The 41,547-nt window shown below is 36.4% G+C and carries 29 protein-coding genes and 1 riboswitch; of the genes, 13 read left to right on the forward strand and 16 right to left on the reverse strand.

The annotated features are described in order from the left end of the window. Positions 1-557: 557 nt before the first annotated feature. The 8 genes from JEP40_RS16700 to JEP40_RS16735 all read right to left on the reverse strand — a co-directional run bounded on the left by JEP40_RS16700 (position 558) and on the right by JEP40_RS16735 (position 14,399). Positions 558-3,608: a chondroitinase family polysaccharide lyase gene (locus JEP40_RS16700; RefSeq protein WP_198624468.1), complete on the reverse strand. Its 3,051-nt coding sequence runs from the start codon at positions 3,606-3,608 to the stop codon at positions 558-560. Positions 3,609-3,662: 54 nt separating this feature from the next. Then, complete coding sequence (locus tag JEP40_RS16705; RefSeq protein WP_198624469.1) at positions 3,663-6,728, reverse strand: chondroitinase family polysaccharide lyase; 3,066 nt, start codon at positions 6,726-6,728, stop codon at positions 3,663-3,665. Positions 6,729-6,739: 11 nt separating this feature from the next. Next, entirely contained in the window at positions 6,740-8,905 is a 2,166-nt protein-coding gene (locus JEP40_RS16710; protein ID WP_198624470.1) for an autotransporter domain-containing protein, read from the reverse strand. A gap of 36 nt (positions 8,906-8,941) precedes the next feature. After that, entirely contained in the window at positions 8,942-9,826 is an 885-nt protein-coding gene (locus JEP40_RS16715) for an OmpG porin family protein (protein WP_198624471.1), read from the reverse strand. Positions 9,827-9,972: 146 nt separating this feature from the next. Beyond that, positions 9,973-11,532 carry a sulfatase-like hydrolase/transferase gene (locus JEP40_RS16720; RefSeq protein ID WP_198624472.1) on the reverse strand — a complete coding sequence of 520 codons (1,560 nt, stop codon included), beginning with the start codon at positions 11,530-11,532 and terminating at the stop codon, positions 9,973-9,975. Between the two features lie 329 nt (positions 11,533-11,861). Then, entirely contained in the window at positions 11,862-12,350 is a 489-nt protein-coding gene (locus JEP40_RS16725; protein WP_198624473.1) for an N-acetyltransferase, read from the reverse strand. Between the two features lie 236 nt (positions 12,351-12,586). Continuing rightward, entirely contained in the window at positions 12,587-13,336 is a 750-nt protein-coding gene (locus JEP40_RS16730; protein WP_198624474.1) for a hemagglutinin, read from the reverse strand. A gap of 235 nt (positions 13,337-13,571) precedes the next feature. Beyond that, positions 13,572-14,399: a MurR/RpiR family transcriptional regulator gene (locus JEP40_RS16735; protein WP_198624475.1), complete on the reverse strand. Its 828-nt coding sequence runs from the start codon at positions 14,397-14,399 to the stop codon at positions 13,572-13,574. A gap of 1,014 nt (positions 14,400-15,413) precedes the next feature. Between JEP40_RS16735 and JEP40_RS16740 the strand changes: the two genes are divergently transcribed. The 5 genes from JEP40_RS16740 (at position 15,414) to tehB (ending at position 20,033) form a co-directional block, all read left to right on the forward strand. Beyond that, positions 15,414-15,968, forward strand: a complete 555-nt coding sequence (locus JEP40_RS16740; protein ID WP_198624476.1) for a cytochrome b — start codon at positions 15,414-15,416, stop codon at positions 15,966-15,968. A gap of 33 nt (positions 15,969-16,001) precedes the next feature. Further along, positions 16,002-16,580 (forward strand): YceI family protein, encoded by a 579-nt coding sequence (locus tag JEP40_RS16745; RefSeq protein ID WP_198624477.1) that lies wholly within the window; start codon positions 16,002-16,004, stop codon positions 16,578-16,580. A 239-nt stretch (positions 16,581-16,819) separates the two neighbouring features. Continuing rightward, a complete protein-coding gene (locus tag JEP40_RS16750; protein WP_198624494.1) occupies positions 16,820-17,905 on the forward strand; it encodes a linear amide C-N hydrolase in 1,086 nt (361 codons plus the stop codon). A gap of 79 nt (positions 17,906-17,984) precedes the next feature. After that, positions 17,985-19,100, forward strand: coding sequence for an NAD-binding protein (locus tag JEP40_RS16755; protein ID WP_232799338.1), 1,116 nt, complete (start codon positions 17,985-17,987; stop codon positions 19,098-19,100). Positions 19,101-19,178: 78 nt separating this feature from the next. Then, positions 19,179-20,033, forward strand: coding sequence for an SAM-dependent methyltransferase TehB (gene tehB, locus JEP40_RS16760; RefSeq protein ID WP_198624479.1), 855 nt, complete (start codon positions 19,179-19,181; stop codon positions 20,031-20,033). Positions 20,034-20,105: 72 nt separating this feature from the next. On the opposite strand, the gene clcA is transcribed toward tehB, so the two are convergent. Next, the gene (gene clcA, locus JEP40_RS16765; protein ID WP_198624480.1) at positions 20,106-21,527 is read right to left on the reverse strand and encodes a H(+)/Cl(-) exchange transporter ClcA; all 1,422 of its coding nucleotides are present in this window, start codon (positions 21,525-21,527) and stop codon (positions 20,106-20,108) included. Between the two features lie 196 nt (positions 21,528-21,723). Here clcA and JEP40_RS16770 point away from each other — a divergent pair, with 196 nt between their 5' ends. After that, positions 21,724-23,124 carry an alanine/glycine:cation symporter family protein gene (locus JEP40_RS16770; protein WP_198624481.1) on the forward strand — a complete coding sequence of 467 codons (1,401 nt, stop codon included), beginning with the start codon at positions 21,724-21,726 and terminating at the stop codon, positions 23,122-23,124. A 197-nt stretch (positions 23,125-23,321) separates the two neighbouring features. On the opposite strand, the gene JEP40_RS16775 is transcribed toward JEP40_RS16770, so the two are convergent. Then, positions 23,322-24,803, reverse strand: coding sequence for an aldehyde dehydrogenase family protein (locus JEP40_RS16775; protein ID WP_198624482.1), 1,482 nt, complete (start codon positions 24,801-24,803; stop codon positions 23,322-23,324). A 492-nt stretch (positions 24,804-25,295) separates the two neighbouring features. Here JEP40_RS16775 and hcp point away from each other — a divergent pair, with 492 nt between their 5' ends. The 4 genes from hcp (at position 25,296) to mgtE (ending at position 30,154) form a co-directional block, all read left to right on the forward strand. After that, the gene (gene hcp / locus JEP40_RS16780) at positions 25,296-26,948 is read left to right on the forward strand and encodes a hydroxylamine reductase (RefSeq protein ID WP_198624483.1); all 1,653 of its coding nucleotides are present in this window, start codon (positions 25,296-25,298) and stop codon (positions 26,946-26,948) included. Between the two features lie 57 nt (positions 26,949-27,005). After that, complete coding sequence (hcr, locus tag JEP40_RS16785; RefSeq protein ID WP_198624484.1) at positions 27,006-28,010, forward strand: NADH oxidoreductase; 1,005 nt, start codon at positions 27,006-27,008, stop codon at positions 28,008-28,010. 270 nt (positions 28,011-28,280) lie between these two features. After that, on the forward strand, positions 28,281-28,616 hold the full coding sequence (locus JEP40_RS16790; RefSeq protein WP_036935025.1) for a DUF6694 family lipoprotein: 336 nt from the start codon (positions 28,281-28,283) through the stop codon (positions 28,614-28,616). Positions 28,617-28,832: 216 nt separating this feature from the next. Next, positions 28,833-29,004: riboswitch (M-box (ykoK) riboswitch) on the forward strand. Positions 29,005-29,080: 76 nt separating this feature from the next. Then, a complete protein-coding gene (gene mgtE / locus JEP40_RS16795) occupies positions 29,081-30,154 on the forward strand; it encodes a magnesium transporter (protein WP_198624485.1) in 1,074 nt (357 codons plus the stop codon). 175 nt (positions 30,155-30,329) lie between these two features. Here mgtE and JEP40_RS16800 read toward each other — a convergent pair whose 3' ends face one another. Beyond that, entirely contained in the window at positions 30,330-30,836 is a 507-nt protein-coding gene (locus JEP40_RS16800; RefSeq protein WP_198624486.1) for a SprT family zinc-dependent metalloprotease, read from the reverse strand. A gap of 105 nt (positions 30,837-30,941) precedes the next feature. Here JEP40_RS16800 and JEP40_RS16805 point away from each other — a divergent pair, with 105 nt between their 5' ends. The 3 genes from JEP40_RS16805 to JEP40_RS16815 are packed head-to-tail and all read left to right on the forward strand — an operon-like array spanning position 30,942 to position 32,121. After that, positions 30,942-31,265 (forward strand): ArsR/SmtB family transcription factor, encoded by a 324-nt coding sequence (locus tag JEP40_RS16805; RefSeq protein WP_036912417.1) that lies wholly within the window; start codon positions 30,942-30,944, stop codon positions 31,263-31,265. Between the two features lie 3 nt (positions 31,266-31,268). Beyond that, positions 31,269-31,703: a YeeE/YedE family protein gene (locus JEP40_RS16810; RefSeq protein ID WP_198624487.1), complete on the forward strand. Its 435-nt coding sequence runs from the start codon at positions 31,269-31,271 to the stop codon at positions 31,701-31,703. 4 nt (positions 31,704-31,707) lie between these two features. Then, the gene (locus JEP40_RS16815; protein WP_198624488.1) at positions 31,708-32,121 is read left to right on the forward strand and encodes a DUF6691 family protein; all 414 of its coding nucleotides are present in this window, start codon (positions 31,708-31,710) and stop codon (positions 32,119-32,121) included. Positions 32,122-32,202: 81 nt separating this feature from the next. Here JEP40_RS16815 and bcsC read toward each other — a convergent pair whose 3' ends face one another. The 5 genes from bcsC to bcsR are packed head-to-tail and all read right to left on the reverse strand — an operon-like array spanning position 32,203 to position 41,420. Continuing rightward, positions 32,203-35,511, reverse strand: a complete 3,309-nt coding sequence (gene bcsC / locus JEP40_RS16820; RefSeq protein ID WP_198624489.1) for a cellulose synthase complex outer membrane protein BcsC — start codon at positions 35,509-35,511, stop codon at positions 32,203-32,205. A 4-nt stretch (positions 35,512-35,515) separates the two neighbouring features. Then, on the reverse strand, positions 35,516-37,837 hold the full coding sequence (gene bcsB / locus JEP40_RS16825; protein ID WP_198624490.1) for a cellulose biosynthesis cyclic di-GMP-binding regulatory protein BcsB: 2,322 nt from the start codon (positions 37,835-37,837) through the stop codon (positions 35,516-35,518). Positions 37,838-37,897: 60 nt separating this feature from the next. Continuing rightward, complete coding sequence (gene bcsA, locus JEP40_RS16830; protein ID WP_198624491.1) at positions 37,898-40,483, reverse strand: UDP-forming cellulose synthase catalytic subunit; 2,586 nt, start codon at positions 40,481-40,483, stop codon at positions 37,898-37,900. Next, positions 40,483-41,220 carry a cellulose synthase operon protein YhjQ/BcsQ gene (locus JEP40_RS16835; protein WP_198624492.1) on the reverse strand — a complete coding sequence of 246 codons (738 nt, stop codon included), beginning with the start codon at positions 41,218-41,220 and terminating at the stop codon, positions 40,483-40,485. Before JEP40_RS16835 ends, bcsA begins: the two co-directional genes overlap by 1 nt. Before the next feature lie 8 nt (positions 41,221-41,228). Then, positions 41,229-41,420 carry a cellulose biosynthesis protein BcsR gene (gene bcsR, locus JEP40_RS16840; RefSeq protein ID WP_198624493.1) on the reverse strand — a complete coding sequence of 64 codons (192 nt, stop codon included), beginning with the start codon at positions 41,418-41,420 and terminating at the stop codon, positions 41,229-41,231. Positions 41,421-41,547 lie beyond the last annotated feature (127 nt).

Here is a 41,547-nt window from a genome sequence, read left to right on the forward strand (position 1 = left end):
TATAATAATAAGAGGTAACAATAATCTGTTACCTCTTATTATAAATTTGGGTGCAGAGATTAAAACACAACAATAGAATTAGGAAATTGTGGGGAATTTCTCCCCCACAAGGTTAATATAAAGTAAAAGTTATATTAACCTGAATAATTAAATATCCATTATTTGGTATGAGTAAATAAGATATTTACGCTCTAATAATACGTGACTTGGTAATATCATTGTTACGATCACTAGCCCGATTAAAGAATATTTTTTCATTTCCTCTTGCACTCCGATAAAGATAGAGGCAAAATCAAATTGTGTGTTTTTGAGTCCGCCTCGGTTAATATAAATATATTTTCCGGGGCTTTTCTCTTTCTGGTGCTTGCGATATGCTTGAACCAGATTGATCCAAGCACCCGCGCAGAGAATAACAAAATAATCATGGGGCACAACACATTTATTAGCAATAATAAAGCTATCGATTTCTTCTGGTTATTTTAAATAATTAATTCGTTAATTACTTTTAATAAAAATAGAGTCTCGATATTTTATATCGAGGCTCTTTGGTTTTAAAGTTAAGAATTTGGCTTAACTAAATTAATAACAATTGGTGTTGCTTGTATTGTCGTCGTAGTGATAAGCGTATTATTATTCTGATGCTTAATCACAATACCAGATTGAGGTGCCGTTAATTTCCATATTCCTTTTACAGTAACAATACTGCTTGTAGGTTTAGACTCTGCCGTGAGCCATTTTCGAGAATAAATGCTTACCTCAACTTGATCACCATTATTATCAACTTGATCATCCTCAACGCCTTGATATAGATTTAAATCTGGGTTAACAATACTTAATGTTAATTGCTGATTTTGTGTTTTAGCCATAACCATAACAGGTGCATTACTGGATAATAGTATTGCATCAGATAAGTTTAATTGAGAAGGTTCAAAAAAAGCATATCCCTCTTCTTGAGTTATTTTGTCTTTTACCGCATGAAGTTGATTATTATGTTGTAATATAGTGTATTCAGGGGCTTTATTATCTTGTGATCCAATTGCTATTGCATACTCATAATTTGCATTACTAGGCGCGTTACCATGAGAAATAACGGCTGTTGCAAATAATTGTTCTGTTGGTTTTGAATTTCTATCATCAAGCGAATGTTGTTTTTGATAACTAAATTTTACAGTTTGTCCTTTAGTGAGCTTATATAGATTTCCAGCAGGATCAACTAATGTATCTGCATTATTTAAAGTTAATTGAGTATCTAATTGATTCACCTTTTTGCCATTAATTATCACTGACTGTAATTTAGGAACGGCAAACTGGAATAGTGTTGTTTCGGTTATATGTTGTTTATCGTCATTTTCAATACCAGAACCTAAAGCAATAACTCTATTATCAAATAAGAAATAGGATTTATTAGCTCTTAAGCTTTGTTGTTGATATTTACTGTGACCATGTAATTTCATGGCAAACATACTGTTATTATTAAGCGTATTTGCACCAGAGTAACTTTCGGTTGAAAGCAACATTTCTTCAATACCAGCAGCAGGTAATTGATTAAGTTTTGCTTTAAGTTCGTTATAGGGAAGGTGAATAGTTGTCGTACCTGGATATCTATTCCAATCCCATCCAGCATGGCTAAATCCTGATTGAGTTAAATCAGCCGGAATAATTTCCAATTGTCCATATTGTAAATAACGGCCATAACGGTTGTTATTTTCATAGCTTTCATTACCAACAAGATAACGACTAAAACCGCGAGCTATGGCGAGCCAGCTTTGTTGAGGTGATTGAGTTGATGCTCTACGTTGTATTGCCATTGATGCATAATTCATTGCCCATGCACCAACTGGTTCACTTTCAGCTTTAATACCTTCAAAATACGTTTTGTTGTCTAATTTTGCATAAGCGGCGGATAATGTGGTATCTAACTTTTGTTTACCATCAGGAGTTCCTGCTAATGCCATCCATTTAAATGGAGCTATCCCTATTTTATGCAATCCAGTTGGATGACGACCGCTTAATACCACAGGAATTTGAGTCTCTTTGGTGTAGATCCGCATTTTTAACAAAACATCTTTTAAACGCTCATGTGCTGAAGTAGATAAGCGAAAAGGTGAATCACTTAACGCATAAACACTGGGTGCTAAACCACCAAATGCATCTTTCGCATAAGCAGGATAATGTTGTGAATGATGGAAAATAGAACCATCAGATTTGAAACCGCCAGCAACACCTTTTGAACTTAGTATTGTTTTATTTAACCAACTTTGCAGTTGTGCTAAGGTTTGTTGCCGTTGTTGATAATCAGGTAGCATCAATAAGCTTTTTATCATCCATTGCAATTGAGTATTGAGAATATCGACATTTGCATCAACGATTTCATTGTCTTTTTCAAAAATTCGCCCTGTAGCGCTGTACCACATCATAGCCTGTTGAGTGGGGGCTAAAAGGTTATTTTTTGCAAGAATATGACGACCAATAAACCATGCATCAAAAAGTTCTCTGGTTTGATAACCAACATGAGTAATAATTTGATAACCACTACCGCGTGCAAAACCTTGTTCAAGAACGTAACGAGTGCCTAATAAATAGAGATCTTCTAATTTTTTCCTATTAATTTCTGATAATGAATTACTACGCAGGTAAATAGCAGTTTGAAGAAGTGTTTTTCCTACATCTCTTAGCATATTGGTATCAAGTAATGCTTTTTTAGTCTCTTCACTAAATACACCTTCGACTTTCATAAAATTCTGTCGGTTAGGGTGATCAAGTGCTCTTCCTGTGATTGATCCATCAGCGTGTTGCGTTAATCCTAATTTTTCCCACAATGCTAAATGTTTATCTAGCATATCTGTAGTGATTTTCTTATCACTATTGATCCCTTGATAATGCTCAAAACGCTGATAAATCGAAGCCATTTCTATTTGATCATCGCGAAATTTAGTATCAAAGTTTAAAGTGGGGTAGTGAGCTTGAAACATCTGATCGTACATCAATAACGCACTCCAGTTTTTACTAACCATCGTGTTTACTGCGTTATTTACATATGGTGTTTGATAATCAGGAACTGCCCAACGATTGTCTAACGGTACGCTCATGATAATTTGATCAAAAAAGAGTGTTCCAGCTTGGTTTGGGGCGGTGATCACCAATTGCTCAAATCGACCTATCGCTGAGCCTTGCATATCACGAAAAGGAACAGCAATACCTCGCCATCCCGTAAAATTAAGTTGAACATTAAAACTTAGTGCAATTTTATTATTTTGCTTAAATTGTAACGTTAATGGGGAAGATTGAGGTTTTTCATTATAAATCCACATCATAAAAGTGAGTGGAGTTGCTGTATTTTTATCATCTTGGTAATTAACAATATTATTTAGCGTTAATGTTGCTTGTGGTTGATATTGCCATTTGAGAGATTGTTCACCATCTTTAGCATGCTGTTTGCTCAGCGATAATTGATTATTATTTGAAGTGGTAAGGGTGTTAGGTAGTGCATTTTCAAAAAGATAAATATCACCGAAAGTATCATGAGAAAGAGAAGGTAATGCTTGTGCGGATAATGATAAACAGAAGCTTAATGTAACCGCGTGAGCTAAAGGGTTTTTTATTAGCATAATCAAATTTCCTGCAGATAAAAAAGGAACGCAAAAGCGTTCCTTTTAATTAAATCAAGGGAGTGGTGAGAGTTTGATTTCTTGTGGAATACCAAAGTAGCTGGTAAAAGTCAGCTCAGTGTCATCCCCTGAAACGTTATATTTCACTTTGCTATTTTTATCAGCAGATAGCCATTTGCCATTAACCGTGACATTAATGGTGACAGGGGTAGCTGCTTTTTGGCGAGTCATATTTAAATCAGGTGTAACGGCACTGACAACAAGTGTATCTTTTTGTCGATGAGCCATTACAATCGCGGGTTTATCAACTTTTTTGATCCACTTATCTTCAATTGAAGCAGACTGATAAAAAGCATATCCCGTTACATTACTGAGTTTATCGAGAACAATATGAACGTCTTTATCCTTACGCAGAACCTGATATAGCCCATTATTTTCATGGAGTTTTTGTGCCATTTCTCTCATTTTTTCAGGCGTTGCATCTAAAAAGACCATATACTCATAACTGGAATTTATAGGTTGAACGCTGTGATCAATCCATGCTGAACTGAAGTTTCCTTCTGTCGGTTGGCGATTTTTATTTTCTGCCGAAATTTGGTGCTGGCGACTGACATTTATTTTTTCAGCTTGAGTGATTAAATAACCATTACCATTACTATCAATTAACCAATCACCTTGTTTAAGTGTTGTTTGGTAAGGAACGGCTTCGATTTTTTGCCCATTAATCCAAATGGTATTTAATGTTGGAGTAATGGCATGTTGGAATAAGGTGGTTTCAACATTTTTATTGTTATCACTACTGTTTATATTGCTACCAATAAAAATTAAGTGATTATCAGCGGCTAATACACTTTTTTTTGCAGTGAAGTTAGGATCAAAACGCTCAAGGTTGGCAGGATAAATAAGATCGAATGCCATCATGCCATATTTGCCTTCAAGGGCAGATGTTCCACTAAATCCACGTTCTCCTCGCTGCATTAGGGTATGAGGCTTAGGACTGTCTAATTCTTTAAGAGGAAGATGGATCGTCGTCGCTCCTGGCATTCGATTCCAATCCCAACCTTCTTGCTGATAGCCCTGCGAAAGTTGCAAACCATTACTCACTATTTGAGCGACACCATGACTTTGATAACGACCATAACGGTTATCTTTATTATAAATTTCAGATGACCAAACATTGGTGTTATAAGCTTTCAGTGTCACCATTTTATCTTGCCAACGATGAATACCAAAAGCCCCGCCATTAAAGGCATAGAAACCTTGAGGCAAAGCCGCTGGTACAATATCTTCTCCAAAAATAGCACTCGATTCGTTTTGTGTTTTATCACTTATTGCAAGATAAATAGACGCGAGTGTTTTATCTGGGGAGGGGGTAGCAGACATGGCAAGCCAGTAGTAACCTTGAGCAACTGATTTTAACGACGGTGAGTTAAAAGGGTGTCTTCCAGCAAGAGGTAACCCAACCTCTGGATTACTGTAGATCCACGCTGAAACCATCGCTTTTTTCAAGTTATTCCAACCACTTTCACCTACTGAAAATGGTGTGCCACGTAGCAAATAAATTAACTGAGAGGCATTTTTAAAGGCGGGGAAAGAGTAACCCGGATAGTTACCTTCATGTCGCCACGCAGTGCCATCAGGACGTAAACCATCCTTACCCCCCGGTGGAACTTGAGTTAATGCGCCAGTGATGTAATGGCTGAAGGTATTAACTAGGTTAATACGTTTTTGATCATCAGGCTCTAGCAGTAATAAGGCTAAGTGTTGACGAGACAGGGTATTGAAATAGTCTAAGTCAGAGCTATCTGCACCCACTTTCATATCAAAACTACTTTTAAACTCTCGTGAATACCACAATAACGAATCATAAACTTGAGTTTGTAATTTTGCCTCCTTTAGCGCATCAGACATTAATAATGTGGAAATATACCACCAACGAGAACTGTATCCCCAGTGATGAGTTGTGACTAATGCACTTCCTTTAACAAAGCCTTGATCTAATAAGTGTTTTGTCATTAATAAGTACATCTGCTTTAGCTGAGCCTTTTGTGTAGGATCTTTTTCCAGTACATAAGCACGGCTAATATTAAACATCAATGTTGTGTAATTACCCAAAATAACATAATTATCAAATAGTTGTTTATCTTGAGGGTTAAGACTTTCTGGTTGATAAATAATAGTTTGTTTATCTGTGATCAGGTGTCGCCCTTGTATTCCGCCATTCTCTAACGTGTGAATATTGAGTGCATCAAAATCACTTTTTAATTTACTAATATTTTCTTCTAATGCGAGATTTGTCTCTTTTTCACCGCCAACAAACTCATTTATCAAACGTTGGCGAATAAGATCAATAGCGGCTAAGTTTTCAGGCGTCACCGGTAACTGAGGTTGTACGTTATGAAACTGAATCTCGGGTTCTGATAAGCGAGTGTTTACTTGATAATCAGACCATTGATAACGAGCATCATCGATAGAAAACATAATACGATCGATATAGATTTCGCCTTGACCTACATTAGAAGGTGCTTTAAAGCGAATGCTATCGATATTAGCGCCTAAAGAGCGCCCAATGCTGTCTTGAGTACCATCAGATGAGGTATTCATTGCATTTAAAGTCATTTCACGATTTTCAAGATCGTTATTTAAAGAGACCCCCACTGCACGCCAACCAGTGAAATTTAGTTTTACTTTAAACCCAGCCTGAGCTTCACTGATTGAATTGAGTTTTTCCCCAAAATCGATAGTGAGATAACCATCAATGGGTTTTTCGTTATAAAGCCAAAATGAAAAAACGGGTGTAGATGCACGTCCCCATGCTTTAGATGCTTCTTTATCAGTAGGTACAATCAACGTTTTATGTAAAGTAAAGCTACTGCCACCTTTCCATTTCCACAAAAGAGATTGGCTCCCCATAATGCTACGCTTATCAGATAACGTCAGTGTTGAATTTTTATCTGATGAGAAGTCCGATAATGGGTTATTTTGCGTAAAATGATAGATTTCTGACTGCATCAGATTTTTAGGATCAAATGCAGGATTGCTGGTGGCTGCCATCGCGTTATAAGGGGCTGATAATAGCCCCAATGTCATTGCAAGTGCAGTAAAACGAAATATCGGCATTATTTTTCTCCTTAGAAACGCTGGCTAACAGTGAAACCAATGCGTCCTTCATTAAATTTGTCATAACGCTGATAGCCCATCGTTGTGCCTAAATTTAATGATTGAGTGATATCGAGATTTGCACCTAATTCCGCACTAATAATGTCACCACCAACAGTATTTCCTTTAATATCAAAGGTGCCTCCTCCAGTATTAAAATAAGTCAAGCTGTGGCGCTGATTAATACTATTGTCACCTGCGATATCTTTGATATAACGAAGATTAAGGGATGGGGTTAATTTTCCATAAGCAGTCTGATAGCTATTCCATACAGCAACAGAGCCACCTAATTGATTAACAGCATAGCGTTGGCCGTAAGTACGCATAGATAAGGCTGAGCCTGTTTCTTCCCAAGAATCAATATTGAGCCATTGATATTGATAAGTCAGCATCGGTTTAATATGGATGAAATCAAAATCAAAATAGGTTCCAGCATTAATCTGATAACCTAATTGCACACCAGAATAATCACCTTTTGCTTTGGTATTTCCTTCCCATCCAGTATTACCACCAATATCTCGCTCACTATCGACTGTGTAATAACCAATATTTAGATTACCGCTTAGGAATAATGTGTCACTATACCAACCTGTGTAAGGCATAAATTCAAAATGGCTAATTTCTTTGCTTGCGTTACGTTGTTTCGCGTCAGCCTTTGCGTAGTTATAAGCAAAAGAAACACCAATAAGAGCATCTTGATTAATTTCGTAATCAGTACCGATTTGAATACCAGTACGATAAGTGTTGTAACCGTTAATTCCACCTTGATTACTTTGTGTACCATAACCGTACAATATATTGGCCCAACTATTCCAGCCAGCTTCTCTTTCTTCAATTGGCAATTGATTATCATAGCGTAAATAGCGATGTGTAATATTATTGCGCATATCTTCAACCATGATTAATCCTGCTTGAATATCACTGCCATCAGCAATAGGGGCTAAATCATTTGATAATATGGCTATATTATTATCGTCATTTCCAGCAGCAACTAATAAACTCAAAGCTTCATCTGAAATTTGACTACGTGTATTATTAAATTCATTTAAAACAGTTGGAATAATAAAATTAGCTGCCACTAATCCATTTTCATTGACGCCACCACGTTCAGCTGCACTAATAAAGTTATTACCACCTTCGTAGCTAATACCATAACGTGCAACTAATTGATTACCACTAACACCACCGCTAATATTAGGCGGTGTAGTCTCTAACCATGAGTCTGTTTTTTCTAATAAAGGAGATACATCTGGTGCAATGGCATTGGCGTCAGTAACCGTAATTCCAGCTTCATCTTTAATCGCTGAATTGGAAGAAATCAAAACAATATCTTTGTTTATAATGTTATCGACACTGGTGCCTTTAAAATCCAATTTGGCTTGGCTGCCTTTTTTAAAAGTGACATCACCGTCAACATGAAGAATGGTTTCATCAGTATTGGTATTATCATCGAGACGGAAAATTAACTGGCTATTTTCCTTATTCATGAAATTACCTTCCCAATGAATCGTTTTATCTTTTCCTTGGATAGTTAAATTGCCATGGTTTTCAATTAATGGAACACCCGTGATTTTATATCCATCAAATAAGGCATTTTGAGCCCCACCTTGATATGCAAAGTTTATTTTAGTATCTGTGTGACTATTTCCTAATATATCGCCGTGGATCTCACCATTTACATCACTTCTAAAACCTGTTTTTAGTGTTCTAAAATCAATGGCTGCGGTTTTTCCACGAATAATGGCACCGTCTCTTACATAAACGCCAGTACCTCGTTTAGGAAAATCGCCTTCAACCAATATGGCTGTGCCATTTTCACTGGTTACGTTAGCGCCATTTAAGTTGATATTACTGCTAAAAGAAGCACCTTGATTTATCTTGATGGCACTTGCACCATCACCAGTAACAGTAATATTTTTTGTAATTGCTTGAGCTTTATATTCTGTTGATGAGCTATTAAATACAACGCCATCACCTTGAGAAATAGTGACATCTTTATTTATTTGTGCCGTATTACCGTCATTAACATTAACCGTCTCACAGATATTTAAAGTGGGATCACATTCTGTCGCCCATGCCGAACCATAAATAGCTGATAAAATAGCAGCGCTCAAAAATAACAATTTTTTATTTTTCACAATATAACTCCATGAACAATTATATGATTTTAATTATTAGAATGTTGCTCTGAATGAAACTTTGAAATAATCCTGAGTCGATTTACTACCATCATTTTTATTTTCAACTCGTTCATTATAATATTCCGTCATGACTCGCCATTGAGGTGATATTTGATAAGCCATTTGTAGGGTATAACGTGTCATATCTTTTTCGATATAAACGCCTTTATTTGTTCTATCTTCTATTTTTCCAAAAATAGATTTACGCATTGATGGAGAAACAATTAATCCTATTGGTGTTGTCCAGTTCACATACATACGTAATTGTTGATTATGGTTTGTTTCTTTTGTGTCGTATTCTTCATGTCGTATTGCTTGCTTACCACCATCAAAATAAGCGACAGTAGTGTTAATATTAGGGGTGACAAAATAACGTAGACCAGGTTCAATTTCCCAGCCTAAGTAATCCGTATTTGTGACGCCATTACTACGTTTGTCTTCTTTTTTTTGTAAGCCAAATAAAACGCTACCCGTTAAAACCCAATCTTTATTAATTGGAAATTGGTAATTAGTTTTTGATTCATAAAAATCAATAGTTAAGCGACTACCGTTATCATAGTTAGTGAGATCTTGACGTACTTTTAAACCAGGTTGGATCCAACCATTGTTTAGTTTAAAACGATAGCTACCTTGTAAATCATAACGTTGATAGCGATTTTTGTTATCATGTTCACGCTGACGAAAACCAACATCGAAATACCAATTAGATTTTTCTGGGTTAATATTAAAATCAACACGATAACCAGCATAGTTATTGGGTGTATCGTAATCAGCTGTTTCCCAAGAAAACATTGCGTTGACATTAGCTGCCTGAGAATGAAAAGAAGTTAAACCTAAGCCAAGAAGAGGTAAGAAAAGAGCAATACGAAGTTTGTTCATGGTATATATCCAATTCTTTATTCGCTTTTATGAATGTCAATTTTTAGGTGTAGGACGTTTTTCCTTTTATTTTATTAAAAGGATTTTTTATATAAGCGAATTGGGTTTATATATAGCGCCATAAAATTATGGCGCAGATATTTTTATTATTTTTCTTTACATGTCGATATTGTTTTATTTAATTTATTAGTTGTTGCCGTAATAAATTCAGAGGCGCGCCAAGAATCTCCTGTTTTTTCCAACCAAGGGGTTAATTCTTCTTTAATTAATTTCTCAATTAAAGCCATATTGTCTTTGGCGATATTTTTCATTTGATAAGGATCATTCACATTGTCATATAAGGTATATTTCAATGGTTGACCATCTTGTCTATCGATAACCAGTGTATGAGTTTTGGTTCTGACACCTCGTTTACCAAATGAAGGTTCTCCATAAGGAATAAAAAGATAAAGCTGTGAGTTTGCTGTGTCGCCTTTACCTGTGACCACTCGGTCTGAAAGATCACTCCCTTCGACGGAATCAGGTATCCATTCGGATAAGCCAAGTAGCCCTAAGATAGTTGGGTAAATATCAGGAGCTGACATTAGTGCATCATCAGAGCCTGGTTTAATTTTACCCGGTAAACGAAACATCATAGGAACACGCATGGATTCTTCATAAGGATTATTTTTTGTTGCCTGCCCATTTGCCCCTAAGCAACTGCCATGATCAGAGAAGAAAACAACGAGAGTATTATCGGCAAGACCTTGTTTTTCTAATTCATCAACGATGCGACCAAATTGCTCATCAACACCGTTGACCATTGCCATATATTCTTTGAAATATTGAGGCCCGTAGCCTTCTTGATATTCACTTTCCCATTGTACGTTCGGGCGAGTGTTGAGCTCTTTAGACGTTTTACCTTGATAAGCATCGAGATATTTCTTCGGTACTTGGTCATAAGGCGAATGAGGTGGGTTCATTGAAACAACTAATGCAAATGATTTGGAATTATCTCTAAATTGATTATTTTCATTTTTGAGAAATTTGATAGCCATATCAGCTTCATGTTCAGGCCCCCATTGATCAATGTAAATTGGTTTATCACGAGGTGTATCGTTTGCCCAATACATAGGTTTTAAATGTAAATCGTAGGTACCATAAGAATACCAAAAGTCAAAACCATGGCGTCTATCAGGAGCTGCCCATTCATTCCAATAACGGCCTTCCATTGGATTATTGTAACTTTCAATAAATGGTTCGTAAGGCGCATCAAGATGCCATTTGCCAATATAGCCTGTGCTGTAATCAAGAGATTTTAAAACATCAGACCAACATTTTGCATAAGGAGATAAATCAATACCTACTTTGCCACCATAATCATGCGCATTTCCTGTAATGCCATTGCGAACAGGATATTGTCCAGTCATAAACATGCCACGGAAAGGAGAACAAAGAGGGTAATTTGAAGCCATTTGTGTCATTACTTTGGCTTGCTTCGCAAATTTATTCAGATTTGGTGTAATTGAGGGATCTTCTCCCATAAACTGCAACGCGTGCGCGCGCATTTCATCAGGAAAAACAATTAATAAGTTAGGGGCGTTTTCCGGACGCGATCGCGTATTAGAGGTCGAGCTTCCTGAATTAGCAATAACAGGGGTAGAAACAGTCATTGCCGCACCGCTGGCTGCGAGCCCTTTGATAAAAGTTCTGCGGGAAACAGTCATTGCTTCCTCCTATTTTACGTTTACTTTCGAATTGGTGCCTTTTATCTTATTTATACTTTTGCATAAGATCAAAAAGTAAGTTAACGAAAGATCAAGAATTGAAAGGGAGATCACATAATGGTGTCAAATTATAAGCAACTTGATGGCTAAAATAGGAGTTGAAATATTGTTAAGAATAGATTAACTTTTTATCAATTAATGTAATTAATTGATTTATAATCATATTTGTTGTTTTGTGATGATGGTTGCAAAAATACCTTAAAGTTTCTTTTTCTAGCTAGAAAGTTGGATAACAGAAAGTATAAGTCTTTTTCTTTCGTTTGTTTTCATTATCCTTTAATGACCCACCAAGATGTTCCTTTAAACTCAATGTTTTTAACTATCTTCATGCCTAATTTTTGATGTGCTTTTAGTGATCGAATATTATTACCGTTAACAAACGCGATAGGATGTCCGCCATATAAAGCGCAGATATGTTGGTAGAGGTCGCTTAATAGTGATTTTCCTCGATGTGATTTATCAATACAGACAGGACCATAAAACCAATTATTTTGTGTTATTTCTGGAAAGCGTCGATTAATTTCTTGAGCAATAGGCGGAATTGAAAAAGAGGTGACAGGGAAGCTGAAAACCACCGCAACGATATTTTCTTGATTAAGTGCAACAATAGTATTTGTACTACTTTGATACATTGCCTCAACTTTGTTTTTGGGATATTCACCATATAATCCGCCTTGTTGAGATTCTGAATTTGCCTGTAATAATGTTGCTACTGTACTGATATCTTTAGACGTCATTTTTCTAAATATATAATCCATTTTTTATTCCTTTTTATGCTAAATTATAATATTAACATATAAAAAATAGTTTATAATATAAAGATACATCAATAATACTAAAGGTAAATTTATTAATTTAAGAGTGGATATTTAAAGTTGACTATCTACAAAATCTCTTTTTGAAAGAAATGTAACAAAAGCAGCAATAGAATATATTTATTACTGCTTAATTAATAAAATGATCTTTATTTTTTATTTATAGAAAATAGGAGTGATTAGAAACCATAGGCTAATCCGCCACCGATAATGATTTCTTGTTCACTATTTATTGACGAATTTATTCTAAATGCAATATCGTTATTCGGTTTATATTGTATTCCTCCAGCAAAAGCCGTACCAGTTCGGTAATTACTAATACCAATTCCGCCACTTAAGGTGTGATGGCTAAGATAAGGAATATTGGTCATTGCAACAGATGAAGCAATACCTGCAAATACTTTCTTTTCTAATGCAATGATTTTTTTATCTAAATTTGCAATTGAGTCTGTGATTTCAGCTTGTCTTTTCCGGTAATAATGATCAAAATTATTAACATGAGTTTTGAGATCACCGATATCTGTACTGACACTTCTTTTTAGCTGATTGATGGTGTTATTTGTTGTTATTCTGTTTTTATCTACCATTTTCTTAGTTTGGATAAGATTAACGGCATCTGTATTATTTTTACCATCACTAATATTAACTAATCGAGACGTCTGGTTATTTTCAGTGTTACCAAATGAAACCGTATTTTCTTCGGTTGCTAATGCATTATGACCAATAGCAATAGAGTGTGTATTTTTAGCTTGACTATTGACTCCTATTGCAATTGAACCATTACCTGAGGCATCACTATTATCACCTAATGAAATACTAGGGATATTAACGATAATAGGTATTTCTTCTTTTTCTTTTGTTGAGTTTACATTTGAATAAGAAATTGAAGGAAATAATAGGAAGAATAAAAATAACTTTTTAAATAACATTTAATTTAACCCTTTGAAAGGAATTCTTGGCGTAAATCAATGCTAAATGATTGTTTTTTTCATCACAAATAAAATATTATGAAATTACTCTTAAAAATAGTTTTAAATAAAATTATATGTTGTTTAATATATAATTGGCTATTTTAAAAATATTCTATTAAATAAAATTATATTTGATAAGTTATTAAATAAAAAACTGCATCTTCATTAAAATGCAGTTTTGGATAAATGTTAACTAATGTTTTTTTCTAAAGGCAAAAGCAACAGAAATCGCTTGCAGCAAACACATTGTTGATGTTTGAGAGCGAAAGGTTTTTATTTGAGCTTCTTTTACCGTTAAACAAACGTCACTCAAACTCGCCAATGGACTAATAGGACTGTCTGTAACAATAATTTGTTTAGCTTCTTTATATGTTGCCATTTCGCACATTTTTTGCATTTCATCTGAGTATGGGTGGAAATGAATGCCAAAAAGTACATCCCGATGTGTAATATTTCTCAATTGCTCTTTGTACATTCCTCCTAAACTGTTTACAAAGACAGTTTCACAAGGAATGTGCGAGAGAGCATGAAAAAAATAGCTCGCAGCACTGAATGAATGATGAAATCCACAAATATAAATTGTTTCAGCTTGTTCGAGTAATTGTAATGTCTTATTTAACATTTCTCTGTGAGTCTGATTTGTCAATTGTTGCAATGAATGGCTATTTGCTTGCGCAAATTCTTGCAAAATATAGGCAGGCTCATTCAGATTAGGTGGTTCCTCTTTATATTTCTGTTTATAAGTTAAATTTTCATTTTCATTTACCATTTCATTCATCAAATGATGTTGAAATAATTGTTTCATTTCATTAAAACCATTGAAATGAAATGCATTGGCAAAACGAATTAATGTCGATGGAGGAACATTTGCTTTATCTGCAAGGATTGCAATTGTATCAAATGCCACACTGTTTTTATTATCAAGTAGATAATGTGCAACCTGCTGTAGCCTTTTACTTAATCCATTATAGCGGGAGCGAACTTGTTCCTGTAGTTCATTCAGATTTGTTGCAGTAGACATAGTGCCCTCAATAAAAATACTACTGTAATTGTAGTATTTTTTGAGTCGGAATTGAATGTTTTTAGCTAATAGTAATTAAAATGAAATATAGAGTTAATTCAAAGTAAATGAACAACCTAAAGGTAATTATTTGATGTTTAAAACTCTATTTTATTTATTCTTTATTAGTTTTATTATCACTTATCGAAATTAATTTTCTTTATTTTAAATTAAATGAAATTATTATTTCACTTCATTAAGGTAGGGGCTATAACAATATCATTTTTATTTTGTCGATTTTGTTTTATTTAACCTATCTCATTTTAAATTATTGCCAATTTAATTTATGGTGTTATTTTTTGTTATTATTGTTACTGTTTTTTTGAAGTTGAAGTTTTTTAATATCTTTGTGCGCAATGATTGATATTCATAATACAACACTTGTTTTATTTGTTAATGATAGTAATTTATCACTATCTTAATTTAAATATACTTTTGTTGGTTGAAATTTTTATATGCAAAACGATCATTCGTGGATTAATTTATTAATGCACTATTTTCATGATCACTACTCAGAAATGATGCCTATTATTTTTTTTGTATGTATTGTGGGGATTATTTTTGGTGTTGTACGTGAAATGCGTTGGTTATCTGTTTTTTTTACTATACCTTTAATTATTATTGTATTTTGTTTAATTAGTTCTAATTTAGGATAAGTAAGATATATCATTGTTATGAAGGTTGAACAAAAGTTGTATTGACCTTACTTTTAGGTATTACTTTCTCTTATATTTTCTCCTTTTATTGAACGTTATAAATCAGCAACGTATTTATTCTATTTTGCCCATAAGCTATTTTTCAACAATACTATTGATTAGATAATCAACTAAGTGACTAATAAGAGCTTATTACTTATTGATTATTATTGATAAAGATAAGCAAATTATTTGTTGAATTATGGACTAACATTTTATTTCCAATACACTAAACTAGATAACATTATTTTAATGAATTAGAAACTATTGGGTTTTTATTATGCAATGGCGAAATAACACCTCTCGCTACGGGCACTTGTCACTCCTTTTGCATTGGGGATCAGCACTTACTGTTTATGGTATGTTTGCTTTAGGACTGTGGATGGTGACGTTAGGTTATTATGATAGTTGGTATCATTCAGCACCTGAAATACATAAAAGTATCGGTATTCTTTTATTTATTATCCTGATAGTGCGCGTGATATGGCGTTGGATATCACCACCACCCAAAGTATTAGCAAGCTACAGTAAATTCACTCGCATTAGTGCCCACATCGCGCACATGCTCTTATATTTAATTTTATTTTCCATTCTCATTAGTGGTTATTTAATTTCCACTGCTGATGGTCAAGCTATATCTGTATTTGAATGGTTCTCTGTACCCGCTATTTTTACAGGGGAAGCCGAACAAGCAGATTTAGCAGGCGATATTCATCTTTATTTAGCATGGTCAGTTGTTTTGTTATCACTATTACATGCGGCTGGTGCCTTAAAACATCATTTTATTGATAAAGATGTAACGTTAAAACGCATGCTAGGAATGCGAACTAAATAATTAAATTTATAAAACAAGATTATGGAGATAACCATGTTTAAGAAAGCTTTATTGGGTTTAACTGCAGGTGCGTTGTTATTTAATGCGAGCACTGCTTTAGCAGCAGATTATGCTATTGATAAACAAGGTCAGCATGCATTTGTACAATTTCGTATCCAACATTTAGGCTATAGCTGGCTATATGGCACTTTTAAAGATTTTGATGGTACTTTTAGTTATGACAAAGAAGATCCATCAAAAGATAAAGTTGATGTTGTGATCAAAACCGGAAGTTTAGACACAAATCACGCTGAACGTGATAAACATTTGCGTAGTGCTGATTTCTTCAATGCGAGTAAATACCCTGAAGCACGATTTGTATCAACCAATGTTACTCGTGAAGGTGAGAACCTTGTAGTGATTGGTGATTTAACATTAAATGGTGTGACCAAGCCAGTATCATTAAATGCAAAATTAATTGGCGAAGGAACTGATCCTTGGAAAGGTTACCGTGCTGGTTTTGAAGCAACAGGTAAAGTAAACCTAAAAGAGTTTAATATTAAATCAGATTTAGGGCCAAAATCACAAGAAGCTGAACTAATTATCTCAGTTGAAGGTGTAAAAAAAGCATAATTAAATGCTTTTTGTAGGGCAATAAAGCCTCTTATTACCTAGATAATTTATAAACCGATACCTTAGCGTATCGGTTTTTTTATGCGCAATTAAGGTGAGTTGTTTTATACTTAGGCAATAGTTCTTATTTTTTCATACAGTTAATCAAAGTTTATTTATTAGCTAATCTATTTTATGTAAGGATAAAAAAGAAAAAGAATTTTCGTCATCTCATCCATTTATTTAACGGGAAAGAGCCAATAATGAAAAAATTACGTCATACTTTTTTGGGTACTCTGCTTATTTCTGCTTTTTTAACAGCAGGTGTGACAGAGGTTGATGCGTGTACTAGATTTGTCTATTTAGGTGATAATAATCAAGTTATTACCGCTCGTTCAATGGATTGGAAATATGATATAGGAACCAATTTATGGATATTTCCACAAGGTATGCAACGTTCAGGAGAGGCGGGTGATAATTCAATTAAATGGACATCTAAATATGGAAGTGTTGTTGCATCCGGTTATGATATATCAACAACAGATGGTATGAACGAAAAGGGATTGGTCGCTAATTTATTATGGCTGGCGGAATCAGATTATCCCGCTTATACCAAAGAAAAACCGGCTATTTCGATTTCAGCATGGGCTCAGTATGTGCTAGATAATTTTACTACCGTAGAAGAAACCGTGACAGCATTAGAAAGTGAACCTTTTATTGTTTTAACGGATAAAGTGCCTGGACAGGACAGAATGGCGACGTTACACCTATCTCTTTCGGATGCTTCTGGTGATAGTGCTATTATTGAATATATCGACGGGAAACAAGTCATTCATCACAGCAAAGATTATCAAGTGATGACGAATTCGCCTATTTTTTCAGAGCAGTTAGCATTAAATAGTTATTGGCAACAAATTGGTGGAACCGTGATGTTGCCAGGAACAAATCGTGCATCTGATCGCTTTGCCAGAGCTTCTTTTTATGTGAATGCTATTCCTAAGGCTCAATCGAGTAAAAAATCGCTTGCTAGTGTTTTTGGTGTGATCAGAAATGTTTCTGTTCCTTATGGATTAAGCACCGTCGAATCGCCAGAAATCTCATCTACACGCTGGAGAACGGTGGCTGATCATAAGAATCAATTATATTTTTTCGAATCAGCATTATCACCGAATACCTTTTGGGTTAATTTAAAGGAAATTGATTTTTCAAAGGAAAGCGGGAAAGTCATGGTGTTACCATTAGGTGAAGAACAATCAATCATTTATTCAGCTAATGCAACAGGCCATTTTAAACCGGCAGAGCCTTTTAAATTTCAAGGATTAGATAATATTCCTTTAAATAACTAGTTGAGTATTCACGATACCTAATATGAAATTATCCGTAATACTAAATGTGATAGAGACATCTAAAGTGACAAGAAAGACGATGTCTTTATTACTTATCTTAAATGGTATATTTATCATTTACTCAATTTTGTTGTCCCGCGGTATTTATCTGGATTGGGAAATTCACGGTTTTTCTGCATGGCTTAAATCATTGGGTGTATTAAAGCTTCTTGATATACCTAAAGTAATGTTAGCTTGTGCGCTGATCTTGCTTTCAATATTTATGTATTTAGGTGCAAGGATCGCGTGGTGTGTGTCTATTATTTTATTAGCGACCATTGTTTTTCTTGATGTTGCGGTTTATCGGCAAATTGGCTTTCAAGCTTATTTTTCTTTCACTTTAGTGATTGGGTTATTAATCAGTTGGCGAGCCTTTCCACATCATAGTTTAACCAGTGCTGGCTTTGTGGCTTTTATCTGTATCCTTACTTTGCTGTTATTCTCAATGTTGGGAAGTCTTTATATCGGGGATGAGTTCAGGCCTCATATTACAACGTTAATGGATGCATTTTATTTTTCCATTGTCTGTATGACGACATTAGGATTTGGCGATATCGTGCCCATTAGTACAAATGCACGTATTTTTACACTGACTGTTGTGATCTTGGGAATAACCGTTTTTACTACATCCATTGTTTATGTCATGGGATTTCTTGCTCGCGGGACTCGCGAGATTGTTAAGAAAAGGATCGCTAAAATGCATAATCATTTTATTATTATTGGCTCATCGGCACTGGCTTCACAATTAGAAAAGGGATTAAGAGAGCAGGGAAAACCAGTTATTGCGATCTGTACTGATAAAAGTAAAGCTGTTTATGATGTACAAGCCAATATTATTGAAGGTGATCCGACTAACCTTAGGACACTGCAATCTGCTAATATTGCTAGAGCCAGTTGGGTAGCCACTTTATCTGAAAGTGACGCTGAAAATACCTTTATCTTACTGACTATCCAAGAATGTTCTAATGTCGATGCCAAGTTAATTACCATTATTAATCAAGATGAAAATAGAGATAAGATCAGCCGATTACGCCCTGATATGTTGTTTTCTTTAGCGTCGTTAGGTAAAGAAATTATGATGAAAGTCTTATGTGGTGAATCTATTTCTTCATCAGATGTGACGGATTTGCTTTTAAACAAATATTTAAAATCATAATTTTGTTCAAACTATCTTTACGAACGATAATGATTGCCATAAGATGTATTTAAAATGCATCTTAAGTGAGGTTGGATTATGGAACTTGTTAGTTATAAAACAATGCCAGAGTGGACACGAACATCAATTCCTTTAGCGTTATTAGAACGCCACAATACAAAGGAAGGCACTTATGCTCAAATGCGAGTCCTGCAAGGTAATATGACATTTGTTGTATTTAATGATGATGGTTCACAAATTTCAGTGGATTGTGATACGGACAATCAACCACCACTAATTCAGCCTCAACAATGGCATAAAATTGATAAAACTAGCGATGATGTACGTTGCCAGCTTTCATTTCTATGTGCGCCAGAAGATAAACTCTTTAAAGAAAATGATTTATCACTACCGCATTCTGAAGTGCGTTATATGGCAACATTGACTCAGCCTTGCAAGGTCTTGGATTTAGGTGCAGGGCGTGGACGCAATAGCTTCTATTTAGCGTCTCAAGGGTATGATGTCACCGCATTAGATATTAATGCCTCTCATATTGATGCTATTGATACTGTTAAATCTAAAACAGGTTTGGCAGTAAAAAGTGGTTTATACGATATAAATGAAGCTTCACTTACTGAAAAATATGACATTATTATTTCAACTGTTGTGTTGATGTTCTGCCAACGTGAACGTATCGAAAGCATCATTAAAAATATGCAAGCATGTACCAATAATAATGGTATTAATGTGATTGTTTGTCCGGTTGAAACAGCAAATAGTGATCCTGCGGAAATTCCTTTTAAGACCTTTTTACGCCAAGGCGAATTAGCAGATTACTATAAAGACTGGGAAATTATTAAATACAATGAAAATCCGGGGCATTTACATAAAACAGATGCTAATGGTAATCGTATTGCGTTGAATTTTGCGACGTTAATTGCTCGTAAAAAATAATTTAAGTCATATTATTTATGTTGAAATACCCCAATTTTAGCTGGGGTATTTTTTTATCTACTTGAGCCTGTTTTATTGTTGTAGTGGTTTATCACTTTTAATGTCATCAGCTTGGTCTGTTTGCTCTTTTGTTTCTGATTTTTGTAATATGCGTTCTAATAAAACAGTATAAATAGGGCGACCACCTAATAGCTGTGCCAACATTGTCGCCCCTAAGCAGGTGATTATCATTGGAAGGATAAGCTGATAATTATCTGTCATTTCTAAGACTAAAACTATTCCTGTCAGTGGCGCTCTTACTGTTGCCGCAAATAAAGCACCCATACCAGCAATGGCAAAAGTACCAATTTGAATGTGATAATCAGGAAAAAGTAATGTTGCCATTAATCCGAATGCGCTACCAAACAGAGTGCCTAATGCGAGAGTAGGGGCAAATATGCCACCTGGGGCGCCAGATGCAAAACTAATAATGGATGTGATAGTTCGTAAAATAAAGAAAAGTAACAGTGCAATAAGAGAATATTGTCCGGTACTGAGTGCTGGAATAATGCTAAATCCACCGCCAGTAATTTCAGGAATAATTAGCGCTAATAGACCACAGAGCCCACCAATAATACCGCCGGTTAAAACAAAACGTGAAATTTTATCTTGATAAAAATGTTGAAATTGAGTTTGAACATAAAAAAGTAATTTACTGAATATGACGCCAATAACGCCAAATAACATACCTAAGATTAAATATAACCAAAGCGTATTAAGTGGAGCTGATGAAAATTTACCAATATGAATGACACCGCCTTCGCCATTAAATAGGCGAAAGACAATACACGACATAATTACCCCAATGAAAACTGCTTTAATCGAAATAAGGCTGTATTTAAATTGAGGTCGCATCTCTTCAATAATAAATAAAATACCCGCAAGAGGTGCATTAAAAGCTGCGGTTAATCCGGCTGCTGCACCGGTTGCTAATAATGTATGACGTGATTCTTTATCTTTTAAGCGAGAAATATCATTTACCAATTGACCAATATTGGCACCCAATTGAACCGTAGGGCCTTCACGACCTAATACCATGCCGGAACCTAATGTTCCAATACTGGCAATAAATTTTATCGGTAATACTCGCCACCAACGAACAGGGCGAATATCTATCATTGCCCCTTCAATTTCAGGGATACCAGATCCCCCTGATTCAGGTGAGAATTTCTTAACTAAATAGTAACCAAGCATGGCTAAAATAGAGGAAAAGAACAATGTAATAATTACCAGAACATAAGGATTGGTGAAGGTTTTAACGAGTTCTTCTTGCCTGAAGTTGATAACCCAACTCACGCTTTTTTCAAATAAAACTCCCACTAATCCAGCAAGCGAACCGACTATAGCAGACAGTAACAGGACTTTCAGTGGCGCAAGGTTGGTTTCTTGAGCTTTTCTGAATAAATTAAAACGTCGTTCATTTTGGCTATTTTGGATAGATTTATGGTTATGCATAACTTTGATTTATGTATTGTAACAATGAACATAATGATAGCGTAATTTTGTATTGAAGTGATATTTCTCACATAACGTAATCAATTTTAGAGTTAGTCGTTTTTTTTTCTAGCATATTTTCACTTTTTCATCTTTAGTGTAATTGATAACAAAAAATACATATTTATATAACATTTTGGACGAGAAAGGGTAATTTATGGATTTCATCACGAATATATTAAGCGCTATAAATGGCGTGGTATGGGGAGTGCCGATGCTTGTCGGTATTCTAGGTATTGGTCTTTTTATGCAGTTTCGGCTTGGTTTCTTACCTATTCGAAAATTAGGTACAGGATTTAAGCTTCTATTTGAAAAAAATGATAAAAGAGGCGAAGGACAAATATCGCCCTTTAATGCCCTGATGACGGCACTTTCAGCAACTATCGGAACAGGTAATATAGCGGGTGTTGCAACGGCGGTTGTATTAGGTGGCCCCGGTGCTTTGTTTTGGATGTGGATGACGGCATTAGTGGGGATGGCAACAAAGTATTCTGAAGCCGTATTAGCCGTGCGTTTTCGTGAAGTTGATAAATACGGAAACTATGTTGGTGGCCCAATGTATTACATCAAGAATGGATTGGGGAAAAATTGGGTTTGGTTAGGTACCGTTTTTGCTATTTTCGGTAGCTTTGCTGGTTTCGGTATTGGTAATACGGTGCAAGCTAACTCAGTGGCAGATGTATTACAAAGTAATTTTGGCATTTCAACTACTATTACAGCCATTGTGTTAGTTGTCTTAGTTGGCGCGGTGCTAATTGGTGGAATTAAACGTATTGCTGATGTCGCTGGTAAATTAGTTCCTATCATGACTGTCGGCTATTTTGGTGCTGGTATTGTTGTTTTAGCGCTGAATGTAACAGCTATTCCTGACGCTATTGTCCTTATTGTCAAATCAGCATTTACTCCAGTTGCTGCTCAAGGTGGGTTTGCTGGTGCTGCCGTTTGGGCTGCGATCCGTTTTGGTGTAGCACGTGGTGTTTTCTCTAACGAAGCGGGATTGGGTAGTGCACCTATTGCACACGCAACGGCAAAAACACAAAATCCTGTTCGCCAAGGTTTGATTGCGATGTTGGGAACGTTTATTGATACCATCATCGTCTGTTCTGTCACAGGATTAACCATTGTTATTACAGGGCAATGGCTAACAGGACAAAGTGGGGCGACATTAACAGCCGCCTCCTTCTCTATCGCTATTCCAGGTGGTAACTATATTGTGGCCATCGCATTAGCCATTTTTGCATTTACCACGATTTTAGGTTGGAGTTTTTACGGTGAAAAATGTGTGCAATATCTTTTTGGGCCTAAAGCTATTATGCCATTTCGTATTGCATGGCTGATTGCATTACCAGTGGGGGCGACACAATCATTAGAGTTTGTGTGGTTATTAGCCGATACGCTCAATGCAATGATGGCTATTCCTAACTTAATTGCATTAGCCTTATTGAGCCCAGTAGTTTATCGCTTAACAAAAGATCATATAAAAGATGTTAACGCTGATAATATTGGGTTAGGTAAAGAAACTCATTCAGTGAACAAAAAAGAGGCCGAAGCAGAGTAACTCGTTCTTACTTATTGGCTAAGATAAAAACACAACAAAACAAAAAACCGTGTGCAACTTAGAATTTGGCATACGGTTTTTTTATGGTGATAACCTAAAGTGTGAGAAATTACAGATAATAAAAAGCCTTCTGGGGAGAAGGCGAAGAGATGAGTATAGATATTATATTTATAAGAATTTAGAAAAGAGAGAAAATCTTATTCTTTCATACTGATGAAGATGTTTTTCACTTGGCTATAAGCATCTAACATCATTTTATGTGTTTCACGTCCTAAACCTGATTTTTTATAACCCCCAAATGGTGCGTGAGCTGGGAGTTCGTGATAAGTGTTAACCCACATACGACCGGTTCTTACTGCTTTTGCAACACGTAAGGCGCGGTTAATATCTTGAGTCCAAACACCACCACCAAGCCCATATTCTGAATCATTTGCCATTTCGATCACTTCATCTTCATTATCGAATGGAATAACACACAATACAGGTCCAAAAATTTCTTCTCGGGCAACGCGCATTTGGTTTGTTGCGTTGATGATAATGGTTGGACGAACAAAAAATCCGTCATCGTAACCTTCACCCGTAATACGCTCACCCCCGGTTAAAACAGTTGCACCTTCTTTTTTTGCAAGTTCAACGTAGCCTAAGATAGTATCCATTTGATCTTGGCTAACTTGTGTACCCATTTGTGTATTAGGATCAAGGGGATCACCGACACGAATACTCTCAAATTCAGTTTTTAATGCTTTCAAAAAGTCATCATGAATATCTTTGTGCAAGAACAGACGTGAACCTGATTCACAAGCTTGTCCTTGGTTCATCAATATTGCCAATGCTGAATATTTGACTGCTTTTTTCATATTTGCGTCAGGAAAAACAATATTGGCTGATTTTCCGCCTAATTCCAGTGTTGCTGGAACCATTTTTTTCGCTGCGGCTTCTGCTACGGTATAACCCACATTGGTAGAACCTGTAAACGCCAGTTTATCAATATCTTGGTGCTCTAAAATAGCCTGTCCTACAACAGATCCACGTCCTGTAACAATATTAATCACACCAGCTGGTAATATTTCATTTAAAATACGACCTAGCTCTAATAATGAAAGGGAAGTCAGTGTTGCTGGGTTAATAACGACAGTATCACCCGCGGCAATTGCCGGCGCTAATTTCCATGCTGCCATTAATAATGGGAAGTTCCATGGAATAATTTGTCCAACTACGCCAATGGGTTCACGAATAACAAGGCTAATGGTATTTTCGTCTAGGACGGCACTTTCATCGGTATGAGAGCGTATCACGCCTGCAAAATATCGAAAATGGTCAATAGAGGCAGGTAAATCTATGTTTTTCGACTCATTGAGTGGCTTACCATTATCTAATGATTCAATCCAAGCAAAGCGTTCTTGCTCTTGCTCTAAGCGATCTGCAATTTTTAATAAGAGGGCTTGTCGCTCTGCTGGGGATGTTTTACTCCATGTTTTGAATGCCTTACGTGCGGCAGTGACTGCGCGATTAACGTCTTCGGCACTTCCTGATTGGTATTCACTTAATAATTCACCGGTTGCAGGGCTATAGGTTTTAGTTGTTTTTTGCGATGTGCTAGTTACCCATTCTCCTCCAATTAGCATTTTGTAGCTTTCTAGAGGGCGAAATTCTGATGGAACATTATTTAATTTAATCATTTTTAATCTCCAATGTAGGGGTGAGCATCATTAAAACTTATAGTTTCATTTCGTAATACTCGTGCTAATAACATATATCAAATGAAATAATTTGATTAGCTATTGATGCAATAGGTGATATTAACTATAAAAAATAGTAATAAATATTACTACTTTAACAAAAATGAATAAAATTAATCGTTTCATCTCTCAGTCTTTATATGATTAAACAAAAAATACCCATCAATTATTCTTCAATATTCTTTCTTATTTACTCATTAACGATGTAATGCGATTAATCAATCTGTTTAAAAAAGTGGGCTTTAGATTTATGTGAAATCAAAAGATAAAAAAGAGATATTAAAAGATCTACTAGAAATTGCGTTAGATCAAACAACATTTAAATTGTTCAATATTGCACTTTCTCTCTGATAAAAATGGCGTATTCTTATGTTGCATATAGAATGCAACTTATAAAAATAAAGCGTTATCTTTTATTAGAAGGAATACGATATGTATTGTGTGCAATGTGAACAAACAATGAAAACGCCTGTAGGTAATGGTTGTGCCTATGCGCAAGGTATGTGTGGTAAAACAGCAGAAACTTCAGATCTTCAAGATTTATTGGTTGCTGTATTAGAAGGGCTTTCCGCCTGGGCATTAGCAGCACGTAGTGTCGATATTATTGATCATGATGTAGACAGCTTTGCGCCTCGCGCTTTTTTCTCTACGTTAACCAACGTCAACTTTGATTCTGATCGTATTGTCGGCTATGCGAAAGAAGCTATCTATTTCCGTGAAAGTCTGAAATCTCGTACCTTAGCCAAAAATGCAGCAATTCAAGTCACTAATCCAAGAGCTGAAATTCAATTAGCTGGAAATGATTTAGACAGTTTACAAAAACAAGCTCAGCTTTTTGCCTTAAATGGTGATAAAGCACAGATTGGTGATGATCTTCATGGCTTACGTATGCTGTGTTTATATGGCTTAAAAGGTGCGGCTGCCTATATGGAACATGCGCATGTTTTAGGTCAATACGATAATGAAATTTATGCAGAATATCACCGTTATATGGCGTGGTTAGGCACTGATCCTGTTGATATGAATGAATTGTTAGAAAATGCGATGGGTATTGGTCAAATGAACTTCCGCATTATGGCAATTTTGGATAAAGGTGAAACACAAGCTTATGGTAACCCAACACCAGTTACGGTTAATGTTCGTCCCGTTGCAGGTAAAGCAATATTAATTTCAGGTCATGACCTGAAAGATTTACAAATGCTACTTGAGCAAACTGAAGGTAAAGGCATCAATATTTATACACATGGTGAAATGTTACCTGCTCATGGTTACCCAGAACTTAAAAAATACAAACACTTAGTGGGCAATTATGGTAGTGGTTGGCAGAATCAGCAAGTTGAATTTGCGAAGTTCCCAGGCCCTGTATTAATGACATCAAACTGTATTATTGATCCTAATGTGGGTAATTACGGTGATCGTATTTGGACTCGTAGTATTGTCGGCTGGCCGGGTGTAAAACACATCACTGGTGATGATTTCTCTGAAATGATTGAACAAGCTCAATCATTAGACGGTTTCCCATATAGCGAAATTGAGCATTTAATTACGGTTGGTTTTGGTCGTGAAACACTATTAAATGCGGCTGATACAGTGATTGATTTAGTTTCACAGAAAAAATTACGTCACGTTTTCTTAGTTGGTGGTTGTGATGGTAGCCGTGGTGAACGTAGTTATTATACTGATTTAGCAAGAGAAATTCCGCAAGATTGTTTAATTATGACATTGGCGTGTGGTAAATACCGCTTTAATAAATTAGATTTTGGTACTTTAGAAGGGTTACCACGCTTACTTGATGTGGGTCAGTGTAACGATGCTTACTCTGCGATTATGCTAGCAGTTAATCTAGCTGAAAAATTAGGTTGCGGTGTCAATGATTTACCACTGTCCTTAATTTTGTCTTGGTTTGAGCAAAAAGCGATTGTGATTTTATTAACTCTGCTTTCATTAGGCGTAAAAAACATTTATACCGGCCCTACAGCACCTGCGTTCTTAACAGACAATCTGCTGGCGGTCTTAAATGAGAAGTTCGGTATGCGCTCTATCACTACACCAGAACAAGATCTTAAAGAGATCCTTTCAGCTTAATCGTTTAATTCATCATCATTGCCGAGGCCTGCGGGCTTCGGTAAGGAATAAATATCCATGACGATGCCAAGTTCCCTTTGTCCTAATCGTATGCAAGTTCACTCAATTGTTCAGGAAACCCCTGAAGTGTGGACACTAAATTTAATTAATCACGACTTTTATTCATACAAACCAGGCCAATTTGCATTGGTTAGTATCAATAATAGTGATGAAATAATGCGTGCTTATACCATTTCATCTTCTCCAGGATTAAGCCCTTTTGTCACTTTAACTGTTCGCCGTTTAGAAAATGGTATCGGTTCAGGTTGGTTAACATCACAAGTAAAACCAGGTGATTATCTTTGGTTGTCTGATGCTCAAGGTGAGTTTACTTGTGCAGGAAAAGAAGATGCCCGCTATTTGATGTTAGCTGCAGGGTGTGGTGTTACTCCTGTGATGTCGATGACACGTTGGTTGCTAAACACTCAACCTAAAGCAAATATCACCGTTATTTTTAATATTCGTGAGCAAAGCCAGTTTATCTTTGAGAAAGAGTGGATCGAATTAGCAAATGCATATCCCTATAATCTCAATTTTATAATGATGCCTAAATTACCTGACAATAAAGGGATATTTAGTGGCCGTATTTCTCAAGAAAAATTAGCTGCATTAGTCCCTGATATTGCGAGCCGCACTGTTATGTGTTGTGGCCCAAATAGTTACATGGAAGATACAGGACGTTTTGCAAGAAATCTTGGTGTACCTGCTGAGAATATCTTTATGGAACGTTTTGGTGATGAACCCGTTTGTGTTGATGAAAATGAACAATTAACCATGACGATCCGTCATCCATTATCGCAAATCAAAGTTCCTGTTGGTGTCACTTTGTTAACAGCAATGGAAGAGAATAAAGTGCCAGTTTTTGCTGCTTGTCGTGCAGGAGTTTGTGGCAGTTGTAAAACGCGAATTGTTAGTGGTGATTATGAGGTTTCCAGTACCAGTACATTAACGCCTGAAGAGATTGCACAAGGTTATGTGTTAGCGTGCAGTTGCCGTTTAAAAGGTGATATTGAACTAGCATAATCTCTTTTTATTAAACTCTCTCCTTCTATTTTTCTATTTTTTGCCCTGTTAATTTATTAACGGGGTTTTTTATGTCTATTCTTCCCATTAAATGTGGCATTAATCTGGAAAATACCCCCCTTTATTTTAATTTAAACTTCATTTTTATTTATTCAGAATAATAAAAATATTGAAATGAGGGAGTTAATGAAAATATATTTTAATGAGTGTGGAGTTTCCTTATAAACATTCTGCTATTATTTAAACCATTGATTGGGTAAGGGGGGATATATGAAAAAATTGTTAGTCATTTGTTTATTTAGTGTCATGTTATCTGGCTGTGAAAAACCTCAACAAACCCTTGATGGCTCTAATGTAGAGTCATTACGTATGTCAATTGTTGAAATGCGTAATTCTCTCCCCCTCGATGAGCAAGCACGTTTTGACGAAGCAATAGAATTAGCGATCCTTAATGATATTAATTTTAATGATTTAGTGATTGCGGGGCGTCATAAGAATGGCGATATGATCACCCGTAAAATGTGCCAATCATTAGATGGTAAAACAGTAAAAGAGATATTTTCACAGGCAGAAGAAATAAGAGTGCAAAAATTAGCATTTAAATAATCAATTAATAAACAGATTATCTCTGATTATGCGATTTTTACTTTCGTAGAGGAGATTTATTTCTTTTTGATATATTAGTTCCAAATGGAATTATATTATTTAATTGTATGATGAATGTTCTCGTTGTCATTTTCAATAGAACTTAAACAAAATCGTTATCGTGCTTTCCATTATCGTGTGAGTGGTTATAATTCGCGCCGCATTCGCAAGAAAATGGCAGTATCTCGTTAGGCGAGGCTCCTATACAAACACAGGTTACTGATCTGACGACGTCGAGAGACGCCCAAGATTAGGACAGGATATATCGACCGAAGGTATATCCCCATGTAACTTCCAGTATTCATCGGATACGTTGTATAGTGCTAAAACCGAGACGTGTAGATAGCTTTTGCATTCTCGCTTCTGGTTTCGCCCCTATGGAGAACTGATTTGCTAAACACAAACAGTAATAGGGAACCACAAAAATGACTTTCAATACTCAAAACAAAATGGATGCTGTCTTAGTTGCAGATGCATCCTTAAACTCACCACAAAATAATTCAACACAAGACCAATATAATCGTTTAAAAGACGATACAACGGTTAGCGCGTATATGAGCCAGTCTTATATTGCGGTTTCTGTTGCAGATTCAGTTGAGAACGTAAAAGCCCAACTGGTTAATGATTTAAAAGATGAATTAATTCCAACTTATCTCTATGTTGTTGATAAAGATAATTATCTTAATGGAATTTTACCCGTTAAATCGTTATTAACAGCGGCAAATGATCTGTTTGTGTCTGATATTATGCGCCAAACTTTTTTCTCTGTATCGCCTGAACAAAATCGACATGATGTGTATCAATTGATTAGCCATAGCGGTTTAGACAGTGTACCTGTGATGCATTTTGGAAAATTAGTGGGTGTGTTACGTCCTCAAGATATTGCGGAATTGATTGAGGATGAAAATACACTTGACGCACAGATGCAGGGGGCAACGTCACCATTAGAGCAGCCTTATTTAGAAACCAGTCCAGTAACATTATGGCGTAAGCGTGTTGTATGGTTATTGATGCTGTTTGTGGCAGAAGCGTATACCAGTACGGTATTGCATGCTTTTGAAGATAGACTAGAAGCAGCTATTTCATTAGCATTCTTTATTCCATTACTGATCGGTACTGGAGGAAATAGCGGGACTCAAATCACCTCAACGCTTGTTCGTGCGATGGCGTTAGGTGAAGTTAGCTTACGCAATGTGTGGGCTGTTTTAAGAAAAGAGATAACAACATCTATCATGGTTGCGTTAACCATGGGGATCGCGGGTTTTGTACGAGCTTGGTTCTTAGGCGTCGGAATGGAAGTGATGATTGTTGTCGGATTAACACTTGTTTCCATCACTGTTTGGAGTGCAATTGTTTCGTCTATTATTCCAATGGTATTAAAGCGTTTAGGTATTGATCCAGCCGTTGTGTCAGCACCGTTTATCGCAACGTTAATTGATGGTACAGGTCTTATTATTTACTTTGAAATCGCATCTCATGTGATGAGCGAGTTTGCCTAAGACAATCACACATATTCATTCTCAAGATAAAGCCGATGTGATTTAACCAACACATCGGCTTTATTTTTTCTGTATTAATTAGAGTATGTTGACCTTTGATAGCCAATTTTTATTTGAATTAAAAGTGCTTTAGGCAAGATAGGGATCTGCTATCTAATCAATTAGGCTAGAAATTCTACTGTGTTATAAACTGCAAAATTGACTGACAATGACGGCAACGATATTGAGTTTCACCACGTAATACTTTGTTATGACGTCGAATTGTAAGTTGATGTTCTTCATCACATTGGCAAGCATAACGAAAAGTTTTGGCTTTAACGGTACTAACATCGAAATGATGGGTACGTTTAGCCGAAACGCCTAATACTGTTTCCATCATCCATATCCACTCTTTACCATGAGGCGCTACGCGACCGAAATAGCGATTAACTAATAAGTGCGCCAGTTCATGGGGAATAACTTCTTCAATAAAATTCTGTTTATTTTCAATCAATAATGTAGGATTAATGCGAATTTCCCAATTTGCATAATAGGCGCTGCCTGCAATAGTTCCTCTCTGATTATAATGTAGAGTAGGTTCTGGGTAATTTGTATTAAGATAAAGATTAGCCTGCTGCAATTTTTCACGCAGTGTTCGCATAACGTTTTGCACTAAGGCGATGGGGACTCTTACCGTTTTCATGTTACAGAGCATATAGCGCCTTATACAAACACGCAATAAAAAGAAAACTTGCACAATATATAAATTAACATATTATTAAAAAGTATATTGATTATGGAGTTTACCATGACACAACGAGTTCAACCTGATTTATTAGATGCAATGAAATTGGCGGCTAATGAAGCGTCTAGTATGCTTAAGACGCTAGGAAATGGCGATCGCCTCTTATTATTGTGTCAATTAAGTCAGGGCGAAAAAAGTGTGAGTGAATTAGAAGAAAGCTTAGGTATACGTCAACCTACGCTTTCTCAGCAATTGACTGTTTTACGCAATGAAGGATTAGTGAATACTCGTCGTGATGGGAAACGTATCTTTTATTCTATTGCTGATGAAAAAGTGTTAGTGCTTCTTAATACGCTTTATCAGCTTTATTGCCCTATAGCAGGTTAAGTTATGAATATAGATTGGGTTCACTTTACGCCTTTTAGTGCGGCCATAGGTGGACTAATGATAGGTGCGGCTGCCGCTATTTTATTGTTATTTAATGGTCGCATCGCAGGAATAAGTGGGATTTTAGGTGGTGTTTTATCAACAAAACAGCAGGGAAATGGCTGGCGTTGGGCATTCTTAATTGGCATGTTAATCGCACCTACATTGTTTTACTTTTTTGATAAACCTTTAGTGCCAGTGATTGAAACATCTCCTTGGATGTTGATCATTGCCGGTGTACTGGTGGGAGCAGGTACACGTTTAGGTAATGGTTGCACTAGCGGTCATGGTATTTGTGGATTAGCTCGATTATCGCGTCGTTCTATAGTTGCCGTGATAGTGTTTATGGTGACGGCTTTTATCACTGTTTATATTCAACGTCATGTAATAGGAGGCTAATAAAATGACAAAGTTCGTTGCTTTTCTTTGTGGCCTTCTATTTAGTGCAGGGTTGATCGTCGGTGGAATGAGTGATCCGCAAAAAATCTTAGGATTTTTGGATATTACAGGAAGCTGGGATCCTTCTTTATTGATAATCATGGGGGCAGGTCTTGTTGTTAGTATTATTGGCTACCAATTAGCACGTCGTAGACAACAAAGTGTATTAGCGTGTCCTTTAAATATTCCAACCAATAAGATTATTGATAAACCCCTCGTGTTGGGTAGTGTGTTATTTGGTCTTGGTTGGGGATTGGCGGGGATTTGTCCAGGCCCAAGTTTGGTATTAGCGGGGGCGGGATTTTATCAAGGTATTTTGTTTGTTCTTGCCATGATTGCAGGTTGGTTGTTAGTCGGTTTTTTGCGTAAAGCACCGTAATGACAATGTAATCTGTTTATATTCGCGGAAACATTAAACGGGAAGCTTAAAGCTTCCCGTTTGTGTCTGAATAGTTGAACATTATTTAAAATCAGCGTAAGGGATCAGAGGATTTGGCGGTAAATCTAAATCTCCGTTCCAGCCATTAAATGAATAACGTAAATACATTAATGCGTGGCTAGGGGTATAGTTTTTAGCTTGTTGAATATCGATAGCGGCACCAATAAACCAATGCGGTGTAATGCGATGTTCAACTAATGCTCTTGCGGTATAACCAACGCCAGTACTTGAATCACCTTCATCAACCGCATTGCGCTCTTGATAGTAAAGTTTCATCATCTCTTCTCGATCTTCAGGACTAAGTTCATTCGTATAACGATTAAATTTATCGACGGAGACCAGGTTTTGTAAAGGATAGCGTTTTCTATCATCAGTTTGGGAATAAGACCAAGAAACAGATCCTGATAATTCCCAAGACCAATTTTCAGTACGTTCACGATAATTAATCGGTATCCCCAAAGAAACATATTTTTGAGGACTATAATAGCCACCTTGACCTAAGGTATAGCCACTTAAATCTTTATCGTAATGCCAGAGCATCGAGCTTAATCCTACGGAAACCCGACGGTTATTTTCATTGATAACTTTGTAATAATAGCCCCCCATTCCTCGGATACTACTATTATCTTCAACATTTTTACCGGTGAGTTTATCAACAGAAACTTCACCCCAGTATCCGTCTTTTCCACCAAGATCATAACTCGCACTTAAACGGATCCCTGTTCTTCTTACACCTCCCCATGTTTGGTTTGTCCAAATATCTCGTTGCCCACCAAAAGCAAGTAAAGAGCTATTAACCGGACGACGATGAATATCAAGTGTCCAACCCACATTAAAAAGATCATGACTATAGGCAATTTTACCGACCCAATCTGTCACTTCAAAACCTAATGGTGTTGTCCCCAGATCCCACTGCCATTGTCCATTTTCCCAACCAATTGCAGGGCTAATACCAAAAGCTTTTTGCTTCAAAGGAGAACAGCCTGTACGGTAACAAGTTCCAAATTTAGAGTCATAAGGTGATGTGCCAAGTTTACCACTATTGAGATTAACTAAATCTGCTCGCCAAAAAAAACGGCCATCATAAACAGGATGATCAAGTTGTAACATCGTAGTGTGAGCACGTAATTTTGAATAACCTTCACTTCCACTAGAACCCCAATAATCATGTTCTAGTGTAAAACGCCATTCTTGCTGGCGATAGAGTGATTCAGCATCAGCACGTAAGCTTCGAGATAACCAATTATCTTTTTCGTCATTACGCATTAATGTGGTGTATTCAATATTATCTTTAGGCAATCTATCCGTTATTCCATCTTTGATCATGGCTTGTTGATAATAATAGTGAGCTTGCTGGCGGTGTTGTCCATCTCGCTGAAAACGAGCAATGTCGCGTAACACTAAAGCGTCAGCACTATCCGGCTCTTTCTCAATTTGTTGAGTTAAATACGCAAAGTAATGTTGTGCTTTTTCTGTATTGCCCACCTCTTTTTCTGCATTAGCAACGCGTCTAAGAGAATTGCTATTAAATTGGTTGGGTGAAAGGGTTTCAATTTTAGCGAGATAATATTTTGCTTGTGCTTTCTTCCCTTGCTCTAAGGCAATATCTGTTGCGCCTAATAATGCTGTTTCATTGTTGGGCTCTAAATTGAGTGCGGTATGATAATAACTTAAGGCTTGTTCAAGATTATTTCGTTCTTCTGCCCAATTTGCTAATAGTAAATAAGTCTGAATTTTTTGCTCTGGTGGAATATGAGCAAAAAGATAATCAACGGCCTGTTGTTCTTGTCCTTTTGCTCGTAGAGATTCAGCATGTGCGAATATTTCACCTGAACGTAATCGGCTATCTAATGCTTTCATACTTTCACTACGTTGAGATAAAGGGATTTTTTTTAGCGTATCGAGAGCCTGTGTTTCTCGGCCTGTTTTGTTTAGGTATAGTGCATAAGCGTAAAGGCGAGATGCATCTTTAGGGAGACGACGATTTAATTGATCAAAATATTCTTCGGCAACAGAGGCTTGCTGCGTCATTAATAAATCATCAGCAAGACGATAAATATTCCAAACATCATTAGGATAATCTTTTGCAATTTCCTTACGTTTCTCAATGGCACTTAGATATTGCTCTTTATGCTCATCGTCAGCGGCTAAATCTTGTCTGATACCTGAAATTATATAGCTATAATCTTCTGCCAAATTTTTGTATTGTCTTGGCGTTAAATGTGAAATAAATTGTTGCGCTTTTTCATGGGACTGTTGGCGATAAAGCTTCGCTAAACTATGTAAAGTGGCAGGATGATTGGGTTGATATTTTAATGCCTGTAAATAATGTTTTTCCGCTATCTCCAATTGGCGTTGTGCAACAGCGATATCACCTAAACCAAGATAAGGTTCATTTTCATAAGGACTTAACTTATTAAGTTGATTGAAATAGCGCTCAGCTATTTCATAATCTTGTTTTAACAGGGCGTCATCTGCTTTTGAAAGCAAATACCAATATTGATTAGATTGCAACATTGTTCGCCATTGACCGCTATTATCATGATTAGGCGCTAATTTTAGCGCCTGAGAAAGATAATAAATTGCAGCACCTCGTTGATTAGCGCGAGAATAGCGCACCCCCAAAGCACCCACAATATCGGCATTATCAGGTTGTTGGCGTACTTTTTGCTTCAATGTAACAAGAGGTAATGACGAAACATCAGATTTAGGCTTTATGCTTGCCATACTACTTGTTGTCGCCATGGTTGTTTGTTGCTGATAAATACTCGCTATTTTCGTATTTTGAGAATATTGACGGTAAATATGATTAAGTCGGTCTATTTTATCCTCGTGTGAGGATTGCATTAGCACTTGGATATACTCTAGCGCTAAGGTTTCATCAGGTGGCATTCCCCGATAGATTTCATCGTATAAATTTAAGGCATCATCATAACGTCCAGCGGTGCGATAAAGCTGGGCTCTTTGTAGTTTTTGCCGATTTTCATCTGTTGTTAATGATAACGTTTTTATTGCACGTTGATATTGTTCTGATTGTGGAGATTGAGTGCCTAATTGAGTAAATAACAGTTGTGCCTTTGCAATGTCTTTCTGTTTTACAGCAAACTGAATTTGCATTAATAGGATATTAGGATCATTGGGTTTAATTAAAGATAAACGATGTAGCGATTGAGCCACTAAAACTTCATTTCCTGTGGATGTCCCTAATCTCACTTGCTCTTGCAAAAAGGCTTCCGTTGTTTCTTCACTGGCTTGCGTGACAGGCAAGAAGCCTGTCAGCACAAAGAGAGCAATAATAGATCGTCGATGCGAGTGACCAAAATGCCACATAGACTTAGTCCTTAGCCGCTAAACGACGTTGGCTTCTTATTTTCATTGCTCGCCAAATAAGAAGAGAGACAAGAATAATACCGATGATTGCCGCTAAACCAAGCCAGACAGGGTGAGAAGCGAAGACATACCAAACTTCTTCCCACCAAGGTAAGTAGCCTACGTAATAAGTATCACCAACACGTAAGCTATTGACGCCGGATTCTCTGACTAATACTACGGAACCATGCATTGCATCACGTTTACCGCTATCACTGATAGCTTCATTTAATAGCTTATAACCTTGGGTACTGTCAGCTAACAGCGCGACCACGCTACGTTGTGAAAAGAATGGTGATTGGAATCCAATAATGGCGCCCATTGATCCCTTAGAGGTCAATGAGATCCGACTATCAGGACGCTTATCTGTGGGCTGATAGCTAGTATGGCTAAATATACTGATTTCACGAGAAGGCAATGTAATTTCACTCCGTGCCTTATCAATCAATACGTTCATCTGTTTGTCATTATTTAATGCAGGTGGAATAGTTCCAATGAGGAGTAGATCGGCATCCTTTTTTTGCACCTCTTCTAATGAATCCGTCAGTGAAACATTAAGGGCTGGGTAGCCTGTTTGAGCACCAATATTCCCTGTAGAAATTAAAAGAGTCGATAACTGAGTCGGAGAGGGTTGCTGATTGACAAAAATCAGTGTTTCAGAAAGATCAGCATAACGGCTAAATGGGAAGCCTGCGTGGCTGTAAACACGTAAATCAGGTAAGGCGATATAATGTCGATAATCACCTGTAAAATTAAAGCTAGATAAATCATCAATAGCAACAGCGTTTGGAACAGGTTGATAAGTAATACATTGATCAACTGAACCTCCCGGTATTGGGTTAGTGTAATCAAATGCAAATGTAATTTGGTTACGTTCACCTAATTTTACTGCAGGGATATTCAATAAATTTTTATGCTCAATCCAGCCTTGAATAAGCGGTAAATAAGCAATAACAAGATTGTCTTTTTTATCCTTTTCAAGAGGATAAGATTTAATAAAATGGTCATTTACTGAAATAGACATACGAGAATTATCTTGAAATGCAGGTGCAGTATAGCGATAACGCAATTGCATCTGTAATCCCGTATTATTAAACATAAAGAGATCAGGCGGTAAGGTCATATTTAACGTAATAGGATTAGGTTTTAATCCTCGTGATTGCAACTGACCTTCATAATCTTGTAACGTATTAAAATAAATAGGTTTATTCAATTGTACCCATTTCGGTGCATCATAAGGCTCGCGAGGGATGAGTTTTTCTACTTTATTGATAGTGACAACATTGCCTCTAAAAATAACTTGCCCACGAGCTATGCCATTTACAGCGGTGATCAAATCATTATCATCACGCCCCATGATAAGAAGCAGTTTGATATAAGGATTTGTTGGATGTGTCAGCATTTCGATAGTGGGGGCATTAACATCAGCATGCTGTTTTAAAAACTCAGGTTTTTGTTTATTGGTCGCAAAAACAATACTGTGTTGATTTGGTAATGTATCGTAATACACAGGATAATTTTGCTGACGCCAATCGACTTGAGTACCAAACCAAGAGGTGAGTATTGCCGCTGCTTTTTGTTGAATGAGGTTAGGTGATTGACTGAAAACCATCGGTAGAGTTAATGAACCGAAATCACGGCTATCAAAGAATGGCTCAGGAAAATTCGCTAATTCATTACTTAAACGAAGTGACTGAAAGGTCAGGTTTAATTGACTACTTTTACTGACGTCAAGCCAAAGCGTGGTATTGGCTTGGTTTTCACAAATTTCACGATAGTGACCAATAAAAGAGAGTTTTATATGGTTAAAATCTTGAATGTAAAGCGGATCAATTGGTAGGGTAATTTGATTTTTCTTACCTAAGTCCTCTGGTTTTAGAGTAATAACACCCATTATTTCATCGTTTAAATAGACATTAAGATGAGATTCGACAGGAAGTAATGAAGGTGAAGGCGTGAACTCTAAATCTAGGGTTGCCTTTGAAACATATTCATCACTCCGTACACCAAATTCTAAATAGCCATCTGGGCTGACTCCGGTCAAATGAATAGCGCCATAGCTAGGGGCTGTATTTGCAAATTTCAGTATTTTTTGACGCACAGAAGGCGTTATATCACCAGACGACAATGATGTATTTCTAGGCTCTGCTTGAGAAATAACTTCAGATGTCGCTTCAGTTATTGTGACCGGTGGTACTGAAATATTCGTTTGCACTTCTTGCGATTCATCTCCATGGACTGAAGAAGTCAGCATAAATAAGGCAAGTATGAGAAAACGTTTTTTCATTATTGTTACCCAATGATCTTATTGTTTATTAATAAATTCCCAAAAAACGGAGTTTTTCCTTTAAGACTGATGAAATATTTTTGAAACATTAACGTGTTGAGGGAGTAAAGATGAAAGCCACAGTAAAAAGAGGCCAAGTAGGCGGAAAGTGGCATAAATAAAGTAAGGTGCTCGTTTTAACAAAGTGTTATAGCCATGCATGCTGATGAAAATAATATCTTTGAGACTATTTAAAGGTTTATCTACAGGAAGATCGTGTTGCCAATCAGCCCAAGTATCAGCTCTATCAAAGGTACAAGCTGTAAAATCAATAGCTTTTTGTGTGGTCATTTCAAGTAGTTGCAACCCAATAATTTGTCCATCAATACGTGAAATATTGGCTTTAAATGCATGTTCCCGTTGATTTTGATTCAACAGTAACGTGATATTTTCATTTTGAGGTAAAGAGAGTGTGACATTATCAGGCAATAAAATCGCGCAGCTATTATCAGAAAAATCATAGAGATAGCATCTATAGAGAGCACCGTTGTTTAACAACAACATAGCCGGAACTTTTACTCTAACGCGAGGGAAACGGCGCTGTTGTTTAGTTTCGACAGAAACGGCAATTGCAACACCTAGCAAGACAAGGTTATAGCAAACCCATAATAAACACATGACAGCTGCCAAAACTTCGTCAGGATCGCCAGTTGCTATACGCCAAAAAGCAAACAAAACTCCCAGTAAATTCAGATTAAAAAAGATTAAGTAAGGGCGGTTAATATTCCAATCAACAAACCCTTTTTCCATTACTCCGCCTTTTTCAGTGACGTTAAATTTGCCTTTATATGGGGAAAATAGTGTGCTTAATACAGGACGAGTGGTATACCACGCCAAAATTGTTTCATAGACCTCTCCCCAAAATGAGTGGCGATAGGTACCTTGTAATTTCGCACTTGCTAGAGATATGTGGATCAAATATGGCACAACGTATAAAGCGATAGCGATAGCGGGCGCATAAATGATGTAGGCGTGAAAAATAAGAAATGTCAGGGGGGCTAGTAAGAAAATCATACGAGGAATGCCCGAAAAAAAATGTAACATGGCATTTAAATAACAGAGGCGTTGAGGAATGCTTAATCCTTTACCGAATAGAGGATTATCAAGGCGGAATATTTGTACCATGCCTTTTGCCCACCGAATACGTTGCCCTATATGTGCCGATAATGATTCAGTTGCGAGTCCAGCAGCTTGTGGTATACGAATATAGGCAGATCGCCAACCATGACGATGTAAACGTAATGAGGTATGTGCATCTTCAGTGACGGTTTCAACGGCTATACCGCCAATTTCATCTAGTGCTGTACGGCGTAAAACTGCACAAGAACCACAGAAAAATGCTGCATTCCAAGTATCATTTCCATCTTGAACTAAGCCATAAAATAGTGTGCCTTCATTTGGAGTTTCACGGAAATTCCCTAAATTACGTTCAAATGGATCGGGTGAGAAAAAATGGTGGGGTGTTTGTACTAGCGCCATTTTTTCGTCTTTTAAAAACCAACCCATCGTAAATTGTAAAAATGAACGTGTTGGAATATGGTCACAGTCAAAGATAGCAACAAAATCACCAGTTGCTTGTGTTAATGCATAATTGATATTACCTGCTTTGGCAAAGTCATGTTTTTCACGCGCGATATAACGAATACCAACTTCTTGTGCAAATGCTTTAAATTCAGGACGATTACCATCATCAAGTAGATAAATAGATAATTTATCTTTAGGCCAATCTAAATTTAAGCTGGCATAAATAGTGGGTTTAACCACTTGCAGATCTTCGTTATAAGTGGGGATAAAAATATCGACACTTTGCCATTTTGTAATATCTTCAGGCATGGAAACGGGGTTTCTATGCAGTGGCCAAATACATTGCATAAAGCTGAGAAATAGCACACACCATGCGTAAGTTTCAGCAAGTAACAGCAGTAAACCGCAAAAAAGACTAAAGTTATCAACCCAATACAGTGTAGATTGATAACGCCACCAGATATATCGACATGCAATGGTAAGTGCCAACATAATCATGGCAATGGAGGCAAAGCGACCGGGGATCTCACGGATCGCTAAAGCTACTAACCAAAGAACAATCACAAAAACAAATTGGAAAGTGAGATCAAATGGTTGGGTAATACTCAGTAAAATAAAGAAAATGGCTAAAACAGCAATGGTAGAGTAAAGCAGATATTGCCAAATGGGCGTATTTTTTTTCTTGTGTTGAATAATTTCAATTGCAATAGGTGAAACTTGGACAAAGAATTTTTTGTACAGATTTCGGATATGGGAAATAAACTGGGTGGGTTTTTTTACCAATAAATACCCAATATAATGACATGTTAGCCAAATGCTTTGTAATAAATAGCGTAAGGGATCAAAAAATTTAGGGCAACGAGGGTTAATATGAGGAAATAACTCACGTTGCTTTCGGGCTACTTTTCGCCAAAACGGTGATTCCATTCGTAAAAAAATCCACATAATGCCAATAAATAGCTCGTTAACAATGGCCGCGCTACGAGAAGCTCCGTTATGGCGATAGAATTTGTAGTAACGAATAAGAATGTGTTGTGACACATTATTTTCTGTTTTTGTCGTGGCATCGAAAGATGATGGCATTATGGCTGTCCTTCTTTCCTCTCTAATAACGGAATACACCATTGAGTCAGTTGTGTAATTTCTTCAACTAACATGCAATTGGCTCGATAATCATATAAAGGTAAACGTGAGGCACACGCTTCTAATGACGCCTCATCTCGATGAAGAACCATAGGGCATAAGGGAAAAGAGGTTGTTTGCCAAAATTGATAAAAATCTTGGTGAACTTGGCTAGTTGCTCGAAATTGATTAATGAGAATGTACTCATTTTTGACAAAGTCATGTTGATTTAGGCGGATATGGCAGTTGCTTTCAGCCATTGCAACAGTGAAAAAAATAGCCGCTTTTTCTATCCAAGGGGTAAATAAAGTATCTTGTGTATGTTGCAAGTCCATTAAAATAATGGCGTCTGGATGTAGTTGAATAAAAGATGATAAAAAGTGATTGAAATGCTGTTTTGCTGAAAATGATAACTGTAAGAGTAAATTATCCTTAGTATTAACCAAACCAAAGGGTAAAACTTGATAATGTGGGCGATAGTTAAAAATACACTCCTCTATGGGGGTTTGTGCCAATAATGCCTGACTTAATGTAGTCATTTTTTTCTGTGCAGGGAAATAAAAAGACAAAATACTTTCAGTACAATTATCAATAATAAGTACTTTTTTATTTTGTTGATTAAATTGTCGGGCAAGAGCAACTGCAGTGGATGTTGTACCCACTCCGCCTCGTATCCCTTTTAATACAATAAGTGGCATAGTTAGCCTCATTTAGTCATGTAATGAAATGCATTAAGTAATGGCCATCGATAAATAAGCACACTATTTTCCTCTTCTTTATTAATATCCTGATAGTGATAGTTGTTTAATGAAAATAATTTTTTTAATTTGTCGACGTCCTTATTTAGATTATTTTTTTCTATTTTTATATTTGAGTTAATAAAAGTTTCATTTTTCATTTCAATAATCTCCAGATAAAAAAGAAATAAATCCTTTCTAGGGTTAAATTCCCAGAAAAATAATATTTAATTAATCTTATTTGCTAATTATTTAAATTTTCCATATTTAGAATATGCTTTAAAAATA

It is taken from the genome of Proteus vulgaris, assembly GCF_016239305.1.
Taxonomy (GTDB): Bacteria; Pseudomonadota; Gammaproteobacteria; order Enterobacterales; family Enterobacteriaceae; genus Proteus; species Proteus vulgaris_C.

Bases quoted from the DNA above. Each gene is read 5' to 3' on its own strand.
- JEP40_RS16700 (WP_198624468.1), bottom strand. From the start codon at position 3,608: ATGCTAATAAAAAACCCTTTAGCTCACGCGGTTACATTAAGCTTCTGT.
- JEP40_RS16705 (WP_198624469.1), bottom strand. From the start codon at position 6,728: ATGCCGATATTTCGTTTTACTGCACTTGCAATGACATTGGGGCTATTA.
- JEP40_RS16715 (WP_198624471.1), bottom strand. From the start codon at position 9,826: ATGAACAAACTTCGTATTGCTCTTTTCTTACCTCTTCTTGGCTTAGGT.
- JEP40_RS16720 (WP_198624472.1), bottom strand. From the start codon at position 11,532: ATGACTGTTTCCCGCAGAACTTTTATCAAAGGGCTCGCAGCCAGCGGT.
- JEP40_RS16725 (WP_198624473.1), bottom strand. From the start codon at position 12,350: ATGGATTATATATTTAGAAAAATGACGTCTAAAGATATCAGTACAGTA.
- JEP40_RS16730 (WP_198624474.1), bottom strand. From the start codon at position 13,336: ATGTTATTTAAAAAGTTATTTTTATTCTTCCTATTATTTCCTTCAATT.
- JEP40_RS16735 (WP_198624475.1), bottom strand. From the start codon at position 14,399: ATGTCTACTGCAACAAATCTGAATGAACTACAGGAACAAGTTCGCTCC.
- JEP40_RS16740 (WP_198624476.1), top strand. From the start codon at position 15,414: ATGCAATGGCGAAATAACACCTCTCGCTACGGGCACTTGTCACTCCTT.
- JEP40_RS16745 (WP_198624477.1), top strand. From the start codon at position 16,002: ATGTTTAAGAAAGCTTTATTGGGTTTAACTGCAGGTGCGTTGTTATTT.
- JEP40_RS16755 (WP_232799338.1), top strand. From the start codon at position 17,985: ATGTCTTTATTACTTATCTTAAATGGTATATTTATCATTTACTCAATT.
- tehB (WP_198624479.1), top strand. From the start codon at position 19,179: ATGGAACTTGTTAGTTATAAAACAATGCCAGAGTGGACACGAACATCA.
- clcA (WP_198624480.1), bottom strand. From the start codon at position 21,527: ATGCATAACCATAAATCTATCCAAAATAGCCAAAATGAACGACGTTTT.
- JEP40_RS16770 (WP_198624481.1), top strand. From the start codon at position 21,724: ATGGATTTCATCACGAATATATTAAGCGCTATAAATGGCGTGGTATGG.
- JEP40_RS16775 (WP_198624482.1), bottom strand. From the start codon at position 24,803: ATGATTAAATTAAATAATGTTCCATCAGAATTTCGCCCTCTAGAAAGC.
- hcp (WP_198624483.1), top strand. From the start codon at position 25,296: ATGTATTGTGTGCAATGTGAACAAACAATGAAAACGCCTGTAGGTAAT.
- hcr (WP_198624484.1), top strand. From the start codon at position 27,006: ATGACGATGCCAAGTTCCCTTTGTCCTAATCGTATGCAAGTTCACTCA.
- JEP40_RS16790 (WP_036935025.1), top strand. From the start codon at position 28,281: ATGAAAAAATTGTTAGTCATTTGTTTATTTAGTGTCATGTTATCTGGC.
- mgtE (WP_198624485.1), top strand. From the start codon at position 29,081: ATGACTTTCAATACTCAAAACAAAATGGATGCTGTCTTAGTTGCAGAT.
- JEP40_RS16800 (WP_198624486.1), bottom strand. From the start codon at position 30,836: ATGAAAACGGTAAGAGTCCCCATCGCCTTAGTGCAAAACGTTATGCGA.
- JEP40_RS16805 (WP_036912417.1), top strand. From the start codon at position 30,942: ATGACACAACGAGTTCAACCTGATTTATTAGATGCAATGAAATTGGCG.
- JEP40_RS16810 (WP_198624487.1), top strand. From the start codon at position 31,269: ATGAATATAGATTGGGTTCACTTTACGCCTTTTAGTGCGGCCATAGGT.
- JEP40_RS16815 (WP_198624488.1), top strand. From the start codon at position 31,708: ATGACAAAGTTCGTTGCTTTTCTTTGTGGCCTTCTATTTAGTGCAGGG.
- bcsC (WP_198624489.1), bottom strand. From the start codon at position 35,511: ATGTGGCATTTTGGTCACTCGCATCGACGATCTATTATTGCTCTCTTT.
- bcsB (WP_198624490.1), bottom strand. From the start codon at position 37,837: ATGAAAAAACGTTTTCTCATACTTGCCTTATTTATGCTGACTTCTTCA.
- bcsA (WP_198624491.1), bottom strand. From the start codon at position 40,483: ATGCCATCATCTTTCGATGCCACGACAAAAACAGAAAATAATGTGTCA.
- JEP40_RS16835 (WP_198624492.1), bottom strand. From the start codon at position 41,220: ATGCCACTTATTGTATTAAAAGGGATACGAGGCGGAGTGGGTACAACA.
- bcsR (WP_198624493.1), bottom strand. From the start codon at position 41,420: ATGAAAAATGAAACTTTTATTAACTCAAATATAAAAATAGAAAAAAAT.